The organism is Micromonospora sp. 15K316, from assembly GCF_004348525.1.
Lineage (GTDB): Bacteria > Actinomycetota > Actinomycetes > Mycobacteriales > Micromonosporaceae > Micromonospora.
In genome coordinates this window covers 1-47,567 of sequence record NZ_SMKG01000024.1, presented here as the reverse complement: position 1 = coordinate 47,567, position 47,567 = coordinate 1, and the positions used below count along the sequence as shown (strand labels likewise).

48 protein-coding genes are annotated in these 47,567 nt (G+C 72.6%); 25 read left to right on the top strand and 23 right to left on the bottom strand.

Annotation, left to right across the window (positions count from 1 at the left end; genetic code table 11):
• From E1211_RS08640 to E1211_RS08630, 3 genes are all read right to left on the bottom strand, one after another.
• Positions 1-1,015 (bottom strand): bifunctional transcriptional activator/DNA repair enzyme AdaA (locus tag E1211_RS08640; protein WP_132347220.1); only part of this gene is annotated, 1,015 nt, incomplete at its 3' end.
• Between the two features lie 94 nt (positions 1,016-1,109).
• A complete protein-coding gene (locus E1211_RS08635) occupies positions 1,110-2,438 on the bottom strand; it encodes an FAD-binding oxidoreductase (RefSeq protein ID WP_132347218.1) in 1,329 nt (442 codons plus the stop codon).
• The gene (locus E1211_RS08630) at positions 2,435-3,334 is read right to left on the bottom strand and encodes an LLM class flavin-dependent oxidoreductase (RefSeq protein ID WP_132347216.1); all 900 of its coding nucleotides are present in this window, start codon (positions 3,332-3,334) and stop codon (positions 2,435-2,437) included. The genes E1211_RS08635 and E1211_RS08630 overlap by 4 nt, the downstream gene beginning before the upstream one ends.
• 65 nt (positions 3,335-3,399) lie before the next feature.
• Between E1211_RS08630 and E1211_RS08625 the strand changes: the two genes are divergently transcribed.
• The 5 genes from E1211_RS08625 to E1211_RS08605 all read left to right on the top strand — a co-directional run bounded on the left by E1211_RS08625 (position 3,400) and on the right by E1211_RS08605 (position 7,666).
• On the top strand, positions 3,400-3,792 hold the full coding sequence (locus E1211_RS08625; RefSeq protein WP_207915306.1) for a helix-turn-helix domain-containing protein: 393 nt from the start codon (positions 3,400-3,402) through the stop codon (positions 3,790-3,792).
• Between the two features lie 107 nt (positions 3,793-3,899).
• Positions 3,900-4,412 (top strand): hypothetical protein, encoded by a 513-nt coding sequence (locus E1211_RS08620; protein ID WP_243709433.1) that lies wholly within the window; start codon positions 3,900-3,902, stop codon positions 4,410-4,412.
• A gap of 83 nt (positions 4,413-4,495) precedes the next feature.
• Entirely contained in the window at positions 4,496-5,230 is a 735-nt protein-coding gene (locus tag E1211_RS08615) for a peptidase E (protein ID WP_132347229.1), read from the top strand.
• A gap of 23 nt (positions 5,231-5,253) precedes the next feature.
• Positions 5,254-6,339: a redox-regulated ATPase YchF gene (gene ychF / locus E1211_RS08610; protein ID WP_132347214.1), complete on the top strand. Its 1,086-nt coding sequence runs from the start codon at positions 5,254-5,256 to the stop codon at positions 6,337-6,339.
• Positions 6,340-6,562: 223 nt separating this feature from the next.
• A complete protein-coding gene (locus E1211_RS08605; protein WP_132347212.1) occupies positions 6,563-7,666 on the top strand; it encodes a low specificity L-threonine aldolase in 1,104 nt (367 codons plus the stop codon).
• Positions 7,667-7,682: 16 nt separating this feature from the next.
• On the opposite strand, the gene E1211_RS08600 is transcribed toward E1211_RS08605, so the two are convergent.
• The 7 genes from E1211_RS08600 to E1211_RS08570 form a co-directional block, all read right to left on the bottom strand.
• Entirely contained in the window at positions 7,683-8,135 is a 453-nt protein-coding gene (locus tag E1211_RS08600) for a GNAT family N-acetyltransferase (RefSeq protein ID WP_243709432.1), read from the bottom strand.
• Between the two features lie 93 nt (positions 8,136-8,228).
• The gene (locus E1211_RS08595; RefSeq protein ID WP_132347208.1) at positions 8,229-8,606 is read right to left on the bottom strand and encodes a carboxymuconolactone decarboxylase family protein; all 378 of its coding nucleotides are present in this window, start codon (positions 8,604-8,606) and stop codon (positions 8,229-8,231) included.
• A 160-nt stretch (positions 8,607-8,766) separates the two neighbouring features.
• On the bottom strand, positions 8,767-9,240 hold the full coding sequence (locus tag E1211_RS08590; protein WP_132347206.1) for an SRPBCC family protein: 474 nt from the start codon (positions 9,238-9,240) through the stop codon (positions 8,767-8,769).
• Positions 9,237-9,557, bottom strand: a complete 321-nt coding sequence (locus tag E1211_RS08585; protein WP_165947206.1) for a helix-turn-helix transcriptional regulator — start codon at positions 9,555-9,557, stop codon at positions 9,237-9,239. Before E1211_RS08585 ends, E1211_RS08590 begins: the two co-directional genes overlap by 4 nt.
• A gap of 32 nt (positions 9,558-9,589) precedes the next feature.
• Positions 9,590-10,339 carry a methyltransferase domain-containing protein gene (locus E1211_RS08580; RefSeq protein ID WP_132347204.1) on the bottom strand — a complete coding sequence of 250 codons (750 nt, stop codon included), beginning with the start codon at positions 10,337-10,339 and terminating at the stop codon, positions 9,590-9,592.
• 65 nt (positions 10,340-10,404) lie between these two features.
• Positions 10,405-10,767, bottom strand: a complete 363-nt coding sequence (locus E1211_RS08575; protein WP_132347202.1) for a PH domain-containing protein — start codon at positions 10,765-10,767, stop codon at positions 10,405-10,407.
• A 46-nt stretch (positions 10,768-10,813) separates the two neighbouring features.
• The gene (locus tag E1211_RS08570) at positions 10,814-11,698 is read right to left on the bottom strand and encodes a LysR family transcriptional regulator (protein ID WP_132347226.1); all 885 of its coding nucleotides are present in this window, start codon (positions 11,696-11,698) and stop codon (positions 10,814-10,816) included.
• Positions 11,699-11,806: 108 nt separating this feature from the next.
• On the opposite strand from E1211_RS08570, the gene E1211_RS08565 reads away from it, so the two are divergent.
• Both E1211_RS08565 and E1211_RS08560 read left to right on the top strand, forming a co-directional pair.
• Positions 11,807-12,166 carry a DUF1801 domain-containing protein gene (locus E1211_RS08565; protein ID WP_132347200.1) on the top strand — a complete coding sequence of 120 codons (360 nt, stop codon included), beginning with the start codon at positions 11,807-11,809 and terminating at the stop codon, positions 12,164-12,166.
• The gene (locus E1211_RS08560) at positions 12,163-12,558 is read left to right on the top strand and encodes a VOC family protein (protein ID WP_132347198.1); all 396 of its coding nucleotides are present in this window, start codon (positions 12,163-12,165) and stop codon (positions 12,556-12,558) included. The genes E1211_RS08565 and E1211_RS08560 overlap by 4 nt, the downstream gene beginning before the upstream one ends.
• A gap of 127 nt (positions 12,559-12,685) precedes the next feature.
• On the opposite strand, the gene E1211_RS08555 is transcribed toward E1211_RS08560, so the two are convergent.
• Positions 12,686-12,991, bottom strand: a complete 306-nt coding sequence (locus E1211_RS08555; RefSeq protein WP_132347196.1) for a 4a-hydroxytetrahydrobiopterin dehydratase — start codon at positions 12,989-12,991, stop codon at positions 12,686-12,688.
• 183 nt (positions 12,992-13,174) lie between these two features.
• Between E1211_RS08555 and E1211_RS08550 the strand changes: the two genes are divergently transcribed.
• Complete coding sequence (locus tag E1211_RS08550) at positions 13,175-13,615, top strand: (deoxy)nucleoside triphosphate pyrophosphohydrolase (protein WP_132347194.1); 441 nt, start codon at positions 13,175-13,177, stop codon at positions 13,613-13,615.
• 190 nt (positions 13,616-13,805) lie between these two features.
• Here the strand turns inward: E1211_RS08550 and E1211_RS08545 are convergent, their stop codons facing one another.
• The 6 genes from E1211_RS08545 to E1211_RS33320 form a co-directional block, all read right to left on the bottom strand.
• The gene (locus tag E1211_RS08545) at positions 13,806-14,870 is read right to left on the bottom strand and encodes a succinate dehydrogenase/fumarate reductase iron-sulfur subunit (RefSeq protein ID WP_132347192.1); all 1,065 of its coding nucleotides are present in this window, start codon (positions 14,868-14,870) and stop codon (positions 13,806-13,808) included.
• A complete protein-coding gene (locus E1211_RS08540) occupies positions 14,870-16,786 on the bottom strand; it encodes a fumarate reductase/succinate dehydrogenase flavoprotein subunit (RefSeq protein WP_132347190.1) in 1,917 nt (638 codons plus the stop codon). The genes E1211_RS08545 and E1211_RS08540 overlap by 1 nt, the downstream gene beginning before the upstream one ends.
• 11 nt (positions 16,787-16,797) lie before the next feature.
• Positions 16,798-17,604, bottom strand: a complete 807-nt coding sequence (locus E1211_RS08535; RefSeq protein ID WP_132347188.1) for a hypothetical protein — start codon at positions 17,602-17,604, stop codon at positions 16,798-16,800.
• Positions 17,605-17,917: 313 nt separating this feature from the next.
• Complete coding sequence (locus tag E1211_RS08530; RefSeq protein ID WP_132347186.1) at positions 17,918-19,312, bottom strand: TldD/PmbA family protein; 1,395 nt, start codon at positions 19,310-19,312, stop codon at positions 17,918-17,920.
• A gap of 58 nt (positions 19,313-19,370) precedes the next feature.
• A complete protein-coding gene (locus E1211_RS08525; protein WP_132347184.1) occupies positions 19,371-20,807 on the bottom strand; it encodes a TldD/PmbA family protein in 1,437 nt (478 codons plus the stop codon).
• 142 nt (positions 20,808-20,949) lie between these two features.
• A complete protein-coding gene (locus E1211_RS33320) occupies positions 20,950-21,126 on the bottom strand; it encodes a hypothetical protein (protein WP_243709431.1) in 177 nt (58 codons plus the stop codon).
• A gap of 289 nt (positions 21,127-21,415) precedes the next feature.
• On the opposite strand from E1211_RS33320, the gene E1211_RS08515 reads away from it, so the two are divergent.
• From E1211_RS08515 to E1211_RS08495, 5 genes are all read left to right on the top strand, one after another.
• Positions 21,416-22,471 (top strand): ABC transporter ATP-binding protein, encoded by a 1,056-nt coding sequence (locus E1211_RS08515; RefSeq protein ID WP_243709435.1) that lies wholly within the window; start codon positions 21,416-21,418, stop codon positions 22,469-22,471.
• Positions 22,472-22,525: 54 nt separating this feature from the next.
• Entirely contained in the window at positions 22,526-23,581 is a 1,056-nt protein-coding gene (locus E1211_RS08510) for an ABC transporter ATP-binding protein (RefSeq protein WP_132347179.1), read from the top strand.
• Positions 23,578-24,585, top strand: coding sequence for an ABC transporter permease (locus tag E1211_RS08505; RefSeq protein WP_132347177.1), 1,008 nt, complete (start codon positions 23,578-23,580; stop codon positions 24,583-24,585). Before E1211_RS08510 ends, E1211_RS08505 begins: the two co-directional genes overlap by 4 nt.
• A gap of 67 nt (positions 24,586-24,652) precedes the next feature.
• Entirely contained in the window at positions 24,653-25,639 is a 987-nt protein-coding gene (locus E1211_RS08500) for an ABC transporter permease (protein WP_132347175.1), read from the top strand.
• A gap of 167 nt (positions 25,640-25,806) precedes the next feature.
• Positions 25,807-27,549 (top strand): ABC transporter substrate-binding protein, encoded by a 1,743-nt coding sequence (locus tag E1211_RS08495; protein WP_132347173.1) that lies wholly within the window; start codon positions 25,807-25,809, stop codon positions 27,547-27,549.
• A gap of 80 nt (positions 27,550-27,629) precedes the next feature.
• Here E1211_RS08495 and E1211_RS08490 read toward each other — a convergent pair whose 3' ends face one another.
• Positions 27,630-29,777, bottom strand: coding sequence for a prolyl oligopeptidase family serine peptidase (locus E1211_RS08490; RefSeq protein ID WP_132347171.1), 2,148 nt, complete (start codon positions 29,775-29,777; stop codon positions 27,630-27,632).
• 85 nt (positions 29,778-29,862) lie between these two features.
• Between E1211_RS08490 and mshB the strand changes: the two genes are divergently transcribed.
• The 3 genes from mshB (at position 29,863) to E1211_RS08475 (ending at position 31,784) form a co-directional block, all read left to right on the top strand.
• Positions 29,863-30,786: an N-acetyl-1-D-myo-inositol-2-amino-2-deoxy-alpha-D-glucopyranoside deacetylase gene (gene mshB / locus E1211_RS08485; protein ID WP_132347169.1), complete on the top strand. Its 924-nt coding sequence runs from the start codon at positions 29,863-29,865 to the stop codon at positions 30,784-30,786.
• 17 nt (positions 30,787-30,803) lie between these two features.
• Entirely contained in the window at positions 30,804-31,241 is a 438-nt protein-coding gene (locus tag E1211_RS08480; RefSeq protein WP_132347224.1) for a hypothetical protein, read from the top strand.
• 78 nt (positions 31,242-31,319) lie between these two features.
• Positions 31,320-31,784 carry a hypothetical protein gene (locus E1211_RS08475; RefSeq protein WP_132347167.1) on the top strand — a complete coding sequence of 155 codons (465 nt, stop codon included), beginning with the start codon at positions 31,320-31,322 and terminating at the stop codon, positions 31,782-31,784.
• Positions 31,785-31,928: 144 nt separating this feature from the next.
• Here the strand turns inward: E1211_RS08475 and E1211_RS08470 are convergent, their stop codons facing one another.
• A complete protein-coding gene (locus tag E1211_RS08470) occupies positions 31,929-32,897 on the bottom strand; it encodes a GNAT family N-acetyltransferase (RefSeq protein WP_132347165.1) in 969 nt (322 codons plus the stop codon).
• Positions 32,898-32,976: 79 nt separating this feature from the next.
• Here E1211_RS08470 and fdxA point away from each other — a divergent pair, with 79 nt between their 5' ends.
• From fdxA to E1211_RS08445, 5 genes are read left to right on the top strand one after another with little or no spacing between them, the layout of a single operon-like run.
• On the top strand, positions 32,977-33,303 hold the full coding sequence (gene fdxA, locus E1211_RS08465) for a ferredoxin (protein ID WP_076466513.1): 327 nt from the start codon (positions 32,977-32,979) through the stop codon (positions 33,301-33,303).
• Complete coding sequence (gene dapC / locus E1211_RS08460) at positions 33,300-34,409, top strand: succinyldiaminopimelate transaminase (protein WP_132347163.1); 1,110 nt, start codon at positions 33,300-33,302, stop codon at positions 34,407-34,409. Before fdxA ends, dapC begins: the two co-directional genes overlap by 4 nt.
• A gap of 49 nt (positions 34,410-34,458) precedes the next feature.
• Positions 34,459-35,469: a prephenate dehydrogenase/arogenate dehydrogenase family protein gene (locus E1211_RS08455; RefSeq protein WP_243709430.1), complete on the top strand. Its 1,011-nt coding sequence runs from the start codon at positions 34,459-34,461 to the stop codon at positions 35,467-35,469.
• Positions 35,470-35,524: 55 nt separating this feature from the next.
• The gene (locus tag E1211_RS08450; RefSeq protein WP_132347161.1) at positions 35,525-36,166 is read left to right on the top strand and encodes an SIMPL domain-containing protein; all 642 of its coding nucleotides are present in this window, start codon (positions 35,525-35,527) and stop codon (positions 36,164-36,166) included.
• The gene (locus tag E1211_RS08445; RefSeq protein ID WP_132347159.1) at positions 36,166-36,813 is read left to right on the top strand and encodes a nucleoside/nucleotide kinase family protein; all 648 of its coding nucleotides are present in this window, start codon (positions 36,166-36,168) and stop codon (positions 36,811-36,813) included. Before E1211_RS08450 ends, E1211_RS08445 begins: the two co-directional genes overlap by 1 nt.
• Here the strand turns inward: E1211_RS08445 and E1211_RS08440 are convergent.
• A complete protein-coding gene (locus tag E1211_RS08440; protein ID WP_132347157.1) occupies positions 36,790-39,435 on the bottom strand; it encodes a hypothetical protein in 2,646 nt (881 codons plus the stop codon). The genes E1211_RS08445 and E1211_RS08440 overlap by 24 nt on opposite strands.
• An 84-nt stretch (positions 39,436-39,519) precedes the next feature.
• Positions 39,520-40,095, bottom strand: coding sequence for a sugar O-acetyltransferase (locus tag E1211_RS08435; RefSeq protein ID WP_132347155.1), 576 nt, complete (start codon positions 40,093-40,095; stop codon positions 39,520-39,522).
• A gap of 137 nt (positions 40,096-40,232) precedes the next feature.
• Between E1211_RS08435 and E1211_RS08430 the strand changes: the two genes are divergently transcribed.
• A complete protein-coding gene (locus E1211_RS08430) occupies positions 40,233-43,568 on the top strand; it encodes a S8 family serine peptidase (RefSeq protein ID WP_132347153.1) in 3,336 nt (1,111 codons plus the stop codon).
• Between the two features lie 53 nt (positions 43,569-43,621).
• Here E1211_RS08430 and dapD read toward each other — a convergent pair whose 3' ends face one another.
• Positions 43,622-44,581, bottom strand: a complete 960-nt coding sequence (gene dapD / locus E1211_RS08425; RefSeq protein ID WP_132347151.1) for a 2,3,4,5-tetrahydropyridine-2,6-dicarboxylate N-succinyltransferase — start codon at positions 44,579-44,581, stop codon at positions 43,622-43,624.
• A gap of 79 nt (positions 44,582-44,660) precedes the next feature.
• Here dapD and dapE point away from each other — a divergent pair, with 79 nt between their 5' ends.
• Positions 44,661-45,734 carry a succinyl-diaminopimelate desuccinylase gene (dapE, locus tag E1211_RS08420; protein WP_132347149.1) on the top strand — a complete coding sequence of 358 codons (1,074 nt, stop codon included), beginning with the start codon at positions 44,661-44,663 and terminating at the stop codon, positions 45,732-45,734.
• Between the two features lie 71 nt (positions 45,735-45,805).
• Here the strand turns inward: dapE and E1211_RS32390 are convergent, their stop codons facing one another.
• Complete coding sequence (locus E1211_RS32390) at positions 45,806-45,976, bottom strand: hypothetical protein (RefSeq protein WP_165947205.1); 171 nt, start codon at positions 45,974-45,976, stop codon at positions 45,806-45,808.
• 155 nt (positions 45,977-46,131) lie between these two features.
• On the opposite strand from E1211_RS32390, the gene E1211_RS08415 reads away from it, so the two are divergent.
• Both E1211_RS08415 and E1211_RS08410 read left to right on the top strand, forming a co-directional pair.
• Positions 46,132-47,016, top strand: a complete 885-nt coding sequence (locus E1211_RS08415) for a TIGR00730 family Rossman fold protein (RefSeq protein WP_132347147.1) — start codon at positions 46,132-46,134, stop codon at positions 47,014-47,016.
• A 3-nt stretch (positions 47,017-47,019) separates the two neighbouring features.
• A complete protein-coding gene (locus E1211_RS08410) occupies positions 47,020-47,565 on the top strand; it encodes a TIGR00730 family Rossman fold protein (protein ID WP_132347145.1) in 546 nt (181 codons plus the stop codon).
• The last annotated feature ends 2 nt before the right edge of the window (positions 47,566-47,567 follow it).

The window sequence follows — 47,567 nt, the reverse complement described above, 5'->3', positions numbered from 1 at the left end:
GGGTCAGGGTGGTACGGGCGGAGGTCACCGAGACCTGTTGGCCGACGATCGCGCGCACCGCCATCTCCAAGCCGTCCACCGCACGGGGCAGCCGGATACCGGGTTCGGCCGCGACGGCCGCGGCGAACGCCGGATCCGCGGCGAGCGTGCCGTCCACGGCCCCCGGATCGGCGTCGAGGTCGAGCAGGCGGCGGCAGCGGGCCACCGCCGGGGCCAGGTCACGCATGTCGGTCAGGCGCAGCACCGCCGACACGTGACCGTCCGCCGGGGTCAACGCCGCCTCGCCCGCGCCGTGCGGCAGCCGCAGCCCCCGGCGGTACGTCCCGTCCCGGACCTCCTCCACACCGGGCAGCGCGCGCAGCGCGAGGAAGTCCAGCAACGCGGTGGCGTGCAGCGGCGGCCGGTAGGCGAGCCGGAGCGTGATCGTTCCCGCGCCGCCCACGACCCGCCGCCCGCCACGCGCCCGGCGCAGCTCGGTCGGCGGTACGCCGTAGACCTCCCGAACCGTGTCGTTGAACTGCCGTACGCTGCCGAACCCGGCCGCGAACGCGACCTCCGCCATGCCGAGCCCGGTCGTCTCGATCAGGATCCGGGCGGTCTGCGCCCGCTGCGCCCGGGCCAGCGCGAGCGGTCCCGCCCCGACCTCGGCGTGCAGCATCCGGTGCAGGTGCCGCTCGGTGTAGCCGAGCCGGGTGGCCAACCCGGGCACGCCCTCCCGGTCCACCACCCCGTCCGCGATCAGCCGCATGGCCCGGCCGACCACGTCGGCACGTACGTCCCACTGGGGTGAGCCGGGCGCGGCGTCGGGCCGGCAGCGGCGGCACGCCCGGAGCCCCGCCCCCTGCGCGGCCGCCGCCGACGGGAAGAACCGGACGTTCTGCCGCTTCGGGGTGGTGGCCGGGCAGGACGGCCGGCAGTAGATCCCGGTCGACGTCACGCCGGTGTAGAACCAGCCGTCGAACCGCTGGTCACGGCTGTCGACCGCCCGGTAGCACCGCTCGAAGTCCAACTCCACGACACCGATGATGCCCCCGCCGGCGGCGCGCCGGCTGGCGGGAATCGGACGTGGGCGTGCCGCCGGTCGGACCCTGCCGCGCCCGGCCGTGCCGTCACCGACTCCGGCTGGCCGCACGGTCCCGCCGGCCGCCGAGCAGCGCCGACCGGAAAACGCCGTCCGGGTCGTACCGCCGCCACAGCTCCGCCACCCGCCGTCCGGTCTCGCCGGGGTAGATCCGGTCGAACGCCGCCCGGTCCGGCCTGCTCTCGAAGTTGACGTACGCCCCGTCGGAGCGCGCCGCGACCCCTCGCCAGGCGGCGTCCAGCGCGGACCCGCCCTGCGGCGGGAAGACCGTGCCGACGGCCAGGGTGTCCTGGTGCCGGTGCGGGTACGCGGTCGCCGCCGGGGCGACGTCGTTGACCGCGCCGCCCACCGATCGCAGCTGCACCAGCGCCGGCCTCGGCCCGCCCGCCGCCCGCGTGACCGCCCGGGCCGCGGCGCCGTCCATGGTGAGCAGGCCGTTGGTGGTGAGGCTGGCCTGCTGCCCGACGTTGGCGTGCAGGTGGCTCGTCGGCACCATGGCCGGGTAGGGCACCAGGTCGATGCGGTGGTCGAGCAACCTGCCGATGGCGAGCAGCGGCTCTACCAGCGGGCGGGCCCGCCGCAGGCTCTCGGCGGCGACCACCGCGGTGATCTGCATGACGGTCCTGCGCCCGTGCGGGAAGAGCACGGCGGCACTGCTCAGCTCCCGGGGCGCCTGCGCCAGGTGTTCCGCCCACTGCCGCACCGTCGCGCCGTCCGGGGTGGCCTCGACGGCGAGCTGCGCCAGCCCGACGTTACGGATCTCCTCGGCCTCGATCTCGAACGCCACCACGATGCCGGCTCCCGCGCCCGCGCCGCGGACCACCCAGAACAGTTCGGGCTCGTGCTCGGCGTCGGCGCGGATCAGCCGCCCGTCCGCGAGCACCACCTCGACCGCCCTGACCCGGTCTATGGTCAGCCCGAATCGGCGGACCAACCAGCCGACGCCGCCGCCGGTGGCGAGCCCGCCCACCCCCACGTTGCCGTGGTCGCCCGAGCTGATCGCCAGGCCGTAGGGGGCGAGCGTCTCCGCCACCGCCGCCCAGCGCGCGCCCGCCTCGACCCGGACCAGCCGGGACCGCGCGTCGAGCACCTCGACCCGGTTCACGGCGGAGAGGTCGATCACCAGGCCCCCGTCGTTGGACGAGGTGCCCGCGAGGCCGTGGCCACCGCTGCGTACGGCGAGGGGCAGGCCGCGTTCCCGGGCGTAGCGGACGGCGTCGACCACCTGCCGCGGGGTCCGCGGCAGCAGGACGCCGGCGGGCGAGTGTCTCGTGGTGTACGTCGAGCGCAGCATCGCGTACCGGCCGTCGCCGGGGGTGACGAGCTTGCCGCTCAGTGACTCGGGAAGGGTGGTCATCGCTGCTCCCTGATCTCGCGCACCTGCTCCCGGACGGCCGGGACCACCCGCTCGGCGAACACCCGCAGCTGTGCGTGCGGCGACGCGACCGGCCAGAAGATGAACGTGTCGAAGCCGAGGTCGACGGCCCACCGGGTCAGCGTGTCGACCCAGAGCTGGACGTCGCCGACGAGGCCGGTGCCGCCCCCGCGCGGTCCGATCGCGCCGATGACGTTGTAGACCCGACGGATCTGCGCCGGATCGCGTCCGGCGGCTCGGGCCGCGTCGTCGATGATCTGCTGACGGGCCGGCACCTCGGCCGGTGGCACGTAGATGTTGAGCGGGGAGATCCAGCCGTCGGCGTACCGGCCGGCCACGGTCAGCATGCGGGGCCGCTGGCCACCGAGCCAGAGCGGCACCGGTTCGGGCGGCACCGGCCCACCCCGGTACCCCTCGACGGTGTGCTGCTCGCCGAGGTGGCGGACGGCCTCCCCGGCCAGCGCCCGGCGCATGATCTGCAACGCCTCGGCGGTGTAGGTGATCGTCTCCGCGCCGCTGCGGCGGGGTCCACCCATGGCCGCCACGGCGTCCGAGCTGGGACCGCTGCCGACGCCGAGGACGATCCGGCCGCCGGTGAGCACGCTCAGCGACGCGCCCGCCTTGGCGAGCATGGTCGGTGGGCGCAGTTGCAGGTCGGCCACGTCGGTGAGGAACGAGATCCGCTCGGTCTCGGCCGCGAGGTGGCTGATCAGCGTCCAGGTGTCGAGGTGTCCGGGCTGGTAGGCGTGGTCCTGTACGGCCAGGTACGCCAGGCCGCTCGCCGCGGCCGCCCGAGCGAGCTGTCGTGTTTCGGGTAGTTTATCCCTCGATGGGTCGAGGCTCAGGCCGAAGGTGATCGGCTGCTGGTAATCGGTCATGGAGCCAAGCGTGAGGCCGGGTCGGCCGGTGGGCAAACCCGAGGTTAGCTACTAATATTTGGTAAGTGACAATCGCCGAGATCGCCGCTCTGCGGCACTACCAGAACATCGACGACGCCGGCTGCCGGGTCTTCCAGGACTCGTTGGAACTGGTCGGCCGGCGGTGGACCGGGGCGATCCTGCTGGCCGCGCTGCGTGGCGCCCGCCGGTTCGGCGAGTACCGAGCCGCCGTGACCGGCATCTCCGACCGGCTGCTCGCCCAGCGCCTCAAGGAACTGGAGTCCGACGGTCTGATCGAGCGGACGGTGATCCCGTCCTCCCCGGTCCAGATCCGCTACGCCCCCACCGCCGACGGCCAGGAGCTGATGTCGCTGCTCCAGCCCTTGGTCGACTGGAGCCACCGGCGCCGCCTCGCCCCGCGTGGCCGGGCACGGACGGGGCAGGCGGCGCGCGACTGAGTGCCCGCCGTCCCCTCCCGTCCCGTCTGGGCGGTTACGCACTCGCCGTGGAAAGTGTCGGTAGTGGCGGGTACGGTCCGGCCACCAACTCAAGAAGGGGTACGGCGATGGCGAGCGTGGCGGGTCCGGAAGCGACGCGGAGCGAGCACCCTCCGTTGGACCGGGCCGTCCTGCAGGGCTTCTATCGCCGGATGCGCGCCGTCGCCCCCGCGGCTGTCGGCGCCATCGAGCGCGACCGTCCAGGCGATCCCACCGCGCCCTTCGTCGACACCGCCTGCGGCCGGCTGGCCCGTTCGCTCGACGACGACGGGCTGCGGGCGCTCGGCATGTGGGCGCACCACTGGTGCATGCGGTTCTACGACGACGACACCGGGCCCGGCCTGCGCCTCGTCCGGGAGATCGCCGCGCGGCCCCGGCTCGGCTGGACGGCCGACGAGGTGCGCTGGATGCTGCGCGAGTCACGGGTCGCCGGCCCGGCCGCCGAGGCCCGGTTCACCCTCCCGCTCGCGGCGGCCCGCGAGCTGGCCCCGGGGCAGCTGCCCGCCGCCGAGCTGGCCCTGGCGGGGTGTCCCGCCGGTGACCCGTCGGCGATCGTGCCCCGCCAACGCCGCGCCTCCTGACCGGCGGCGCACATGCCCGCCGGCCCGCGACGGCGGTTGCTGCGGCAGGATGATCGGTGGCTGCCCTCGACGGAAGGACGACCGTGCCCGCCAGCGAACCGACGATCCTCGCCACCAGCATGGGCTTCTTCAGCCGCAAGCGCGGCCCGTACGATCTGCGGCCCGGGCCGATCTTCGAGCTCGGGGCCGAGCTGGCGCAGGCCGGCCCGGAACCGCGCATCTGCTTCCTGGGTCAGGCGGTCGGCGACCAGCCCACCACCTTCACCTCCCTCTACGGCGCGTTCGCGGGCACCCGGTTCCGGATGTCGCACCTGGCGCTCTTCCCCATGCCGAACGTCGACGACATCCGCGCCCACCTGCTCGCCCAGGACGTGATCTGGGTCGGCGGCGGCAGCGTGGCCAACCTGCTCGCGGTCTGGCGGGTGCACGGCCTCGACGAGATCCTGCACGAGTGCTGGCAGGCCGGGGTGGTCCTGGGCGGGGTGTCCGCCGGCTCGATCTGCTGGCACGTGGGCGGGGCCACCGACAGCTTCGGGCCGCAGCTACGCGCCTTCACCGACGGCTTGGGCTGGCTGCCGTACGGCAACGGGGTGCACTACGACAGCGAGGAGCAGCGCCGGCCGCTGATGCACCGGCTGGTGGGCGACGGCACGCTGCCGACCTCGCACTGCACCGACGACGGCGTCGGTCTCGTCTACCGGGGCGAGGAGCTGGTCGAGGCGGTGGCCGACCGGGAGGGCGTCTCGGCGTACGAGGTGAGCCGGGCCGAGGACGGCGCGGTCCGGGAGAGCGTCATCGCCCCGCGCCTGCTCCGCTGAGGCCACGGGTAAGCTGGCTCGTCGTGAGTCTCACCATCGGCATCGTCGGCCTGCCCAACGTCGGCAAGAGCACCCTGTTCAATGCGCTGACCAAGAACGACGTGCTCGCGGCGAACTACCCGTTCGCCACGATCGAGCCCAACGTCGGCGTCGTCGGGCTGCCCGACGAGCGGCTGCAGAAGCTCGCCGAGATCTTCAGCTCGCAGAAGGTGCTGCCCGCGCCGGTGTCGTTCGTCGACATCGCGGGCCTGGTCCGTGGCGCCTCGAAGGGGCAGGGCCGGGGCAACGCCTTCCTCGCGAACATCCGGGACGCCTCGGCGATCTGCCAGGTCGTCCGGGCCTTCTCCGACCCGAACGTGGTGCACGTCGACGGCAAGGTCTCCCCGGCCGACGACATCGAGACGATCAACACCGAGCTGATCCTCGCCGACATCCAGACGCTGGAGAAGGCGGTGCCGCGGCTGGAGAAGGAGGCGAAGCTCCGCAAGGACCGTGCCGCCGCCCTGACCGCCGCGAAGAAGGCCGTCGAGCTGCTGGACACCGGCGTCACCCTCTACGCGGGCGCCGGCGACGCGGGCATCGAGCTGGAGCACCTGCGCGAGCTGCACCTGCTCACCACGAAGCCGTTCCTCTACGTCTTCAACGTCGACGAGGCCGAGCTCGGCAACGCCGAGTTCCTCGACGAGCTGCGCGCGCTCGTCGCCCCGGCCGAGGCGATCTTCATGGACGCCAAGATCGAGTCGGAGCTGGTGGACCTGCCGGAGGAGGAGGCCCGCGAGCTGCTCGAGTCGATCGGGCAGAACGAGCCGGGCCTGGACCAATTGGTCCGGGTCGGCTTCCGCACGCTCGGACTCCAGACGTACCTCACGGCCGGCCCCAAGGAGGCGCGGGCCTGGACCGTCCCGATCGGCGCGACCGCGCCGGAAGCCGCCGGGGTCATCCACTCCGACTTCCAGCGCGGCTTCATCAAGGCCGAGGTGGTCTCCTACGACGACCTCGTCGCGGCCGGGAGCATGGCCGCCGCCAAGGCGGCCGGCAAGGTGCGGATCGAGGGCAAGGAGTACGTCATGCAGGACGGCGACGTTGTCGAGTTCCGCTTCAACGTGTAGTGGCTGACTCCTTGATCGGCGGAAGTAGCCGGTCAGGAGAGCAAACCCCAGGTCAGGGGCAGATCATCGGGTCTGCCCCGTCCTGTTTTCTCCGGCCGGATCAGCCTGTTTCCTGGCCCTGTGCTGACTCGGTGCTGACTCTCGCGGCGCCGCTCGACCAGGGGACGAGCCCACCGGGGGAGTGGCCTGCCGCCGGCCATGAGGGGTCTGCGACGATCTGCCCATGCGCGAGACAAGGCAGCGCCGGCTCGCCGCCCAGGCGGCCTCCGACCGGATCCTCTCCGGCGCCCGGCCGGCGACCATGCGGGACCACCTCACCGAGCTGGGCGCGGGCGGGGACCTGGACGGTCAGCCCGACTACTACGGTGACGGGCCGGTGGCCACCCTGGAGGAGCGGGTGGCGGAACTCCTCGGCACCGAGGCCGCCGTCTTCTTCCCCACGGGCACCATGGCCCAGCAGGTCGCACTGCGCTTCGGCGCGGACGTCAGCGGGCACCGCACCGTGGCCCTGCATCCGCTCGGGCATCAGGAGGTGCACGAGCGGCACGCCTACGTCCACCTGAGCGGCCTACGCGGCGCCTGGCCGACCACCGCGCCCCGCAACCCCACCGCCGAGGAGATCAGCGCGCTGGCCGAGCCGGTGAGCACCGTCGTCATCGAACTCCCGCTGCGTGACGCCGGCTTCGTGCTCCCCTCCTGGGACGAACTCGTGGCCGCGTCCGCCGCGGCGCGCGCCATCGGGGCGCGGGTGCACGTCGACGGGGCCCGGATCTGGGAGTCCACGCCCTACCTGGCGCACACCCTGGACGAGATCGCCGGCCTGGCCGACAGCACCTACGTCTCGTTCTACAAGTCGCTCGGCGGCATCAGCGGGGCGGCGCTCGCCGGCACCGCGGAGTTCGCCGCGTACGCCCGGCTCTGGCGGCACCGCTACGGCGGGCAGGTGTTCCAGCAGTGGCCGGCCGCCCTCAGCGCCCTCGCCGGGCTCGACCGGGTGCTGCCGCGCCTCCCCGAGTACGTGCGACACGCCCGGACGGTCGCCGCGGCCCTCGCCGCGCTGCCCGGGGCCCGGGTGTACCCCGACCCACCGCACACGCACCAGTTCCGGCTCTGGCTGCCCCACCCGGCGCAGGCGCTCAACGAGGCGGCGCTGACGCTCGCCGAGAAGGAGAAGGTGTGGTTCGTGGCCGGCTGGCAGGAGACCGAGGTGCCGGGCGTGTCGCGAACCGAGGTCACCGTCGCCGGACCGGGTCTCGAGTGGAGCGCCGAGGACGTCGTCGAGGTCGGTGAACGCTTCCTCCACGCCGCCGTTTCGCTGCGGGACTGACCGTCCGGGGCGGCCGTCAGACCGGCTGCCAGCGGAGCCAGCGCCGGTCGTGCTGGAAGCCGACCCGCTGGTAGAAGCGCACCGCGCGTTCGCTGGAGTGGACGGTCACGTGTTCCAGGTCCAGCTTGCCCGCCTCGGCGAGCACGGCCGCCAGCAGTTCGGCGCCGATCCCGCTGTCGCGCAGCTCGGGCACCACGTACACCGACTGGACGTCGCCGCTGCGCCGGGCCCGGCCGGCGGGCGTGGGCACCCGGTCGGCGACCATCAGCCACGCCATCCCGACCACCGCGCCGTCGACCTCGGCGAGGAAGGGCAGGTGGCTCGACAGGTGGTCGGCGACCCAGCCGGCGAAGTGCCGCAGGAACTCGTCACGGTCGGTACCGGTGTATCCGCGCTCCTCGGCCAGGCGACGCCAGCGGAGCCCGCCCAACGCCGTCGCGTCGGCTGCCGTCGCGGACCGTACGGTCACCTGCATCTGCCACCCCCGTGCGCACGTGCGGATCAGCTCGGCGCGGCGGTGGCCGCCCCCGACAGTGGATCTTAAGTGCCGCGGTGGCCCGCGTCAGCTCTCGCCGAAGACCGCCAGCGCGACCTGGTAACAGTCGAAGGCGCGGGCCGCCCCGGCGTACGCGGCGAGGTGGATGAAGAGTTCGACGATCTCCTCCTTGCTGACGCCGGAGTGCAGGGCGATCCGCAGCTGCCCGCGCAGCGGCTCGTGCGTGCCGAGCGTGGCGGCGACGGCGACGGAGACCAGCGCCCGGCTCCGGGTGTCCAGCCCGGGGCGCGGCCACGACTCGCCGAACGTCTGCACGGTGGCGAGGCGACGGAAGTCCTGACCGACCTCCGGCTCACCAGGGGCGAGCGGGAGCGTGAGCGGCGCCCCCAGGAGCCGTTCTGCGGTGTCGAGTGCCCGCTGGTAGCTCTCCGGCTGGTCGGCCATCGTCGTCCCTCCCGAAACCCCTACGTGTCGTGCGGCCGGTCGCGCTCCGCGCTGCCGTACCTGACCGGCGGGGCGGTCGTCTCCTCTTCCCGTTCCGCCGCCGGCCATGCCCGCGCGGGCGGCCGGCTTTCTCGGCCGCTGATCACCAGGACGGGTCGGGTCAGATCGCCGCCGCGAAGCCGTGCAGGAAGATCGGCCAACCGTTCTCGCCCTTGACGGCCTCGCGTACGCCTTCCCAGCCCGGCCCGTGCACGTCGAGCCGGTCGTGCACGAGGTCGACCTGGGTGCCGGTCTCCGTGGGGGTGAAGGTGACGGTGACGCGGCTGCCCGGCGCGTCCGGCGCGGGCGGCTGCCAGTCCGGGCCGATGAGCCAGGAGAAGGCGAAGGTTCGCGGCGGGTCCCAGAGGAGGACGTGCCCCCAGGTGCAGACGTCGCCGGAGTCGCTCTCCTCCCACATCCGGCCGCCGACGTAAGGGTCTACGCCGACCTGCTTCAGCTCTCCGGGTTGTACGTGGTGGGTGCGGAGCCACCACCTGTCGATCCCGCTGGTGAACACCGTGAACGCGTGCTCGGGTGTGGCGGCGACGTGGATGCTGGTGCGTACGGCATCGCCCTGATCGGTGTGTGCTGTCATGTCTTCTCCTCGGGTGGTTTCTCGGCGGCTTCGGCGAACGCCGCGAGCGCCTGGTGCCAGAAGCGCTCGAAGTAGCCGCGGATCGCCGCCAGGCCCTCCTGGTCGACGGCGTAGAGGCGGCGCGTGCCCACGGATGTCGACGACACGAGCCCGGCGTCCTTGAGCACCTTGAGGTGCTGCGAGACGGCGGGCCGGCTCACCGGCAGACCGTTCGCGATCTCCGCGACCGAGCGCGGGCCACCGGCCAGCGACTCGAAGATCGTCCGCCGGGTCGGGTCGCCGAGGGCTTCGAGCATCTGCCCTTGGTAAGTGGCCACGAACCGTAAGCTACGGCTTACGGTTGAATCCGTCAAGGACAGGGTGACGTCGTGCGGGCGACGACCACGAGTTCGCCGTCGCCCGCCCCGACCGGCTCGCGCCGCCAGCCACCGAAGACGTGCTCGACGGTGAAACCGGCCATCCGCAGCGAGTCGCGCAGATCCCGCTCGGTGCGGAACCGCAGCATGGCCGAGCTGAGCAGCTCTTCGCCGTCAGGGAAGACGTAGTGGTGCTGGATGCCGACGTCGCCCTCCGAGATCGCGGTGACCTCGGTCCAGGCCCGCACCTCCCGGCCGTCCGGCAGGGCGATCCGCCGCCGCGAGTCGACCGGGTTCCACCGCTCCCACCGCCGATCGGCCGGGTCGCGCGAGTCGAAGAGCAGCCGGCCACCGGGCACCAGCGCCCGTCGCAGGTCGCCGAGGGTGGCCGCCCACTGGGCACGGGTGGCGAAAAGTTGCGCCACGTGGCTGGTCATCACCGCCACGTCGTACGCCCCCGTCGGCAGCACCGCCGAGGTGCCCTCGATCCAGGTGATCCGGTCGGCACCGGGCTTGCGGCGGGCGGCGGCGAGGGAGGCCTGTGCCGGGTCGACACCGGTGACGGTGTGACCGGCCGCCGCCAGCGCGATGGTCAGCCGTCCGGTGCCGCAGCCGAGGTCGAGCACCCGGGCCCCGGGCGTCTCGCCGACCACGGCGAGGAAGAAGTCGTCGTCGGGGCCCCAGGGGCACTCGGCGTCGTACACCTGCACCAGCCGGGGGTCCTCGAACTCCCGGTGCCTCACCGGCCCGACCTCCCGCCCGCCACGCCGCCGCCTCTCGTCCGTCTGCTCGTTCCGCGCACTCGCGGTCAGGAGATGTAGTGCAGGATCACGTTGTGCACGTGGTGGCTCTTCTGCGCACCACGGAACTCCACCTCGTAGGTGTGCGTGCCGACGTGGATCGCGATCGCGCCCGTGGAGAAGAACGAGCCGCCCCACGACTTGTTGCTGACCACGCTCACGCTGGTGATCTTCGAGTACGGGATGCTGGTGATCGCGTACCGCTTGCCGATGAACGAGCGGTCCTGAATGATCACACGCCGGTCGGTGACGCCGATGAAGCCCGTGCCGGTGCCGACGGCGTCGTAGACGGCGATGATCTGCTCCCCGTCGAGCAGCCCGCTCTGGATCTGCTGCAACTGCTCCTTGCGGTCGTACGTCGCGTTCGCCATGCGGGTCACGGTAGGCAGCGGGTGCCAGCGTCGTGGCGGGGCGAGATCAGCCGACGACGGAGTCGGCCGCGGCCCGGACGAACTCGCGGACCCGCGCCGTGGTGTTGGACTCCATCCAGACCGGGCCGCGCCGGATCGGCGGGGCGTCATGGATCGGCACGTAGGCGACGTCGGGGCGGGGGTAGTAGCGCCGGGTGTGCTCGCCGACCGGCAGCACGCCCCGGCCCAGCGCCACCAGCGACAACATCTCCGAGAACGTGTTGCCCGCCGGCCCCTTCGGCACGGGACGGCCCGACGGGGTGTGCTCCGGCGTCCGGTCCCGCTTGAACCCGGCGGAGGTCGCCGCCGGGTACTGCACGACCGGGTGGTCGGCCAGCACCTCGATCGAGACCGACTCCGCGGTGGCCAGTGGATGCCCGGCCGCCACGGCCAGTGCCCGACCCTCGGTGAGCAAGACCGGCCCGGTCGCCATACCGTCGAACGGATACGCGGCGACGAGCACGTCGACCGACCCGTCGAGCAGGCTCGGTCGGGAGTCGAACAGCTGGACCTCGCGTACCTCGACGGCACATTCGGGATGCCGCTCGCTGAACACGGCTACGGCCTTGAGCAGCACCGGCGCCGTCCACTCGCCGAGGAACGCGACCCGCAGGGTTCCGGTGATCCCGCGCCCGGCGTCGACGGCCCGGGCGAGCGCGTCCTCGATCCCGGCGACCAACGGCCGGAGGTCGTCGGCGAGCTGCCGGCCGATCGGGGTGAGTTGGACGACGCGGCTGGTCCGCGCGAAGAGCGGGGCCCCGATCCGGCGCTCCAGACGCTTGATCACATGGCTGACCCGGCCGGTCGTCACGCGCAGCCGCTCGGCGGTCCGTCCGAAGTGCAACTCGTCGGCGAGGGTCAGGAACGTCTCGACCTCGTACCGCTCCAGCATCGCGCCGTCCCATCGTTGCGTCAGGGTCAACGATCGTAGCCCGATCCCGTCTTGGTCGCCGCCCTCGATCGGCGGAGGGTGGAGTCGTTCCCGAGCGAGAGGCACGACATGAGCAGCGGCACCATCACCCAGTACCTGGCCGACCTGGATCCGCCACTGCGGGAGGTCGGTGAGGAGCTCCGAGCCGTCATCGACGCGGCCCTGCCCGACGCCACCGCTGCGATGTGGCACGGCCATCCGGTCTGGGGCCTCGGTGACAAGCCGGGTCAGCGGCCGGTCGGGCTGATCAAGGCGTACGGCACGTATGTCACCTTCGGGCTGTGGCGCGGGCAGGACGTCGACGACCCGTCCGGGCGGCTGTCTCCGGGGGCCCGCCGGATGGCCTCGGTCAAGCTGCGCACGGTCGCCGACGTCGACCCGGCCCTGTTCAGCGGCTGGCTGGGCCGGGCGCGGGAGCTGGAGCGGTGAGCGGCGTGCGGGTCACCGGTTTCGACCACCTCGTGCTGAACGTGGCGGACGTCGAGCGCTCGCTGGAGTTCTACTGCGGTCGGCTCGGCCTCGCGCCGGTCCGGGTCGACGAGTGGCGTGCGGGCCGCGTCCCTTCCCCCTCCGTACGGGTCACCCCGGACACCATCATCGACCTGGTCAGGGCCGACCGGCGGGAGTCGAACGTCGACCACTTCTGCCTGGTGGTCGCGCCACTGGACTGGGCCGCAGTGATCGACTCCGGGGTGTTCACGGTGCTGGAGGGGCCGGTGGGCAGGTTCGGGGCGCGCGGCTCCGCGACCTCGATCTACGTCCGCGACCCGGATGGAAACTCCGTCGAGCTCCGCTGGTATCCGGCGGACCGGGACAGCTGAGGGTCGTCCCCGACGAAGCCCCGCCGACAGCCGGATACGCGCTTTCGGCGGGGCGCCCTCCCGGAGGCCACCGCGATCGCCTCGCCTCCCGCCGCTCCTCGATCGGCGGCGATGGGCTGAGCCCTCGTCAGGATTCGGTCACCGCCCGGTACGCGTCCTCGATCCGGGCGGCGAGCAGCACCTCGCCCTCGCTGAGCGGAGCGTTGCCGTGCCCGACCCGGATCAGGGTCTGGTCCACCCGGCGGCTGATCTCCGGGCGCAGGTGCAGCGCGTCCGCCACCACCTTCACGCGCTCCGTCAGCGCGGCGTGCTGGCTGTCGTCGATCACGAGGGTGCGTCGGATCTGCTCACCTTCGCGGGTCCACCCGGGGAGCAGTGTGAGCGCGTCGGAGAGGTAGTCCTGCTTCGCTCGGCCGTTGAACAGCGCGCGCATCACCGCACCTCCCAGGCGCCGTTGCCGGCTTGTGGCCAAATCGTCGCCATCCCGTGTCTTGTCGGTGGCTTCCAGTCTTTCGCCCTGCGGTTCGTGTGTCCACGCCCACACTTCCGGGTCTTGCTGACCTAGCGGCCGGTTCCGGTACCCAAACCGCCGATTGATCTGGCACGCTGGACGGCCGTGCAGACCGAACGGGCGAGTGGCGGCGGGCAGGCCGCACGGCGGGACCTCAAGGTGATCGTCGGCGCGGCGATCATCCGGGACGGACGGGTGCTCGCGTGTGCCCGCTCCGCGCCGCCGGAGGTGGCCGGCATGTGGGAGTTCCCCGGCGGCAAGGTCGAACCGGGGGAGTCCGAGCCCGAGGCGCTGGTCCGCGAGTGCGTCGAGGAGTTGGCCGTCCAGGTGGAGATCGGCGACCGGGTCGGCCGCGACGTGCGGATGGCCCACGGCCGCTCCGTGCTCAAGGTGTACGCCGCCCGCCTGATCGGCGACGCCCAGCCCCAGCCGCTGGAGCACTCGGCGCTGCGCTGGCTCTCCGCCGGCGAGTTGGGCTCCGTGACGTGGCTACCCGCCGACGCCCCCATCGTCGCCGCGCTCCGCCCCCTCCTGGCCAGGGACTGACCGGCGGCCGGGCCGACGTCGACGCCGGAACCCGTGCGCGGCCACGACGGCATGGCGAAGGGCAGGCCGTCGCCGTGACACGGCGACGGCGCCGTCCCGGTGGGCCGGGCCGGCGAAGCGGTCATCCGGGCACGATAAGGACGGGGGCCGGCGGCAAGTGCCGCGGCCCCCGTCATCGTCGTCGACGTGCTCAGTGCTTGTCCTGCTCCGGGTGGGCGAAGTTCAGGTGCTCCGGCGGGAGCGGGAACGTCACGTCGTCACCGAACGGCGACGGCGCGGCGGCCCGGTCGAAGGTGAGCTCCGTGAGCGGCAGCTTGCCCCGCTCGTCCACCGCCGGCGCGGTCGGGTGCGGCACCTCGCGGTGCCAGTTCACCCCGCTCTGCGCCTGGGCCTCGGCCTGCGGGTCGTGCGAGCCGCCGGCGTGCGAGTGCACTCCGCCCCGCGTGGTGCTGGGCGTCGCCGGCCCGGCCGCGCGGGCGCTGGTCACGCTGGTCTGGGGCGTCTCACCCCGACGGAAGATCTTGCTACCAAGCCACACAAGGGGATCGTACCTGCGGTCTACGGCTCGTTCCTTCATGGGGATGATCCCGTTGTCGGTGATCTTGATGTGCTCCGGGCAGACCTCCGTGCAGCACTTGGTGATGTTGCAGTAGCCCAGGCCCATCTCCGCCTGTGCGTACTCCTTGCGGTCGGTCCGGGTGTCGAGTGGGTGCATGTCCAGCTCGGCGGCGCGGATGAAGAACCGTGGCCCGGAGAAGGCCGGCTTGTTCTCCTCGTGATCGCGGATCACGTGGCAGACGTTCTGGCAGAGGAAACACTCGATGCACTTGCGGAACTCCTGCGAGCGCTCCACGTCGACCTGCTGCATCCGGTAGTCGCCGGGCGGCACGTCGGCCGGGGGCGCGAAGGCCGGGGTCTCCCGGGCCTTCTCGTAGTTGAACGACACGTCGGTGACCAGGTCCCGGATGACCGGGAACGTACGCAGCGGCGTGACCGACACCGTCTCGTCCGGCTCGAAGGTCGACATCCGGGTCATGCAGGCCAGCCGCGGCTTCCCGTTGATCTCCATGGAGCAGGAGCCGCACTTGCCGGCCTTGCAGTTCCACCGGCAGGCCAGGTCGGGCGCGTCGGTGGCCTGGAGCCGGTGGATGACGTCGAGGACGACCTCGCCCTCGTTCACCTCGACCATGTAGTCCTGCAGGTCGCCGCCGTCCTCGTCGCCCCGCCAGATGCGGAATTGGCGCTTGCTTCCCATCAGTTGCCCGCCTCCTCAGCGAGGGCGTCGAACTCCGCGAGTTCCTCATCCGTCAGGTACTTGGCCAGTTCGGCACGGTCGAACAGCGCGATCAGCTCGGGGCGCATCTTCGGCAGCGGCTTGCGGGCCAGCTGCACCGCGTCGCCCTCCAGCGAGCAGACCAGGTTCACCTGCCGCCACCGCGGGTCCATCGCCGGGTGGTCCTCCCGGGTGTGCCCGCCGCGCGACTCCCGCCGCTCCAGCGCCGCCTTCGCGGTGCACTCCGAGACCACCAGCATGTTGCGCAGGTCCAGCGCGAGGTGCCAGCCCGGGTTGTAGCGTCGCCCACCGGCCGCGCTCACCTTCGCCACCCGCTCCCGCAGCTCGGCGAGGCGGACCAGCGCGTCGGCCAGCTCACCCTCGCGCCGGATGATGCCGACCAGATCCCCCATCACCGCCTGGAGGTCCTGCTGGAGGGTGTACGGGCTCTCGCCGGTGTCCCGCTGCAACGGCGCCAGCGCCGTCTCCACGGCGGCCTCGACCGCCTGCACCGCGACCTTCGGCCGCTCGGGCAGGCTGTCCGCGTACGAGGCGGCGTGGCCACCCGCCCGCTTGCCGAAGACCAGCAGGTCGGAGAGGGAGTTGCCACCGAGCCGGTTGGAGCCGTGCATGCCGCCGGAGACCTCGCCGGCGGCGAAGAGGCCGCGTACGTGGCCCACCGCCGCCCCGCTGTCCGGCTCCACCTCGACGCCGCCCATCACGTAGTGGCAGGTCGGGCCGACCTCCATCGGCTCCTTGGTGATGTCGACGTCGGCCAGCTCCTTGAACTGGTGGTACATCGACGGCAGCCGCCGGCGGATCTCGTCTGCCGACTTGCGGCTGGCGATGTCGAGGAAGACACCGCCCGCCGGCGTGCCCCGGCCGGCCTTGACCTCGCTGTTGATGGCCCGGGCCACCTCGTCACGCGGGAGCAGCTCCGGCGGGCGCCGGTTGTTGTCCGGGTCGGTGTACCAGCGGTCCGCCTCCTCCTCGGTCTCCGCGTACTGCTTGCGGAAGACGTCGGGTACGTAGTCGAACATGAACCGCTTGCCCTCGGAGTTGCGCAGCACCCCGCCGTCGCCGCGGACCGACTCGGTGACCAGGATGCCCTTGACCGACGGCGGCCAGACCATCCCGGTCGGGTGGAACTGGAGGAACTCCATGTTGATCAGGTTCGCCCCGGCGCGCAGCGCGAGCGCGTGACCGTCCCCGGTGTACTCCCACGAGTTCGAGGTGACCTTGTAGGACCGGCCGACCCCACCGGTGGCGAGCACCACCGCGGGCGCCTCGAAGAGGACGAACTCGCCGGACTCCCGGTAGTAGCCGAACGCCCCGGCCACCCGGTCGCCGTCGAGCAGCAGCTCGGTGACGGTCGTCTCGGCGAAGACCCGGATCCGGGCGTCGTACGAGCCGAACTCGCGCTTGTCCTCCTGCTGGAGCGAGACGATCTTCTGCTGGAGGGTGCGGATCAGCTCCAGGCCGGTACGGTCGCCGACGTGCGCCAGTCGCGGGTACTCGTGGCCGCCGAAGTTGCGCTGGGAGATCTTGCCGGTCTTGGTGCGGTCGAAGAGCGCGCCGTAGGTCTCCAGCTCCCAGATCCGCTGCGGCGACTCCTTCGCGTGCAGCTCGGCCATCCGGAAGTTGTTCAGGAACTTCCCGCCGCGCATGGTGTCGCGGAAGTGCACCTGCCAGTTGTCGCGCGGGTTCACGTTGCCCATCGCCGCCGCGGCGCCGCCCTCGGCCATCACCGTGTGCGCCTTGCCGAAGAGCGACTTCGAGATGATCGCGGTCTTCTTGCCGGCCAGCCGGGCCTCGATCGCCGCGCGCAGGCCGGCGCCGCCGGCACCGATCACGACGACGTCGTAGTGGTGTCGTTCGATACGAGTGGTAGTCGTCATGTCCAGGCCCTCTAGTTGATGAACCGCAGGTCGGGGAACCACTCGGCCGCGACCGCCATGACGTAGAAGTCGGTCAGCGCCAGGGTGCCGAGCGTGATCCAGGCGAGCTGCATGTGCCGGACGTTGAGCCAGGACACACCGGTCCAGGCCCGGTAGCGCAGCGGGTGCTTGGAGAAGTGCTTGAGCCGCCCGCCGATGATGTGCCGGCAGGAGTGGCAGGAGATGGTGTACGCCCAGAGCATCACCACGTTGCCGATCAGGATCAGGTTGCCCAGCCCGAAGCCGAAGCCCTCCGGCGAGTGGAAGGCGAGGACCGCGTCCCAGCTGTTGATCAGCGAGATGATCACGGCGGCGTAGAAGAAGTAGCGGTGCAGGTTCTGGCCGAGCAGCGGGAAGCGGGTCTCACCGCTGTAGGTCTGGTGCCCGTCCGGTACCGCGCAGGCCGGGGGCGAGAGCCAGAACGACCGGTAGTACGCCTTGCGGTAGTAGTAGCAGGTCAGCCGGAACAGCAGCAGGAAGGGGAGGGTGAACGCGGCCTCCGGGATGATCCACCAGTCGGGGAGGACCGTTCCGAAGTGCGCGGCGCCCTCGACGCACCGGTCCGTGATGCAGGGTGAGTAGAACGGGGTCAGGTAGTGGAACTCCTCGACCCAGTACCACTTGTGCATGTAGACCCGGACCGTCGCGTACGCGACCCAGGCGGTGAGTCCGACGACGGTGATCAGTGGGGCGAACCACCAGCGGTCGGTGCGCAACGTCTTCGCCGCGATGGCGGCGCGCGTCCGCGCTCCCCGCGGCCTCGTTGCCGTTGATGTCATTCGAGTCGTCTCCTCGACGGGCCCGCACCCGCGCGGGCGGAACTTCCTCCGGTCGGCACGCGGACCGGCGAAACCGCACCCGCTTGCCACGTCATGCGCACACCAACGACCACACCGGCGTACCGGCGCAGCTAAGTGACACACGTTACGCCGATCTTCGCTTGCCGTCCGTCCAAGACGACGTCCCGTGTGTCCGGCCGGCTCGAGAGCCCCGGCACGATGATCGATGTGACGATGTTAAGAAGGTCTCTGTCCCACCACGACGGCGGGGTCGCCGAGCAGTGCCGGAACGCCGACCGGAGGCGCTCGCCGGTCAGCCGGAGGCGCCCCCGGTGAAGTTCCACGCCGCCAGCCGCAGCGGTGGGGCCGCCCACCAGACGCCGTCCAACCGGTCCGGCTGCCGGACCGGGTCGCGGCCCACGCCGAGCACCCGGCCGGGCCCCAACGCCCGGGGGTACGACTCGGTGAACCGGAAGTCGCGGACCGCCGAGGTGACCTCGCCGTCCTCGACCAGCCAGACCCCGTTGCGCGTCAGCCCGGTCACCACCAGGCTCTTCGGGTCGAGCACCCGGGTGTACCACAGGTCGCTGACCAGCAATCCCCGCTCGACCTGCGCCACCAGGGCCGCGGTGTCCCGGTCGGCGACCGCGCCGACGGTCGGCAGACCCACCGCGCCGTCCGCGTCGCCGCTTGTCCCGTCGCGTCCGAGCAGCCGCAGGTTGCGGGGGATCGGGCCGAAGCTCGCGCCACCGGCGATGCCGTGCCCCGTGGAATGCGTACCCGCATCCGCGGCGGTCCGCCGATCGTGCACGACAGCGGTCGTGGTGCCGGCCTCGACGAGCGTCAACCGGCGGCGGGGCGTTCCCTCCACATCGAACGGCAGGTCGACCGCGCCGAGCGGATCGTCGACGACGGTGAGCGCGGGATCGAACTGTGACCGGCCCGGCTCGGCGAACGACTGCCGCTCGGCGTGGCGCTTGCCGTTGAAGCCGTACCAGGAGAGGTTCTGGAGCAGGTCGGCCACCGCCGCCGGCTCGAACACCACCTCGTAGCGCCCCGGTGGCAGCTCGACCGGATCCACCGCCGCCCGGGCCTTCGCCGCCGCCCGGGCACCCAGCTCGGCGCCGTCGATGTCGGCCAGCCGGTCCGCGCAGAGCCGGGCCACCCCGTCCGCGCCGCCCGCCCGGGCGATACCGTCCATGGCCGCCTCGACGGCGTGCCCGTACGCCGAGTGTCCGGCGCTGTTCGCGAACGCCGACGAACGATGTGCGGTGCGGCAGTAGCCGGCCGCCTCCAGCCCACCGGCCGCGTCGACGAAGGCGCGGACCCGCTCGGCCCGCTCGTCCGGGTCGGCGTACGCGGTGGCCTCGTCGACGGGGCGGGACGACGGCGTCGGGGTGGACGGGGTGAGCCCGGGCCAGGCGGGGTCGGGCGGGCAGAGCCGCGCGGCGGCGAGGGTCCGCTCGACCAGCGTGCGCAGCCCCTCCGGGCTCACCACGCTGCCGTTGCCCGCGGCGGTACGCCCGTCGACGTGCACCCGCAGCCGGACGCTCACGCCCGACTCGGCGACGTTCTGATGGATGAAGGAGTTGGCGAACCGGGTCAACGCCAGATCCGCCCGGGTGACCACCGCCTCGGCCTGCGCGTCCGGGCCGCCGATGCGACGGACCAGCTCGACCACCTGGCCGGCGAGCTCCAGCTCGGTCATGCCGACCCACCTTCCGTTCGCGACTGCGGGGCTCGCAGACCCGGCTCACTCGTCGCGCTCACGCGGATACCCCCACCCGGACGTTGCGGAAGCGCGCCGGCGCGGCCGGATGCCCGGTGTGCCCGGTCTGACCGGGCTGCCCCTTGCCGCAGTTCGGTGTCCCCCAGGCGACGGTCTCCGAGGAGAGCATGTCCATCGACCGCCAGAAGAGCGGACCGATGCCGGTGTAGGTCGGGTTGCGCAGCATCCGGCCGCGCCTGCCCCGCTTCACCTCCCAGCCGACCTCGCAGCCGAACTGGAAGTTGAGCCGCTTGTCGTCGATCGACCAGGAGCGGTTGAGATCCATCAGCACCCCGTCGTCGGTCGCCTCGATGATCTCCTCCAGGGTGTGCGGACCGGGTTCGAGACCGACGTTCGTCATCCGCACCATCGGCAGCCGGGCCCAGCCGTCGGACCGTACGCTCCCGCCGTAGTCCAGGCCCGCGACGGCGGCCGAGTCCCGGCCGGCGAGCACGCCCACCCAGCGGCCCTCGCGGACCGCGTCCCGCTTCACCGCGGGGGAGCCCTCGTCGTCGAAGCCGAAGCTGCCGAGCGCCCCCGGGATGGTCGGGTCGATGGTGACGTTCATCAGCTCGGAGCCGTAGCGCAGCGAGCCGAGCTGGGCGAGGTCCAGCCAGGACGTGCCGGCGAAGGCGGCCTCCCAGCCGAGGATCCGGTCCAGCTCGATGGCGTGCCCCACCGACTCGTGGATCTGCAGCGCCAGCTGTTCGCCACCGAGGATCAGGTCGGTCTCGCCGGCCGGGCATGGGGGAGCGGTGAGCAGCGCCCGGGACTCCTCGGCGACCCCGGCGGCGTGCGCGGCCAGGTCCAACGACTCCACGAGTTCCCAGCCGGTGGTGCCGTACTGGCCCCGGTAGCTGGGGTAGGAGCGCCGCTGCGTCTCGCCGTCGCCGATGGAGGTGGCGGAGATGCCGCCGCCGCACTCGCGGATGTGCTGGTCGATCCGATGCCCCTCGCTGGAGACGAACCACTTGGTCGTGTCCCAGATCTGGTACAACCCCTCAGCCAGGTCGGCGCCGTGCTCCCGCATCGTCGTGGTCGCCCGTACCAGCAGGTCGCCCTTGTCGGAGAGCGGCACGCCGAGCGGGTCGATCCGGCACTGCGAGGCCCAGGTCGCGGTGGCCGCCTCGGTGGGCGTCAGGTCGACGGGCGGGCCGGGCACCCGCGCGCTGGCGGCGGCGATCCGCGCGGCGCGCCGGCCGGCATCGCGGGCCGCGGCGTCGGAGAGCTCGGGTACGGCGTAGAAGCCCCAGCTCGACCCGACCAGGGCGCGTACGCCCAGGCCCGTGCTCTCGTGCTGGGTCAGCTCCTCGATCTCGCCGTTGCGCGCCGACATCGACTCGTAGCTCCGGTGCATCACGCGCGCGTCGGCGTACCGCGCGCCGGCGTCCACAGCGGCCTGCACGGCTGCGGTCGCCGCGTCGAACTCGCTCACGGCCGCGCTTCGATCTGTTGATCGCTCATGCCGGCACTCCGCTGCGCTGCGTGCCGGCATGAGGCACTTCCGCCCTGTGCTGATGATTCGCTCGCTGGCGCTCGCTCATGCGACCGACCCTAGGCCAGCGGCCCGACCTGCGTCAGGGCAGCAGCTCTTCGGGCCGGATCGTGGCCCGGACCGGCTCGGTCAGCTCCAGTGCCTCGTCGCGCTTGGTCGCCGAGTGTTCGACGTAGTCGACGCGCTGGGACGTCTCGCCGAGGGAGAGGTACTCCTCTTCGGTCCACGGGCCTTCGTGGTCGAACACCGCCACGGTCATAATCACCTCCACCTCGTGTCGGCGGGAATGCTTGCCTGACTGCCGCCGTCATCGTCGCACCCGAGGTGCGGTGACGTGGCCGGGCCGGCGAGTGGACTTCGTGAATGTGCTGGTGAGGGCTGTTCACGGACGTTGCCGAGTCGTTACGCTGACGGCCGCTGACAGCCCGCGACTCTGTAGCTTATTTTCGCCCTCAGGGATTTCCTGTAAGTTCTCTTCGTCACTGGGGGAGGCGGTCGTGGGCAGGTCGGAGTCGGTGCCGTCCGGGCAGACGGGCGATCACCCCAGCGTGCCGGGGCAGCGCCCCGCCGACGGGCCGTACCTGCGGGTGAACGACCTGCGGGTGCGTTTCGACACCGAGGACGGTGTGGTCCGGGCGGTGGACGGGGTGTCGTTCACGGTGGAGCGTGGTCGCACCCTCGGCATCGTCGGTGAGTCCGGGTCGGGCAAGAGCGTCACCTCGCTCGCCATCCTCGGCCTGCACAACGCCAAGCGCGCCACCATCGGCGGCGAGATCTTCGTCGGCGGGCGGCAGCTGGTCGGTCTCCCCGAGGAGGAGGTACGCCGGCTGCGCGGCCGCGACATGGCGATGATCTTCCAGGATCCGCTCTCGGCGCTGCACCCGTACTACACGGTCGGGAGGCAGATCGCCGAGGCGTACCGGGTGCACCACCCGCGCGCCGGCCGGCGGGAGGCCCGGCAGCGGGCGGTAGACATGCTCGGCCGGGTCGGCATTCCCCAACCGGCGCGCCGCTTCGACCAGTATCCGCACGAGTTCTCCGGCGGCATGCGGCAGCGGGCGATGATCGCGATGGCGCTGGTCAACGACCCGGACCTGCTCATCGCCGACGAGCCGACCACCGCACTCGACGTCACCGTGCAGGCGCAGATCCTGGACCTGCTCGCCGACCTCCAGGCGGAGTTCCACTCCGCGATCATCCTGATCACGCACGACCTCGGTGTGGTCAGCCAGGTGGCCGACGACGTACTCGTCATGTACGGGGGCCGGGCCGTCGAACGCGGCAGCGTCGAGCAGGTGCTGCGCCGGCCGCAACACCCGTACACCTGGGGGTTGCTCTCCAGCGTGCCGTCCCTGCACGGCGACGCGGACGCGGACCTGGTGCCGATCCGCGGCAACCCGCCCAGCCTGATCAACCTCCCCTCGGGCTGCTCCTTCCACCCGCGCTGCCGCTACGCCGACCGCAACGGGGACCGGTCCCGCACCGAGGTGCCCGAGCTGCGCCCGGCCGGGCAGGAGGGTCACCTGGTCGCCTGCCACCTGGCCGCCGAGGAGCGGCAGCGGCTCTACCGCGAGGAGATCGCACACGTGGGGGTCGCTCGGTGAGCGTGAGGAAGCAGCGCGGCGGAGTACCGCGGTCGCGAACGAAGGCAGGCTCCGATGAGTGAGGTGGGCACGGCGCCGGCGGAGGCCGAACCGTTGCTGCGGGTGCGGGGGTTGGCCAAGCACTTCCCGGTGCGCACCGGGTTGCGCGGTCACAGTGTGGTGCGGGCGGTCGACGGGCTGGACTTCGACGTGCGCCCCGGCGAGACGGTCGGCCTGGTCGGTGAGTCCGGCTGCGGCAAGACCACCACCGGGCGGATGCTGGTGCGGCTGCTGGAGCCGACCGCCGGCACGATCGAGTTCGAGGGCCGGGACATCACCCACGCCGGCCGGCGCGAGCTGCGCCCGCTGCGCCAGGACCTGCAGATCATCTTCCAGGACCCGTACGCCTCGCTGAACCCCCGGCACACCGTGGGCCGGATCATCGCCATGCCGTTGCAGGTCAACGGCGTCGCGCCGGCGGGCGGGGTCAAGGCGCGGGTGCAGGAGCTGCTGGAGGTCGTCGGGCTGAACCCGGAGCACTACAACCGGTACCCGCACGAGTTCTCCGGCGGGCAGCGGCAGCGGATCGGGATCGCCCGGGCGCTGGCGCTGCGGCCGAAGCTCATCGTCGCCGACGAGCCGGTCTCCGCTCTGGACGTGTCGATCCAGGCGCAGGTGGTCAACCTGCTCCGCCAGCTGCAACGGGACCTGGGGCTGGCCTTCGTCTTCATCGCGCACGACCTGGCCGTGGTGCGCCACTTCTGCCAGCGGGTCGCCGTGATGTACCTCGGCAAGATCGTGGAGATCGGCGACCGGGCCGACATCTACGAGCGGCCGCAGCATCCGTACACCCGGGCGCTGCTCTCTGCCATCCCGGACGTCACCAGGCTCGGCCCCGGCGGCCGGATCCGGCTCACCGGTGACGTGCCGACCCCGCTCGACCCGCCGTCGGGCTGCCGGTTCCGCACCCGTTGCTGGAAGGCGCGGGAGATCTGCGCGACCGAGGAGCCGGCGCTGGTGCCGCGGGACGGCGGCGGGCAGGCCACCGCCTGTCACTTCCCGGAGTCCGGCCCGGTGCCGCAGGAGGACGGCGGCACGGCCGGCACGGCGGTCGAGGAGGTGTCGAAGTGAGCCTTTCCCCGGCGGAGGGCGTGGCGCTCGCCGAGATCGAGTCCGGCGGCGGCGCGGAGGCGCCGGAGCGCGGGGACGTCGTCGGCCGCTCGCCCGGCCGGCTCGCCTGGATCCGGCTGCGGCGCGACCGTACGGCGATGGTCAGCGGCGGGATGCTCGTCTTCTTCATGCTGCTGGCGCTCGCCGCGCCACTCGTCGAGATGCTCTATGGCATCGGTCCGAAGGAGCAGTTCCAGAGCCTACTCGACGGCTTCGGCATGCCGCTGGGCTACGCCGGCGGCGTCTCCGGCGAGCACTGGTTCGGCCTGGAGCCGGGGCTCGGCCGGGACATCTTCATCCGGTTGATCTACGGCCTGCGTACGTCGCTCTTCATCGCGTTCGCCGCGGCGGTCATCACCGCGACGATCGGGGTCGTGCTCGGCACGCTCGCCGGCTACCTCGGCGGCTGGCTGGACGCGGTGATCAACTGGATCACCGACCTGACCCTGGCCATGCCGTTCCTGGTCATCGCGCTGGCCCTGACCCCGACGCTGGTGCTGCGCTTCTACGGCGAGCGGGAGGCGGTCTCGCCGGCCTTCGGGGTGGCGGTGCTGATCGGCGTCTTCGCCGTCTTCGGCTGGACGAGCACGGCCCGGCTCGTCCGCGGTCAGGTGATCGCGCTGCGCGAGCGGGAGTTCGTCGAGGCCGCCCGGGCCAGCGGCGCCGGCCTGGGGCACATGCTCTTCCGGCAGCTGCTGCCGAACATCTGGGCGCCGATCCTGGTGTCGTTCTCGCTGGCCGTGCCGCAGTTCATCACCAGCGAGGCCGCGCTCTCCTTCATCGGGGTGGGGCTCAGCGACGAGACCCCGAGCTTCGGCCGGATGATCTACCGCAGCCTGGACTACCTGCAGACCGACCCGGCGTACGTCTTCTTCCCGGGCATCGCGATCTTCGCGCTCGTGTTCGCCTTCAACCTCTTCGGCGACGCGCTGCGCGACGCGCTCGACCCGAAGTCGTCCCGGTAGGTGTCGAGATGAGCGCGCGGAGTGCGGTGCCACGGAGTCGAGCGGTTGCGAACGAAGGGGTGCTCTGATGGCGCGATTCCTGGTCAAGCGGCTCTTCTCCGCCACGCTGACCCTCTTCGCGGTGAGCGTGCTGACCTTCCTGATGTTCTTCGCGCTGCCCCGGGACCCGGTCACCGGCATGTGCCCGAAGAACTGCAACCCGGAGCGGCTGGAGCGGGTGCGGGACGAGTTGGGGCTGAACGACCCGCTGGTCACCCAGTACGCCGGCTACATGAAGGGCATCGTCACCGGTCGCGACCTGGGCAGCGCCCAGGGCGGCCACTGCGACGCGCCCTGCCTGGGCTGGTCGTACGTCACCAACGAGGCGGTCTCGGACACCATCGCCCGGGTGCTGCCGGTGACGCTCAGCATCGTCATCCCGGCGGCGGTCCTCTGGCTGCTGCTCGGGGTGGGGCTCGGCATGGTGTCGGCGTTGCGCCGCGGCACCTGGTTGGACCGGCTCGCCATCGGCTTCTCGCTCACCGGGGCGTCGCTGCAGCTCTACTTCGTCGGTGCGGTCCTGCTGTTGGTCTTCGTCTACAACCTGCGGCTGTTGCCGGTGCCCAGCTACACGTCGATCTTCGACAATCCGCTGAAGTGGGCGAGCGGGCTGGTGCTGGCCTGGATCTCGTTGGCCTTCCTCTTCTCCGCCATCTACGCCCGGCTCTCCCGGGCCCAGATGCTGGAGACGTTGTCGGAGGACTTCGTCCGCACCGCGCGGGCGAAGGGCCTGGCCAAGCCCAAGGTGTACGGGCGGCACGCGCTGCGGGCGGCGATCACGCCGGTGGTGACGATCGCCGGTCTCGACGTCGGCGGCGCGCTCGGCGGCACGGTGATCACCGAGACGACGTTCGGCATCCAGGGGCTGGGTCGTACGGCCGTCGACGCGGTACGCGCGGGCGACCTGCCCACGATCATGGCCACCGTGCTGATCGCCGCGGTCTTCGTGGTGCTCGCGAACGTGCTGGTCGACCTCTTGTACGCGGCCATCGACCCGCGGGTGCGGCTGCGCTGACGGGGGGGCGGTCCACCGGCGGCGCGGCCGAGGCCGGAGCCGCCGGCCGATGGTGAAATTTATCGACAACTGTTACACAACTTGTAGCTTTTCTTCTTTACGATCCTCGGGACGTCGGCGGTTCCCCTCCGGCGGACCGCACGTCAGATGGGTGGAGGAGGTAGGAGATGCGACCACGCGTGGCGGCCGCCGCAGGCGGCGCGATCGCACTGGTTGTGGCGTTGGGTGCCTGCTCGAAGAACACGGGCGAGGGCACCACCGTGGACACCAACCGCACGCAGACCGGGGTGATCGCGACCGACCCGAAGGAGTCGCAGGGTCCGGCCGCCGAGGTGGCGGGCGCGGGCAAGGGCGGCACCTTCACCATCATCCGGGAGACGCCCATCTCCCACCTGGACCCGCAGCGGACGTACTCGTTCGCCGGCCTGATGGCGAGCCCGCTCTTCGCCCGTTACCTCACCACCTGGAAGGACGACGGCAAGGGCGGCCTGGTGCTGGTCGGTGACCTCGCCGAGACGCCCGGCACCGACGTCAACAACGACTGCAAGGTCTGGGAATTCACGATCAAGGACGGGGTCAAGTTCGAGGACGGCCGCCCGATCACCTCGAAGGAGATCGCGTACGGCATCGCCCGCTCCTTCGACCCGGACCTGACCGGCGGCCCGACCTACATCCAGGAGTGGCTGGCCGACACCCCGCAGTTCGACACCAAGTGGGACTTCAAGAAGAACAAGGGCTCGCTGCCGCCCGGGCTGACCACGCCGGACGACAAGACCCTGCGCTTCGAGTTCACCAAGCCCCGCTGCGACCTGCCGTTCGCCGTCTCGCTGCCGACCACCGCGCCGCTGCCGCCGGACAGGGACACCGGCGTGAACCTGGACAACAAGCCGTTCTCGTCCGGGCCGTACAAGATCGCCGACAACCAGGTCGGCGTGAAGCTGACCCTGGACCGGAACCCGAACTGGGACGCCAAGACCGACCCGGTCCGGCACCAGTACCCGGACCAGTTCGTCTGGAGCTTCGGCCCCACCCCGGACGCCGCCAGCAACCGGGTGATCGCCGACAACGGCGCCGACCAGAGCGCGCTCGCCTTCAACACCGTGCCGGCCTCGCTGGTCGCCAAGGTGGCCGGGGACGCCGCGCTGAAGTCGCGCACCATCCTCTCGCCGACGCCGAGCGCCAACCAGCTGGTCATCAACAACCAGCGGGTCAAGGATCTGAAGATCCGCCAGGCGCTCAACTACGCGATCGACCGGGAAGGTCTGATCAAGGCGATGGGCGGGCCGACCGTCGCCGCGCCGCTCACCACGCTGATGCCGCCGTCGACCATCGGCTTCAAGGCGTACGACGCCTACCCGGCCGGGGCCAACGGGAACGTGGACAAGGCCAAGGAGCTGCTCGGCGGCCAGACCCCGGAGCTGGTCCTCGGCGTCTCTGACGGCGCGACCGAGCAGCTGCAGGGCACCCAGCTCAAGGCCAACCTGGAGCGAGCCGGCTTCAAGATCACGCTGCGGAACATCCCGGACGACGCGAAGCTCGACGAGATCAAGAAGAAGGACAACCCCTGGGACCTGTACATCGGTAACTGGGCGGCGGACTGGCCGAGCGGCGCGTCGATCCTGCCGGTGCTCTACGACGGGCGCACCATCAAGCCCGAGGGCAACAGCAACCAGGCGTACTTCAACGACCCGGCGATCAACGCCGAGATGGACCGGATCCTGGCCATGTCCCCGGCCGAGCAGGGCCCGGAGTGGGCCAAGCTCGATGAGCGGATCATGAAGGAGTACGCCCCGGTCGTGCCGCTCTTCGTCGACGTGGCCTACAACGTACACGGGTCCAAGGCCGGCGGCATCTTCATCTCCAGCGTCTTCGGCTACCCCGCGTTCGTGAACGCGTACGTGAAGCAGTAGCCCCGCCGCAGGAACGGGCCCCCGGTCGACACCGACGTCGGCCGGGGGCCTTCCGCTCACCCGGCGCCGCCATGCCCGGCCTACCCCAGATGGGTGCGGAGGAAGTCCAGCTCCAGCCGGAGCAGGCGCTCGGCGGTGCCGCCGGCGGCCATGTGCGTCGCCCCGGTCAGCGGCAGCACCGAGTGTGGCCGCCCGGAGGAGAGCAGCGCCGCCGACAGGCGCAGGGTGTGCGCGGCGACCACGTTGTCGTCGACCATGCCGTGCACCAGCAGCAACGGGCGGGCCTCCGCCGGATCGGTCACCGGCTCGGCGGCCAGCTCGACCAGCGAATGGTGCGCGTAGACGTCCGAGCCCTCGTCGGGCATCCCCAGATAGCGTTCGCTGTACGCGGTGTCGTAGAGACCCCAGTCGCTCACCGGGGCCCCGGCGATGCCGCAGCGGAACAGCTCCGGATGCCGCAGCACCGCGAGCCCGGCCAGCCAGCCGCCGAACGACCAGCCCCGCACCGCCACCCGGCTCAGGTCGAGATCCGGGTGCTTGTCGGCCAGCGCGGTGAGCGCCTCCACCTGGTCGAGCAGGATCACGTCGGCCACCCGCCGGTGGATCGCCTTCTCGAACGAGGGCGCCACCCCCGGCGTGCCCCGGTTGTCCACGACCACCACCGCGAACCCGGCGTCCGCCCACCACTGCCGCTCCAGCCAGGCCGAACGCGCCGCGATCACCTCCTGGTGGCCCGGGCCGCCGTAGATGTCCAGCAGCACCGGCAGACGGCGACCGGTGACGTAGCTGTTCGGGTAGAGCACCGCGCTCGGCAGCCGCCGGTCGGTCACCCGCTCCAGCAGCGGGAGCGGCGAGTAGGGCGAGACGGCGGCGTACGAGTGGAGCACCGCCACCTCCTCGTCGCCGTGGCGTACCGTCCACCGCGTCCCCGCGTGGTCGAGCGAGGCGACACCCACCACGAGCACGTCCCCGCCGACCGCGGCCGTGTGCCAGCCCGAGTCGGCGGTCAACCGGCGGGCGTCGACCCCGCCGCCGATCGTCGTACGCACCCGGAACAGGTGCCGCTCGCTCGGCTCGCCGTCGCTCGCCTCGACCAGCAGGTCGGGCGCGCCCGCGCCGGTGGTGGGCAGCCGCCCCACGACGCGCCGTACGTACAGCGAGGGCGGGGTGAGCAGGGTGCCGTCGGCGAAGAGGCAGCGCGCGTCGTACCCGTCGTGGGCCAGCTCGCCGCCGACCAGCACCCGGCCGTCGGGCAGGTGCGCGGGGGTGCCGGCGATCGGCTCGACCCAGCGGGGATCGGCCAGCTCGGCGTGGACCTGCGTCTCTCCGGTGCGCGGATCCACCGCCAGCACGAGGCCGTGCTGCTGCGAACGACGCAGCACGGTGATCAGCGGGCCGCCGTCGGCCCAGCTCACCGAGGTCAGGTAGGGGTAGGTCTCCCGGTCCCAGTGCACGTCGACCCACCCGTCGTCCAGGTCGAGCAGGTGCAGGCTGACCTCGGCGTTCGGCCCACCGGCCCGGGGGTAGGCGACTGTCGTCGGCGGGGCGGCCGGGTCGGCCGGATCATGCAGGTACCACCGGTCCAGCCGGGACTCGTCGACCCGCGCGGCCAACACCGAACGGCCGTCCGGCGCCCACCAGTAGCCGCGGAACCGGCCGAACTCCTCGGCGGCGATGTGCTCGGCCAGCCCCCAGGTGACACCGGAGTCCTCCCCGGCGAGCATCGTGTCGGTGCCGTCGGCGTCGACCACCCGCAGCTCGCCCCGGCGGACCCCGTCCGCGGCGTCGGTGACGTAGGCGAGACGTTCGCCGGTCGGGTCCGGACGGGGATCGAGCACCGGTCCGACGACGGCCACCTCGACGACGTCGCCGTGCACCAGGTCGGCCCGGAAGAGCCGGCCGGCGAGCGCGAAGACCGCCACCCGCCCGGCGGCGTCCAGGGCGTACGAGCCGATGCCGTCGGCGCTGAGCCGCAACCGCTCGCGCAGCGCCCGCTCGCCCGGCGATAGCGCGGCCGGGCCGGTGTCCGTGCCGAGCAGCACCGCCGGGTCGGCGACCAGCCGCTCCTCGCCGGAGGCGACGTCCAGGAGCCAGAGCGCGTCGGCCGGGTCCTCCGGGCCGGCCGAGCGCAGGAAGATCACCCGGGAGCCGTCGTCGGCCACGGAGACGGCGCGCGGCGCGCCGTGGCTGAACCGGCGGGTACGGGCGGCCAGCTCCGGATAGTCCACGGCCAGATCGTAAGTCGGCTCCGGAGGTGATGTGGCCGACCTGCGCGGACGCGTTGGGGTCGGCCGGACGGAACCGCCGGTTAGAGTGACGGGCGTGACGACGCTGCCCGACCGCCGCCTGCTGCTGGTCCACGCGCACCCGGACGACGAGACCATCGGCACCGGATCGACGATGGCCCACTACGCCGCCACCGGTGCGCACGTGACGCTTGTGACGTGCACGCTCGGCGAGGAGGGCGAGATCCACGTGCCGGCGCTGGCGCAGCTCGCCGCCGACCAGGCCGACCAGCTCGGCGGCTACCGGATCGCCGAGCTGAACGCCGCCTGCGCCGCCCTGGGCGTCACCGACCACCGTTTCCTCGGCGGCGCGGGCCGCTACCGCGACTCCGGGATGATGGGGCTGGTTACCAACGAGCACCCGCGGGCGTTCTGGCAGGCCGACCTGGACGAGGCCGCCGGACACCTGGTCGAGGTCATCCGGGAGATCCGTCCGCAGGTCATGATCACGTACGACGAGAACGGCTTCTACGGGCACCCGGACCACATCCAGGCGAACCGGGTGGCGATGCGCGCACATCAGCTGGCCGAGGCCGAGGGGATCGCCCCGGCGAAGGTCTACTGGACGGCCATGCCGCTCAGCGTGCTCAAGGCCGGCATGGACCAGTTCGTCGAGTCGTCCGACAACCCGTTCGCCGGAATCGACGACGTGTCGGAGCTTCCGTTCGGCACTCCCGACGAGCAGATCGCGGCCCGGATCGACGCCACCGAGCAGCACGCCGCGAAGCAGGCCGCGATGCGCGCCCACGCCACCCAGATCCCGTCGACCTCATGGCTCTACACGATCGCCGGCAGCATCGGTGGCGAGTTCATGGGCATGGAGTACTACACCCTCGCGAAGGGGGAGAAGGGCACGGGCAGCGGCCCGTACGGCTGGGAGGACGACCTCTTCGCCGGGCTCGCCGATCACGGCCACGACCGGGCCCCGGCAGCGGTGGCCGGTCTGCGGTGACCCTCCCCACCGTCCCGATGTCGGTCGCCCCGGACGAGACCAGCCCGCCGCCACCGGCGGGCCCGCCGCCACGCCTGCTCGACCTCGGCCTGCGGGTGGCCGGTGGCCTCGTGGCGGTGGTGGCCGGCGTGGTGACCGGGGTGGTGGAGCTGCTGCTCGCCACGCTCCGGGTGGCCGGCCAGCTCGTCGGGGTGTCGGTGCTGCTGGCGGTCGGCGCGAACATCGCGCTCGGGTGGTTCGCCCACCGGGCGGTCGGCCGCCGCTGGTCGGTGGCGCTGCCGGCGGTGCCGTGGTTCGCGCTGATGGCTGTCGCGGCGGTGCGGACCGCCGAGGGGGATCTGCTGCTCGCCGGGAACAACTGGGTAGGCCTCGTCATGATCGTGGCCGGTGCGATGACCTTCGCCGTGGTGGGTTTCCGGCAGATCCTCGCGCCGTCGCCGCACTCGCCCGGGTGATGACGGCACACAGGTTCGGGTGGTAGATATTCCTGCCAGGAAACCGTTCGAGGGGACGGTTGGGCGGGAGGTCGTGCGATGGAGAGGCGCTGGCGCGACATCGGAGTGCTCGCCGGGGTGCTCTTCGCGGTCAACGTCGTCGCTCGGTTGATCATCCACTTCGGCTTCGACGGCGACGACAGCGCCGCCGACCGGGTGTCGCTCGGCATGTTCGTGCTGATCGGGGTGATCCTCGCCGTGCTCGCCTTCGTCTGGGGGCGGCGTCGACCGCTGGGCGAATGGTCGGCCGACATGCTGGGCGTCGTGCTGGTCGCGATGCTCCTGACGGTGCTGGTCGGCCCACTGCTGGTCGGCGGCAGCCCGTTCGCCGGCGGCGCGGGCACCTTCTTCGCCCAGATCTGGTTCTACCTCGGCGCCGCTCTGGCGGGGGCGCTCGTCGGCTACCTGGTGGCCACCGCACTCGGCCTCGACCACCGGTCGCAGGGCCTCAAGCGGTACGCCGAGCTGCGGGCCGCCAAGCCCCGCAAGGTCGTCCGTCGCTGACCGGGCCTGGTCGACGGACCTGACGGGGACAGGCTGGTCGACTCGTCTTCGCGGGAATCGGGGTGTCCTGGTGCCTGCGACCCCCCCGATTCCAGGAGCTCGAATAGATCTCGGGGCGGGGCAGGAGCGCGCGACCCGGAGGTGTCAGTACGGGGCGACGCGGCTCAGGTAGGTGTGGTGGGTGGCGAAGCCGAGCCGCTGGTAGAGGGCCACGGCAGCGGTGTTGCGCTGTTCGACCTGGAGGAAGGCGTGGGTGGCGCCGGTCTCCGCGCCCCACTGTGCGAGCGCGCGGATGATCCGGCGCGCCAGCCCCTGCCGGCGGGCCGCCGGGAGCACCTCGATGAGGGTCAACCCCAGCCAGCGGCCCCGGCCGGTCACCGTGCCCCGGCCGATCCCGGTCAACGTGCCGTCGACGTAGGCGTGCGCGAAGCGGACGTGGTCCACGGCGGTCAGCACGTGGCGGGCGGCGTCCGGCAGGCCGGCCTTGCGGTCGCCCACTATCGCCAGCCACTCCGGCGTCGGCGCGACGGCCAGCTCCACCACGGCCGTCGTTGCGGGGCCACGCGACGACGGCACCGGAGCGTGCGGCAGGGGGAGCGGGGCGGTCTGCACCAGCACCGGCGGCCGGCTGCTCCAGCCCCGGGCGTCCAGCTCGGCGCCGACCGGTGTGGCGAGCGGCAGCGGGGTGTTCACCATCGGGGTGAGGCCGCGTTCGGCGTACCAACGCTCGACCGTGTCCAGGGCGGCCGGCAGCGGCCGGTCCGGATCGCCGACCGGTAGCGCCGAGTTGGCCCGGCCGGTCCAGCCGTCGGCGGCCCGCAGCAGCCAGCCACCCAGGCGCTCGTGCGTCGGCGCCGGCCAGGCCTCGTCCGCGGCCAGTTCCAGGTCGACCACGGCCGCCGCGGTGGGGCGACGGGCCGGCGGTACCCGCTTGGCCCGGTGCACCTCGTCCCGCGGCACGCGCAGCGGGCCCTGTGCGGTGCTCAACGTGAGATGGGTCTCGTCCAGCTCGACCAGCTCGCCGAGGGCGTCCGAGAAGAGGGGTCTGCCTTCGCGAATACCAACAATCCGCCGAACCACGATCCGGTGTCCCACATCCTGCTGACCCAGCACGATCGACCCCCTCCCCGGCGAGATACTAGGCTCTTACCGTCGCGGGAGATCGCGGCGCGTCTTGCGGAGGAGAAGACCGGTGACCTACATCATCGCCGAGCCGTGCGTGGATGTGCTCGACAAGGCATGCATCGAGGAGTGCCCGGTCGACTGCATTTACGAGGGCAACCGGATGCTCTACATCCACCCCGACGAGTGCGTCGACTGTGGTGCCTGTGAGCCCGTCTGCCCCGTCGAGGCGATCTTCTACGAGGACGACGTCCCGGAGCAGTGGAAGGACTACACGGGCGCCAACTACGAGTTCTTCGAGGACCTCGGCTCGCCCGGCGGCGCCTCGAAGATCGGCAAGGTGGAGAAGGATGCGGCGTTCGTCGCCGCGCAGCCGCCGCGCGGTGAGGGACACTGAGCAGGCCCGCGCCGATCTCGGCGCACCTGCCCGACTTCCCCTGGGACACCCTGGACGCGGCGGCAACCGTCGCCGCCGCGCACCCGGAGGGGCTGATCAACCTCTCCGTCGGCACGCCGGTCGACCCGGTGCCACAGGTGATCCGGCAGGCGTTGGCTGACGCTTCCGACTCGCCGGGGTACCCGCTGACCGCCGGCACCCCCGCGCTGCGCGCGGCGATCACCGCCTGGGTGGTCCGTGCCTGCGGCGCCGGGGCGAACGGTCTCGGTGTGCTGCCGACCATCGGTTCGAAGGAGCTGGTCGCCTGGCTGCCGACCCTGCTCGGGATCGGGCCGGACGACGTGGTCGTGGTGCCGTCGGTCAGCTACCCGACGTACGAGGTGGGTGCCCGGCTCGCCGGCGCCACGGTGGTGCGCAGCGACTCGCTGACCTCGGTCGGCCCGACCTCACGGGTCCGGCTGGTCTGGGTCAACTCGCCCGGCAACCCGACCGGCAAGGTGCTGCCCGCGGCCCACCTGCGCAAGGTGGTCGACTGGGCACGCGAGCGGGGGGCGGTGGTCGCCAGCGACGAGTGCTACCTGCCCCTCGGCTGGTCGGCGGAGCCGGTCTCGGTGCTCTCGCCCGAGGTCTGCGGCGGTTCGTACGAGGGTGTGCTCTCCGTGCACTCACTCTCCAAGCGGTCGAACCTCGCCGGCTACCGGGCCGGTTTCGTCGCCGGCGACCCGGCGCTGGTGGCCGAGCTGCTCGCGGTGCGCAAGCACGCCGGCATGATCGTGCCCGCGCCCGTGCAGGCGGCGATGGTGGCCGCCCTGCAGGACGAGCAGCACGTCGTGGAGCAGCGGGAGCGCTACCGGGCCCGGCGGGAGGTGCTGCGCCAGGCGTTCGAGGCGGCCGGTTTCATCATCGAGCACTCGGAGGCGGGCCTCTACCTCTGGGCGACCCGCGGCGAGGAGTGCGGGAAGACTGTCGACTGGCTGGCCCGGCGGGGCATTCTCGTCGCCCCGGGCCTCTTCTACGGTCCGACCGGTGGGCAGCACGTCCGGGTCGCGCTGACCGAGTCCGACGAGCGGGTCGCGGCGGTGGCCGGCCGACTCGCCGGGAACTGAGCCCGCCTCGTCGTTCGACGGCGGCAGGATCGGGACGAGGTACGTGTCGGTGGAGAGCGTGGATCGGCGGCCACGGGTCGCGGTGGTGGGTACCGGCCTCATCGGTGGTTCGATCCTGCTCCGACTCCGGGAGGCGTACCCGGACGTCGTCGGCTGGGACCCGGATGCCGCGACCCGCGCCGCCGGCCGGGACCGAGGGGTGCGCTTCCCCGACGAGCTGGCCGACGCGCTCCGGGACCGGGACGTCGTCTTCCTCGCCGGGCCGCTCGCCAGCCTGCCGGAGACCCTGCGCACCGTCGCCTCGCAGACCGGCGACCACTGTGTGGTCACCGACGTGGGCAGCACCAAGGGCGCGGTGGCCCGCTTCGCGGCCGAGCAGGGCCTGACCGGGCGGTTCGTGCCGGGCCACCCCATGGCGGGCACCGAACGGTCCGGGCTGACCGCCGCCGTGCCGGGGCTGTTCGACGGGGCGGCCTGGGTGCTCTGCCCGAGTCTCGACGGCATCGGGCCGTTCCGGCTACTGGCCGACCTCCTCGTGGCGGTCTTCGCGGCCCGCGTCGTACCGATGTCACCGACGGCGCACGACTCGGTGGTCGCCCTCTCGTCCCACGTCCCCCACCTACTGGCGGGGAGCCTCGCCGGGGCGGCGGCGGAGGTGCCGACGCGGGAGGCCGTACTCGGGCTGGCCGCGGGGAGCTTCCGGGACGGCACCCGGGTGGTCGGCACGCCGGTGGAGCGCATCGCCGACATGCTCTTCCAGAACCGGGACCAGGTGCTCGACCAGCTCGGCCAGGTCCGCCTGGTGCTCGACGAGCTGGTCGACGCGCTGCGCCGGGACGACCCGAACGCGCTCGTCGAGCGGTACCGGCAGGCGCAGGAGCTGCGCCGGACGCTCTTCGACCGAAGGCTGGACGAACACCGGCGTGAGTTCCCCGCCGGTGGGGACCACGCCGCCGAGCTGGCGTACCTGCTGGAGCTCGGCTCGGCGGGCGGTCACCTGGCCGGCTGCCACGTGGGCGCGGACGTGGTGACCTACCTGGCGCGCCGACCGGCGGCGTGAGCGCGAGCTGAGCGCCGGCCCGACGCCGGGGCGCGGCCACGACTAGGGTGAGGGCATGATGGACGGGCCGGTGGTGACCGTACGCGGCGAGGCGTACCGGGAGGTTGCCCCGGAGCTGGCCCGGTTCGCGATCACCGTGACGGCCCGCGACCGGGACCGGGAGACCACCCTGACCCGGCTCGCCGAACGGGCCGCCGCCGTCCGCGTGCTGCTCGACGGCGAGGGCGCGGCGATCGACCGGCGGGAGACCGGGGACCTGCGGGTACGGCCGGAGACCCGGCGCAGCAGCGAGCGGGTGGTCGGCTGGCACGGGAGCGTCACCACCACCGTCACGGTCAGCGACTTCACCGCCCTCGGCGAGCTGATGCTCCGCGTGGCCGAGCTGGACCAGGTGGAGATCGCCGGGCCGTGGTGGTCGCTGCGGCCGGACAGCCCGACGTACCGCGAGGTCCGGCACGCCGCGATCGCCGACGCCCTCACCCGTGGCCGGGAGTACGCCGAGGCGCTCCGCGCCCGCGTCACCGCGCTCATCGAGCTCGCGGACACCGGCGCCGAGCGGCCGATGATGGCCCGGATGGCGTACGCCGGTGGCCCCGAGGCGGGCGGGCGGGCGGACCTCGACCTCGATCCGCAGCCGCAGTCCGTGCAGGCCGCCGTGCAGGCGCGCTTCGCGATCTCCGAGCCGGTTCTGGGCTGATGGCGGCGGCACGGGTGCTCCCGGTCGAGGAGCTGATCGAGCGGGCGCGTTCCCTGGCCGAGGCCGGTCCCCGCCAACTGCTCGGCATCGCGGGCGCACCGGGTGCGGGCAAGTCCACCCTCGCCGAGCGGATCGTCGCCGAGGTCGGGCCGGCCGCCCGGCTGGTGCCGATGGACGGTTTCCATCTCGCGCAGTCGGAGCTGGAGCGGCTCGGCCGCGCCGACCGCAAGGGCGCGGTCGACACCTTCGACGCCAACGGCTTCGTCTCGCTGCTGCGCCGGCTGCACCGGCTGGAGCCGACCTCCGTCTACGCCCCCGCGTTCCGCCGGGACCTGGAGGAGCCGATCGCCGGCTCGATCGAGGTGCCGCCGGAGGTGCGCCTCGTGGTCACCGAGGGCAACTACCTGCTGCTGCCGCTGACCCCGTGGGACGAGGTGCGGTCCCTGCTGCACGAGGCGTGGTTCCTCGACCTGGACGCCGAGCTGCGGCTGCGTCGGCTCACCGCCCGGCACGTCGCGTACGGGCGGTCGGAGGCGGCGGCGCGAGCCTGGGCGATGGGTAGCGACGAGGAGAACGCGACGCTGGTGGCCGGCACCGCCGGTCGGGCGGACGTGGTGGTGCGGTTAGCCGAGGCCCCGCCGGGGTAGCGGGACCTCGCGCAGCAGCAGGCGGGTGACCCGGGCCCGCTCCTGCTGGAACTCCGGTGCCTCCGGGTAGCCGCTGTGGTTCCGGATGGGCGGGTCGGCCACCTCGCCGTCGCGGGGATGCAGCGCCTCCGGGTCCCGTACTGTCGTGTCCCGCTCGCCCGCGTCCACCGGCCAGCCGAGCGGGTCGGTGTTCCGCCAGAAGTTCGTCCAGCCCTGCCGGCCGGTGGGCGTGGTCAACGCCCCGGTCACGGTGGGCAGCCGGTCCGGCCCGAAGTAGGCCGGGAAGACCCGCCCGTAGAGCCGGGTCAGCTGGCAGCCGTACGAGAAGAACCAGATTCGTCGCCGCCACCGTGCGGGCAGTTGGAGGATGACGGCCGCGCAGATCACGGTGCCCTGGCTGTGCCCGGAGAGGATGATGCCCGTCATCCGGCGCGGGTCGTCGTCGCCGAGGGCGAGCAGCCCGGCGATCCTGGTCTGCAACTCGGGTACGGCGCGCTCGGCGTAGCTCGGCGGGGCGAGCGGGTGGGCGGCGCGGGGCCAGAACGTACCCACGTCCCAGACCACCCCGACCGTGCGCCGTACGGTGTCGTTGCGGTAGACCAGCGCGCCGATCGCGGCGACCAGCACCGGCAGCCAACCGAGCATCGAGCCGCCGACGTCGGCGACGAACTTCAGCACGGCCGCGCCCTCGGTGACCCGCGCGGGATGCGGCCGGGCGTGGGACAGCACGGCCGCGCAGCCGAGGGCGGCCAGTCCGGCGGCCACGACGGCGTAGCACCCGAGCAGCCGGATCGCGTGCTCGCCGACCAGCCGGTGCAGGGCGTGGAAGAGGCTGACGTCGCGGCATCGGCGCAGGTCGTGCGGGGAGAGCGAGTGCCCGGGCGGGGTCAGTTCGGCGTACGCCTGGCGGCGCAGCCGGTGCAGCAGCAGGCCGGCACGGGCGAGGGTGACCGCGAGCGCGACGGTCGCGACGGCGAAGGCGAGCCCGCTCCAGAGCACCGGGACCGGTGGCGCGATCGTGCTCCGGCCGCTCGGGGTGGCCCCGTTGTTCAGCCGGTCCGCGGTCCAGTAGAGCAGCCCCGCGCAGTTGGCGACGCAGAGCAGCCAACCGGCGCCCGCGATGACCGCCGGTCCGCGGCCGCCCCACGCCACGGCGCCGTGTGGCGTCGCGGGTCGGTCGCCGGCGGCGTGCGCGGGCGGCAGCACCAGCCCGATCGCGGCGAGCGCGACGGCCGGTGCGGCGAGCATCCACACCTTCAGGGACTCCGGCGCGTCCGGCACCAGGGGTGGCCGGCCGCCGATCCACGACACGCCGAGCAGGAGCGCTCCCGCGGCGGCGACCGGCGGCGCCAACGCGCGGCGTCCGGAGCGGGCGACCGCGCCGATCGCGATCAGCAGCAGCAACTGGCCCAGGCTCAACCAGGAGACGATCCAGTCGTATCCGGGCAGCGACCGGTCGACCAGGCAGCCTGGCGCACCGGGATCGCGGGCGCAGCCGACCGGTGGACGCAGCTCGGCCAGGGGAGTGCCGGCCGGCCCGTCGGGCAGCAGCAGGAGCCCCACGGTGCCGGTCACGGTGAGCGCGGTGAGCGCGGCGACCCCGATGGTCCACCGGCCGAGCCGGGTGGCGCCGGTCCGGCGGGCGAGGCACGGCCGGCCGAGCGCCACCACCACGATCAGCAGGGCCGCGCCGCCCGCCGTGGCGGTGGGCCAGGCGACGAGCGCGCGGATTCCGCGGGGCGGATCCATGGCCAGCACGGTGCCGAGCGGCACCGCGGCGGCGACGAGCGCGCCGGTGCACAGGTGCAGCACGGCCGAGCGGCGCAGCTGCCCCTCCCCGTGCCAGAAGGTGCGGTCCTGCAACGGGTTCGTCGGGTCGGCAGGCGGCGGTTCCGGTTCGGGGTCGGGCGGGTGCGCTGGCTGGTCGGACCGGGAACCCGGGTTTCCGGGCGGGGCGTCGGTGCGTGCCGGCTGCGGCCGGCGCGGGAGCAGGCCGGGGCCGGCGGGCATCTGCGCCTCGTACTGGTACGTACGCCAGGTGAGCAGGCCCAGCAGCGCGAGCAGCCCGGCCGGGGCGAGGAGCCCGACGGCGAGCGCGCGGGTGCCCTCGCTCCACCACCCTTCGCCGAGGAACTCCCACGGCCCGGGGATCCGCCGCAGGCAGTCGTCGTCGACGCACTGCCAGCCGACGAGGTCGACGCCGATGCCGGTCACCGTGACGACCACCGTGCAGGTCAGGCTGAGGCAGAAGAGGCGGATCAGCCAGGCGGTCAGGCCGGAGTCGCTGGACCAGCGTTCCCGGTCGGGGCCCGGGGGAATTCCGGGCCGGGCGTGCAGCGCGACGTTGGCGAGGGTGAACGGCAGCAGCAGCGTCCAGAGGGCACGCTCGACGTCGCGCGCGGTCCGTGCGCCGGAGGTCAACTGCCCCCAGCTGTACGCCTCGACGACGAGTGGGTCGTCCGGCCCGGTGCCGGGGGCGCGGTAGAAGCCGGTCACCGCTCCACCGGCGACGAGGTGCGGCGGGGGTGCCCCACCGGTCGGGTCGGGGCGCAGGCCGAGGATCTGCGCCGGGGGCGTGTTGGACACCCCGTGCACCCGTAGCTCGAGAACCCGACCGTTCATGCCGCCTCCCGGTGAAGACGTCATTACCCACAGTGCCGGGTGAGCGGGGCGGCTGGCAACCGGTGGAATGGCTGTTAGTGCAGGTTAGGAGGTTGATCGCGGCTGTTCGACGGACCGTACGGGGCGGGCGGGGTTGCCGAGCGCGACGACGTTCGGTGGTAGGTCGCGGGTCACCACGGCCCCCGCGCCGACGACGGTGTTCGCCCCGACGTCGACCCCGGCGAGCACGATGGCGCCACCGCCGAGCCAGACGTTGTCGCCGATGGTGATCGGCCTGGCCGACTCCCACTTCGCCCGGCGCGGCTCGGGCTCCACGGGATGCGTCGGCGTGAGCAGTTGGACGTTCGGCCCGATCTGGACGTCCGCGCCGATGGTGATCGGTGCGACGTCGAGGAAGACGGCGTTGAAGTTGACGAAGCAGCGTGCGCCGAGCCGGATCCGTGCGCCGTAGTCGCAGTAGAAGGGTGGCCGGACCCAGGTCTCCTCGCCCACCTCGCCGAGCAGGTCCCGCAGCGCGGCGAGGCGGGCCGGGGGATCGTCGGCGGGGCTGGTGTTGAAGCGTTCCATCAGCCGGACGGCGCGGGCCAGGTCGGCGGTGATCTCCGGGTCGTCGGCCTGGTACAGGTCGCCGGCGAGCATGCGTTCCTTCATCGACGTCACCGGCAGATCATCCCGGGCTTTCCCCTCCATTGCCGGAAAGTCAGTCAATTTTCTGACTCTTCACTGCATACCGCGTATGCAATGCTGACCGGCGTCGATGTCCCCATCGATTACCACGCTCCACCAGGGAGGATCCGTTGCACCGAACACGGAAGTTGACCGCACCTGGCCTCGCGATCGCCCTCGTCCTCGCCGCCCCGGCAGTCGCCGTGGCCGCCCCGCCGGGCGGCCCGGTGGCATCGGCCACCGCCCGGCCTGCCTCGTCGGCGCCCGCCGACCAGCCGGCCACGGTGACCCTGCTCACCGGGGACAAGGTGACCGTCACCGCCTCCGGCGGAGCCAGTGTGCGGCCCAGCCCGGGGCGCGAGCGGCTACGCTTCCTGACCCGCCGGGACCACGGGCGGCTCTCGGTCGTGCCGCAGGACGCGCTGCCGCTGATCGGCGCCGGCCGCGTCGACCGGCGGCTCTTCGACGTCACCGAGCTGATCGCGGCCGGCTACGACGACGCGCGGCAGGACGACCTGCCGGTACTGCTGCGCCGGCCCGCCGGAACCGATCGGCGCGCCGCCGCCCTGCCGGGCGTCACGGTCACCCGCGACCTGCCCGCCATCGACGGGGTGGCCGGCACGGTGGAGAAGGACCGCGCGGCGGAACTCTGGGCGACCGTCGCCGGCCGACCCGGGGCCCGGGCCGGTACGGCGCCCGTCGAGCGGATCTGGCTCGACGGCCGGCGGCGGATCACGCTCGAGCAGAGCGTCCCGCAGATCGGTGCACCCGCCGCGTACGAGGCCGGGTACACCGGCGAGGGCGTCCGCGTCGCGGTGCTCGACACCGGAGTGGACACCGATCATCCGGACCTGGCCGGCCGGGTGGCCGAGGCCCGCAACTTCACCGAGGATCCGGCCCCGGGTGACCTGGTGGGGCACGGCACCCACGTCGCCTCGATCATCGCCGGCAGCGGGGCCGCCTCCGGTGGCCGGTACCGCGGGGTCGCGCCGGACGCCACCCTGCTCTCCGGCAAGGTCTGCGAGACGAACTTCTGCACCGACTCGGCCATCCTCGCGGGCATGCACTGGGCCGCCGTGGAGAAGCAGGCGGACGTGATCAACATGAGCCTCACCGGCCCGGACACGCCGGAGACCGACCCGCTCGAGGAGGCGGTGACCCAGCTGACCGGGGAGACCGGCGCGCTCTTCGTGGTCTCCGCCGGCAACGACGGGGGCTACGCCCCGGTCGGATCGCCCGGCACCGCCGACGCGGCGCTCGCCGTGGGCGCCGTGGACCGCGACGACGAACTCGCCGAGTTCTCCAGCCGAGGCCCACGGGTCGGCGACGAGGCGGTCAAGCCGGACATCACCGCGCCGGGCGTGGAGATCGTCGCCGCCCGCGCCGCCGACGGGCAGATCGGCGACCCGGTGGGGGAGTCGTACGTCGCCATCTCCGGCACCTCGATGGCCGCGCCGCACGTCGCGGGCGCGGTGGCGCTCCTCGCCGACCAGCACGGCGACTGGACCGCCGGGCAGCTGAAGGCGACGCTGATGGCCTCGGCGAAGCCGCACCCGCAGCGCACCGCCTACGAGCAGGGCGCCGGGCGGGTCGACGTGGCCCGGGCGATCGGTCAGACCGTCACCAGTGACCCGGTGAGCGTCTCGTTCGGGCGGGCGCTCTGGCCGCACGACGACGACACCCCGATCACCCGCCAGCTGACCTGGCGCAACGACGGCTCGACGGCGCTCACCCTGGACCTCACGCTCGACGTCACCGGCCCCGGCGGAGCGTCGGCGCCGAGCGGGATGTTCACCCTGAGCGCCGGCCAGGTGACCGTGCCGGCCGGCGGTACGGCGAGCGCCACGGTCACCGCCGACACCCGGGTCGGCGACACCGACGGGTACTACACCGGACGGGTCGTCGCCCGATCCGGTGACGCGGTAGCGGTCACCCCGGTCGCCGTGCACCGGGAGGTGGAGAGCTACCAGCTGACCGTCCGGCACCTCGACGACACCGGCGCGGCGACGGGCCAGCACGGCAGCACGCTCGTCGACCTGGCCGACGTCACCAGCCACGACCTGTACGACCCGGACGGCACCGTGCAGGTCCGGCTGCCCAAGGGGCGGTACGCGCTGGTCAGCTACGTGTTCAGCGGTGACGAGCAGAACTCACGGGCCGCCATGATCGCCCGGCCCGAGTTGATGCTCGACCGGGACACCGAGCTCACCGTCGACGCCCGGCGGGCGAAGCCGGTACGCAGCACGGTGCCGGACCCGACGGCCACGCCACAGCTCGTCGACATCGGGGCGAACGTCTTCGTCGCCGACGTCGGCTCGCACAGCTTCAGCCTGCTCGGGTTCGACTTCACCGGCCTGTCCAGCGGTCAGCTCGGCCCGAACGGCTCGGCGGAACGCTTCATCGGCACGGTGAGCAGCCAGTGGGCCGACCGGGAGGCGGCCAGCAGCCCCTACCTCTACGCGCTCAGCGAGGGCTTCCCCGGCACGATGCCGACCGGCTTCGACCGGCGCTACCGCGCGCGTGACCTGGCCACCGTCACCCACACGTTCCGCGGCGGGTACCCCGGCCTGGAGACCGAGCGGGTGGTCTTCCCGCAGCTGGAGCCGGCCGTCGGCGGCTGGGCAGTCGCGCTGCCGACGGCGGTGCCGGGGCAGCGGGTCGAGCACTACAACACCCGGGGCGTGCGCTGGACCTCGGAGTTGACCTTCGGCGTGCGTACCGGAGACGGGTGGCTCGAACCCCGGGCCATGCTGGCCGGCGACGCCCGCGCCTATCGGGCCGGCAAGCAGCTCCGGGAGGCCTGGAACAGCGCGCCGTACGGGCCGTCCTTCCCGGCGCCGCGCTGGCCCGGTCAGGGCCTCACCCGGCAGGGGGACGTGATCGTGCTGGACGTGCCGCTGCACAGCGACGCGGACGGTCACGCCGGCGGTTCGCTCCCGGACAGCGCCCGGACGGCGCTGTACCGGAACGGGAAGCTGGTCGGGGAGAGCGCCGACCCGGGCTTCGGCCAGTTCGAGGTGCCGCCGGGGACCGCCGGCTACCGGCTGGAGACGGTGACGAGGCGCAGCTTCACCGACCTGAGCACCGAGGTCGGCGCGGCCTGGACGTTCCGGTCCCGGCACGTTCCCGGCGAGGACTTCGCCCGGTTGCCCGCGATGGCCGTCCGCTTCGCGCCACCGCTGGACGCGGCGAACAGCGCCCCGGCCGGCCGGAGCTTCGTCATCCCGGTCCAGGTGCAGCGGCAGCCGGGTGCGCAGTCGGCCCGCGTCGCCGCGCTCGCCGTCGAGATCTCCTACGACGGTGGGTCGACCTGGCAGCGGGCGAAGGTCCGCAAGGGCGGCGACGGCTGGCAGGCGGTCGTGCGGCATCCGGCCGGGCCCGGGTACGCCTCGCTGCGGGCCACCGCGCGCGACAGCGCCGGCAACACGGTGAGGCAGCACATCATCCAGGCCTACCGGCTGAGGTGATGCCGGGCTCCTCCGGGCCGGCGGGCGACCGCCGGCCCGGAGGAGTCACCAGGTCAGTCGTTGGCGTGCAGCGCGGCGTTCAGCTCGATGCCCCGACCGGTGCGGGGCCTCGCCTCGAGCGCGCCGTTCACCGAGTTGCGCCAGAAGAGCAGGCCGTCCAAGCCGGAGAGCTCACGGGCCTTGACCACCCGACCGTCCGGCAGGGTGATCTTCGAGGCGGCGGTGATGTAGCAGCCGGCCTCGACCACGCAGTCGTCGCCGAGGGAGATGCCGACCCCGGCGTTCGCGCCGATCAGGCTCCGCTCGCCGATGCGGACCCGGTCGGTGCCGCCGCCGGAGAGGGTGCCCATGATCGAGGCTCCGCCACCGACGTCGGAGCCGTCGCCGACCACCACGCCCTGCACGATGCGCCCCTCGACCATCGAGGTGCCGAGCGTCCCGGCGTTGAAGTTCACGAAGCCCTCGTGCATCACGGTGGTGCCGGACGCCAGGTGCGCGCCGAGGCGAACCCGGTCGGCGTCGGCGATCCGCACCCCGGACGGCACCACGTAGTCGGTCATCCGGGGGAACTTGTCCACCCCGTACACGGCCAGGTGGCGACCGGCGGCCCGCTCGACGACCCGCAGCTCGTCGACCCGCTCCGGCGGGCACGGCCCGGCCGAGGTCCAGGCCACGTTCGCCAGCTTGCCGAAGATGCCGTCCAGGTTGATCTCGTTGGGCCGCACCAGGCGGTGGGAGAGCAGGTGCAGCCGGAGGTACGCGTCGGAGGCGTCCTTGATCGGATCGTCCAGTGAGCCGATCTGGGTGACCACCTGGACGGCCCGCAGACCGGGCAGCGTCCGCTCGCCGACCGTCGACGGCGGCAGGTCGAGCACGTCCGCCTTCCCCTCGCCGGCCACCAACGGGAGCTCGCCGAGCCCCAGCTTGCCGGTCGGGTACCAGGTGTCGAGCACCTGCTCGTCGGCGGTGACCGTGGCCAGGCCGATGCCCCAGGCGGATTGCGCGGACGTCACTGATTCACCTCTCGTTCGCGGTCGTGCGGGTGCAAGCTCGCTCGGCACCCCCACCGGCTCTGACGGTACCGTGCGAAACATGGAGAACCCGTTGACCCCCGAGGTCCTCGCCGATCCGGTGGCGCTGACCCGCGCCCTCGTCGACATCGAGTCCGTCTCGCTCAACGAGAAGGCGATCGCCGACTGCGTCGAGGAGGTGCTCCGGGGTGTGCCGCACCTCACCACGTACCGGCACGGCAACACGGTGATGGCGCGGACCGAGCTGGGCCGGGCCCAGCGGGTGGTGCTGGCCGGGCATCTGGACACGGTGCCGCTGAACAACAACTTCCCGTCGACCATGCGCGGCGACCTGATGTACGGCTGCGGCACCTCGGACATGAAGTCGGGTGTCGCGTACGCCCTGCACCTGGCGGTGACCCTGCCGGACCCCCGTTACGACGTCACGTACTTCTTCTACGAGGCGGAGGAGATCGAGTCGAGGTACAACGGGCTACTCCTGGTGGGTGAGGCGCACCCGGAGTGGCTGCAGGCGGATTTCGCGGTGCTGCTGGAGCCCACGTACGGCATCGTCGAGGCCGGCTGCCAGGGGACCATGCGGGCGATCGTCACCACGCACGGCGAGCGGGCGCACGCGGCGCGGTCCTGGCACGGGATGAACGCCATCCACGGCGCCGTCGAGGTGCTGCGCCGCCTCACGGCGTACGAGGCGCGCCGGGTGACCATCGACGGCTGTGACTACCGGGAAGGGCTCAACGCGGTGCGGATCGAGGGCGGGGTGGCCGGCAACGTCATCCCCGACCGCTGCGAGATCGAGATCAACTACCGGTACGCGCCGGACCGCGACCCGGCGGCCGCCGAGGCGCACCTGCGGGAGGTCTTCGCCGGCTTCGACCTGGTGGTGACCGACGCGGCGGCCGGCGCCCTGCCGGGGCTGGAGGCACCGCCCGCGCGCGAGTTCCTGGCGGCGGTGGGTGCGGCGCCGATCGGCAAGCTGGGCTGGACGGACGTGTCCCGCTTCGCGGCGCTGGGCATCCCGGCGTTGAACTTCGGTCCCGGCGACCCGAACCTGGCCCACCACAAGGACGAGCACGTCGAGATCGGCAAGATCCGGGACGGCGCGGCCACCCTGCACCGGTGGCTGGCCTCCACCTGACCCGTACGCGGATCAGGAGGCTCACGCCGGAGGGCGTGAGCCTCCTGATCGTTTCCGGCCTGGCCGGTCGGTCAGAGTGGGGCGGTGAGGGACGGGTCAGTGGCCTGCCGAACGTCGGAGTCGCCGGTCGGCTCGCCGCCGGCCGGCTCCATCTGGCGGGCGCGGCGGCGCTCGGCCACCACGTCGCGGATCCGTCGCTGCATCTGACGACGGATCCGGATCATCTCGCTGTTGCTGATCACGCTGGCTCCTCCCCCGAAGGCGCGCGCCGGGGCATACCCGGTATGTGAATAGTAAGACGTGCGGGCGACGGTTTTGGTTGCCCAAGATCGCGAACTATTTCGGCGCGTTCTCGCCGCGTGCACCCGGCGGGGGTCGCTCCACTACGGTTGCTTCCATGAGTCAGAGCAACGGGCGGGAGTCCGGCCGCAGAGCCGGGCGGGAGCGGCACCGGGGCGCCGTCACCCTGCGCCGGCAGGCCATTCCGAACAGCACCGCCGACCAGCGTCTGCTCGATTCCCGGGGGCGCAGCGACTGGAAGACCAGGGACGCCTGGCGGGCCCTGCGCATCCTCTCGGAGTTCGTCGAGGGCTTCGACACCCTCGCCGACCTCCCACCGGCGGTCAGCGTCTTCGGCTCCGCCCGCAGCAGCCCGGACAGCCCCGAGTGCCGGATGGCCGAGGAACTGGGCGGCGCGCTGGCCCGGGCCGGCTACGCGGTGATCACGGGCGGCGGCCCGGGTGTGATGGAGGCCGCCAACCGGGGCGCCAGCGGGGCCGGCGGGCTCTCCGTCGGGCTCGGCATCGAACTCCCCTTCGAGCAGGGCATCAACGACTGGGTCGACCTCGCCATCGACTTCCGCTACTTCTTCGCCCGCAAGACCATGTTCGTCAAGTACGCCCACGGGTTCGTGGTGCTGCCCGGCGGGTTCGGCACCATGGACGAGCTCTTCGAGGCGCTCACGCTGGTGCAGACCGGCAAGGTCACCCGGTTCCCGGTGGTGCTCATGGGCACGGAGTACTGGCGGGGGCTGATCGACTGGCTCCGCGACACGATGGCCGCCGACGGCAAGATCGGGCCGGTCGACCTGGAGTTGATCTGCCTCACCGACTCCGTCGACGCGGCGGTCCGGCACATCGTGGAGGCCGAGGCGGCGCTCTCCGCCGAACAGGAGGCGGTCCGGGAGGAGGCGGTCGCCCGCGTCGCCGCCGACCAGCGTGACGCGGCGGAGGCCGCGGACGAGCGCGACGCCGCCGACTCCGGCGGAACGAAGGGGAGCTGATCGGTGGCTGCCATCTGCGTCTTCTGCGCCTCCTCCCGAACGCTCGACCAGCGCTGGCTCGATCTGGCGACCGAGACCGGCGCGGAGATCGCCCGGCGTGGCCACACCCTGGTCAGCGGCGGTGGCTGCGTCGGGATGATGGGCGCGATCGCCGACGGCGCGCGGGCGGCCGGCGGGCCCACCGTCGGGGTGATACCGCAAGCGCTGGTCGACCTGGAGGTCGCCGATCTGCGCTCGGACGAGCTGTTGATCACCGACTCGATGGCGAGTCGTAAGACCTTGATGATCGACAAGTCGGACGCGTTCCTGACGCTGCCGGGCGGGCTCGGCACCTTGGACGAGCTCTTCGAGGTCTGGACGACGGCCACGCTCACCCTGCACGCCAAGCCGATGGTGCTGGTGGACGCCGACGGGTTCTACCAGCCGCTGCTCACCTGGCTCGCCGACCTCACCGACCGGCACTTCCTCAAGCCGGCCGGTCTCGACCTGCTGACTGTCGTCGACTCCGTCCCCGCCGCCCTCGACGCCCTCGAATCCCACCTCGCCTGACC

Bases quoted from the DNA above. Each gene is read 5' to 3' on its own strand.
- E1211_RS08555 (WP_132347196.1), bottom strand. From the start codon at position 12,991: ATGCGCGCGCTGTTCAACGGCCGAGCGAAGCAGGACTACCTCTCCGAC.
- E1211_RS08415 (WP_132347147.1), top strand. From the start codon at position 46,132: ATGAGTCAGAGCAACGGGCGGGAGTCCGGCCGCAGAGCCGGGCGGGAG.
- E1211_RS08530 (WP_132347186.1), bottom strand. From the start codon at position 19,312: ATGACCGAGCTGGAGCTCGCCGGCCAGGTGGTCGAGCTGGTCCGTCGC.
- E1211_RS08630 (WP_132347216.1), bottom strand. From the start codon at position 3,334: ATGACCGATTACCAGCAGCCGATCACCTTCGGCCTGAGCCTCGACCCA.
- E1211_RS08510 (WP_132347179.1), top strand. From the start codon at position 22,526: ATGAGTGAGGTGGGCACGGCGCCGGCGGAGGCCGAACCGTTGCTGCGG.
- E1211_RS08595 (WP_132347208.1), bottom strand. From the start codon at position 8,606: ATGGCCGACCAGCCGGAGAGCTACCAGCGGGCACTCGACACCGCAGAA.
- E1211_RS08540 (WP_132347190.1), bottom strand. From the start codon at position 16,786: ATGACGACTACCACTCGTATCGAACGACACCACTACGACGTCGTCGTG.
- E1211_RS08440 (WP_132347157.1), bottom strand. From the start codon at position 39,435: ATGAACGGTCGGGTTCTCGAGCTACGGGTGCACGGGGTGTCCAACACG.
- E1211_RS08565 (WP_132347200.1), top strand. From the start codon at position 11,807: ATGAGCAGCGGCACCATCACCCAGTACCTGGCCGACCTGGATCCGCCA.
- E1211_RS08620 (WP_243709433.1), top strand. From the start codon at position 3,900: ATGGCGAGCGTGGCGGGTCCGGAAGCGACGCGGAGCGAGCACCCTCCG.
- E1211_RS08475 (WP_132347167.1), top strand. From the start codon at position 31,320: ATGGAGAGGCGCTGGCGCGACATCGGAGTGCTCGCCGGGGTGCTCTTC.
- E1211_RS08480 (WP_132347224.1), top strand. From the start codon at position 30,804: ATGTCGGTCGCCCCGGACGAGACCAGCCCGCCGCCACCGGCGGGCCCG.
- E1211_RS08570 (WP_132347226.1), bottom strand. From the start codon at position 11,698: ATGCTGGAGCGGTACGAGGTCGAGACGTTCCTGACCCTCGCCGACGAG.
- E1211_RS08535 (WP_132347188.1), bottom strand. From the start codon at position 17,604: ATGACATCAACGGCAACGAGGCCGCGGGGAGCGCGGACGCGCGCCGCC.
- E1211_RS08545 (WP_132347192.1), bottom strand. From the start codon at position 14,870: ATGGGAAGCAAGCGCCAATTCCGCATCTGGCGGGGCGACGAGGACGGC.
- E1211_RS33320 (WP_243709431.1), bottom strand. From the start codon at position 21,126: ATGACCGTGGCGGTGTTCGACCACGAAGGCCCGTGGACCGAAGAGGAG.
- E1211_RS08605 (WP_132347212.1), top strand. From the start codon at position 6,563: ATGCGCGAGACAAGGCAGCGCCGGCTCGCCGCCCAGGCGGCCTCCGAC.
- E1211_RS08500 (WP_132347175.1), top strand. From the start codon at position 24,653: ATGGCGCGATTCCTGGTCAAGCGGCTCTTCTCCGCCACGCTGACCCTC.
- E1211_RS08635 (WP_132347218.1), bottom strand. From the start codon at position 2,438: ATGACCACCCTTCCCGAGTCACTGAGCGGCAAGCTCGTCACCCCCGGC.
- E1211_RS08450 (WP_132347161.1), top strand. From the start codon at position 35,525: ATGATGGACGGGCCGGTGGTGACCGTACGCGGCGAGGCGTACCGGGAG.
- dapE (WP_132347149.1), top strand. From the start codon at position 44,661: ATGGAGAACCCGTTGACCCCCGAGGTCCTCGCCGATCCGGTGGCGCTG.
- E1211_RS08590 (WP_132347206.1), bottom strand. From the start codon at position 9,240: ATGACAGCACACACCGATCAGGGCGATGCCGTACGCACCAGCATCCAC.
- E1211_RS08495 (WP_132347173.1), top strand. From the start codon at position 25,807: ATGCGACCACGCGTGGCGGCCGCCGCAGGCGGCGCGATCGCACTGGTT.
- E1211_RS08445 (WP_132347159.1), top strand. From the start codon at position 36,166: ATGGCGGCGGCACGGGTGCTCCCGGTCGAGGAGCTGATCGAGCGGGCG.
- E1211_RS08575 (WP_132347202.1), bottom strand. From the start codon at position 10,767: ATGGCGAACGCGACGTACGACCGCAAGGAGCAGTTGCAGCAGATCCAG.